The organism is Pseudoteredinibacter isoporae (assembly GCF_011602085.1).
GTDB classification, from domain to species: Bacteria; Pseudomonadota; Gammaproteobacteria; order Pseudomonadales; family Cellvibrionaceae; genus Pseudoteredinibacter; species Pseudoteredinibacter isoporae.
This window is the reverse complement of the sequence record NZ_JAAONY010000001.1, coordinates 1208887-1266270: the sequence shown is the minus strand read 5'-3', so window position 1 is coordinate 1266270 and position 57384 is coordinate 1208887. Positions and strand designations below refer to the sequence as shown.

Annotated in this window: 60 protein-coding genes and 1 tRNA gene (1 of these 61 only partly in view); 24 read left to right on the top strand and 37 right to left on the bottom strand. The window is 50.5% G+C overall.

Annotation, left to right across the window (positions count from 1 at the left end):
- Window positions 1–14 precede the first annotated feature (14 nt).
- Window positions 15–446: a PaaI family thioesterase gene (locus tag G8768_RS05535; protein ID WP_166850125.1), complete on the bottom strand. Its 432-nt coding sequence runs from the start codon at window positions 444–446 to the stop codon at window positions 15–17.
- A gap of 196 nt (window positions 447–642) precedes the next feature.
- Between G8768_RS05535 and G8768_RS05530 the strand changes: the two genes are divergently transcribed.
- The 3 genes from G8768_RS05530 to G8768_RS05520 all read left to right on the top strand — a co-directional run bounded on the left by G8768_RS05530 (window position 643) and on the right by G8768_RS05520 (window position 4402).
- Window positions 643–2796, top strand: coding sequence for a M3 family metallopeptidase (locus tag G8768_RS05530; RefSeq protein ID WP_243749359.1), 2154 nt, complete (start codon window positions 643–645; stop codon window positions 2794–2796).
- A 261-nt stretch (window positions 2797–3057) separates the two neighbouring features.
- Window positions 3058–3456 carry a hypothetical protein gene (locus G8768_RS05525; protein WP_166850131.1) on the top strand — a complete coding sequence of 133 codons (399 nt, stop codon included), beginning with the start codon at window positions 3058–3060 and terminating at the stop codon, window positions 3454–3456.
- A 520-nt stretch (window positions 3457–3976) separates the two neighbouring features.
- Window positions 3977–4402, top strand: a complete 426-nt coding sequence (locus G8768_RS05520) for a hypothetical protein (protein WP_166850134.1) — start codon at window positions 3977–3979, stop codon at window positions 4400–4402.
- Between the two features lie 271 nt (window positions 4403–4673).
- Here the strand turns inward: G8768_RS05520 and ribA are convergent, their stop codons facing one another.
- The 11 genes from ribA to glyA form a co-directional block, all read right to left on the bottom strand.
- Window positions 4674–5273: a GTP cyclohydrolase II gene (ribA, locus tag G8768_RS05515; protein ID WP_166850138.1), complete on the bottom strand. Its 600-nt coding sequence runs from the start codon at window positions 5271–5273 to the stop codon at window positions 4674–4676.
- Between the two features lie 41 nt (window positions 5274–5314).
- Window positions 5315–5800 (bottom strand): phosphatidylglycerophosphatase A family protein, encoded by a 486-nt coding sequence (locus G8768_RS05510; RefSeq protein ID WP_166850141.1) that lies wholly within the window; start codon window positions 5798–5800, stop codon window positions 5315–5317.
- Window positions 5800–6768, bottom strand: a complete 969-nt coding sequence (thiL, locus tag G8768_RS05505; protein ID WP_166850143.1) for a thiamine-phosphate kinase — start codon at window positions 6766–6768, stop codon at window positions 5800–5802. The genes G8768_RS05510 and thiL overlap by 1 nt, the downstream gene beginning before the upstream one ends.
- Before the next feature lie 2 nt (window positions 6769–6770).
- Window positions 6771–7220, bottom strand: coding sequence for a transcription antitermination factor NusB (nusB, locus tag G8768_RS05500; RefSeq protein ID WP_166850145.1), 450 nt, complete (start codon window positions 7218–7220; stop codon window positions 6771–6773).
- Window positions 7221–7278: 58 nt separating this feature from the next.
- Complete coding sequence (gene ribH, locus G8768_RS05495; RefSeq protein WP_166850147.1) at window positions 7279–7746, bottom strand: 6,7-dimethyl-8-ribityllumazine synthase; 468 nt, start codon at window positions 7744–7746, stop codon at window positions 7279–7281.
- Between the two features lie 72 nt (window positions 7747–7818).
- On the bottom strand, window positions 7819–8931 hold the full coding sequence (gene ribBA, locus G8768_RS05490) for a bifunctional 3,4-dihydroxy-2-butanone-4-phosphate synthase/GTP cyclohydrolase II (protein WP_166850149.1): 1113 nt from the start codon (window positions 8929–8931) through the stop codon (window positions 7819–7821).
- A 31-nt stretch (window positions 8932–8962) separates the two neighbouring features.
- A complete protein-coding gene (locus tag G8768_RS05485; protein WP_166850152.1) occupies window positions 8963–9631 on the bottom strand; it encodes a riboflavin synthase in 669 nt (222 codons plus the stop codon).
- An 86-nt stretch (window positions 9632–9717) separates the two neighbouring features.
- On the bottom strand, window positions 9718–10890 hold the full coding sequence (gene ribD / locus G8768_RS05480) for a bifunctional diaminohydroxyphosphoribosylaminopyrimidine deaminase/5-amino-6-(5-phosphoribosylamino)uracil reductase RibD (protein WP_341800975.1): 1173 nt from the start codon (window positions 10888–10890) through the stop codon (window positions 9718–9720).
- A gap of 9 nt (window positions 10891–10899) precedes the next feature.
- Window positions 10900–11367 (bottom strand): transcriptional regulator NrdR, encoded by a 468-nt coding sequence (nrdR, locus tag G8768_RS05475; RefSeq protein ID WP_166850154.1) that lies wholly within the window; start codon window positions 11365–11367, stop codon window positions 10900–10902.
- A gap of 51 nt (window positions 11368–11418) precedes the next feature.
- Window positions 11419–11685, bottom strand: a complete 267-nt coding sequence (locus G8768_RS05470) for a DUF3099 domain-containing protein (RefSeq protein WP_166850156.1) — start codon at window positions 11683–11685, stop codon at window positions 11419–11421.
- A 110-nt stretch (window positions 11686–11795) separates the two neighbouring features.
- Window positions 11796–13058, bottom strand: coding sequence for a serine hydroxymethyltransferase (glyA, locus tag G8768_RS05465; protein ID WP_166850158.1), 1263 nt, complete (start codon window positions 13056–13058; stop codon window positions 11796–11798).
- A gap of 219 nt (window positions 13059–13277) precedes the next feature.
- On the opposite strand from glyA, the gene G8768_RS05460 reads away from it, so the two are divergent.
- On the top strand, window positions 13278–13814 hold the full coding sequence (locus tag G8768_RS05460; protein WP_166850160.1) for a histidine phosphatase family protein: 537 nt from the start codon (window positions 13278–13280) through the stop codon (window positions 13812–13814).
- Window positions 13815–13874: 60 nt separating this feature from the next.
- On the opposite strand, the gene G8768_RS05455 is transcribed toward G8768_RS05460, so the two are convergent.
- From G8768_RS05455 to G8768_RS05440, 4 genes are all read right to left on the bottom strand, one after another.
- A complete protein-coding gene (locus G8768_RS05455) occupies window positions 13875–14936 on the bottom strand; it encodes a lipase secretion chaperone (RefSeq protein ID WP_166850162.1) in 1062 nt (353 codons plus the stop codon).
- Between the two features lie 61 nt (window positions 14937–14997).
- Window positions 14998–15942, bottom strand: a complete 945-nt coding sequence (locus G8768_RS05450; protein ID WP_166850164.1) for a lipase family alpha/beta hydrolase — start codon at window positions 15940–15942, stop codon at window positions 14998–15000.
- A gap of 454 nt (window positions 15943–16396) precedes the next feature.
- Window positions 16397–16903 carry an acetolactate synthase small subunit gene (gene ilvN / locus G8768_RS05445; protein ID WP_166850166.1) on the bottom strand — a complete coding sequence of 169 codons (507 nt, stop codon included), beginning with the start codon at window positions 16901–16903 and terminating at the stop codon, window positions 16397–16399.
- A 1-nt stretch (window position 16904) separates the two neighbouring features.
- Window positions 16905–18638: an acetolactate synthase 3 large subunit gene (locus tag G8768_RS05440; RefSeq protein WP_166850168.1), complete on the bottom strand. Its 1734-nt coding sequence runs from the start codon at window positions 18636–18638 to the stop codon at window positions 16905–16907.
- A 463-nt stretch (window positions 18639–19101) separates the two neighbouring features.
- Between G8768_RS05440 and G8768_RS05435 the strand changes: the two genes are divergently transcribed.
- Window positions 19102–19572, top strand: a complete 471-nt coding sequence (locus G8768_RS05435) for a DUF4124 domain-containing protein (RefSeq protein WP_166850170.1) — start codon at window positions 19102–19104, stop codon at window positions 19570–19572.
- Window positions 19573–19641: 69 nt separating this feature from the next.
- Here G8768_RS05435 and G8768_RS05430 read toward each other — a convergent pair whose 3' ends face one another.
- From G8768_RS05430 to zapE, 7 genes are all read right to left on the bottom strand, one after another.
- Window positions 19642–20040: a ClpXP protease specificity-enhancing factor gene (locus tag G8768_RS05430; protein WP_184679354.1), complete on the bottom strand. Its 399-nt coding sequence runs from the start codon at window positions 20038–20040 to the stop codon at window positions 19642–19644.
- Between the two features lie 10 nt (window positions 20041–20050).
- The gene (locus G8768_RS05425) at window positions 20051–20689 is read right to left on the bottom strand and encodes a glutathione S-transferase N-terminal domain-containing protein (RefSeq protein ID WP_166850172.1); all 639 of its coding nucleotides are present in this window, start codon (window positions 20687–20689) and stop codon (window positions 20051–20053) included.
- A 92-nt stretch (window positions 20690–20781) separates the two neighbouring features.
- A complete protein-coding gene (locus tag G8768_RS05420) occupies window positions 20782–22998 on the bottom strand; it encodes a ubiquinol-cytochrome c reductase (protein ID WP_166850174.1) in 2217 nt (738 codons plus the stop codon).
- A gap of 3 nt (window positions 22999–23001) precedes the next feature.
- The gene (petA, locus tag G8768_RS05415) at window positions 23002–23595 is read right to left on the bottom strand and encodes a ubiquinol-cytochrome c reductase iron-sulfur subunit (protein ID WP_166850175.1); all 594 of its coding nucleotides are present in this window, start codon (window positions 23593–23595) and stop codon (window positions 23002–23004) included.
- Between the two features lie 354 nt (window positions 23596–23949).
- The gene (gene rpsI, locus G8768_RS05410; RefSeq protein WP_166850177.1) at window positions 23950–24342 is read right to left on the bottom strand and encodes a 30S ribosomal protein S9; all 393 of its coding nucleotides are present in this window, start codon (window positions 24340–24342) and stop codon (window positions 23950–23952) included.
- Between the two features lie 12 nt (window positions 24343–24354).
- Window positions 24355–24783 (bottom strand): 50S ribosomal protein L13, encoded by a 429-nt coding sequence (rplM, locus tag G8768_RS05405; protein WP_166850178.1) that lies wholly within the window; start codon window positions 24781–24783, stop codon window positions 24355–24357.
- A gap of 165 nt (window positions 24784–24948) precedes the next feature.
- The gene (gene zapE, locus G8768_RS05400; RefSeq protein ID WP_166850179.1) at window positions 24949–26058 is read right to left on the bottom strand and encodes a cell division protein ZapE; all 1110 of its coding nucleotides are present in this window, start codon (window positions 26056–26058) and stop codon (window positions 24949–24951) included.
- A 243-nt stretch (window positions 26059–26301) separates the two neighbouring features.
- On the opposite strand from zapE, the gene G8768_RS05395 reads away from it, so the two are divergent.
- The 3 genes from G8768_RS05395 to G8768_RS05385 are packed head-to-tail and all read left to right on the top strand — an operon-like array spanning window position 26302 to window position 28599.
- Window positions 26302–26787 carry a ZapG family protein gene (locus G8768_RS05395; protein ID WP_166850181.1) on the top strand — a complete coding sequence of 162 codons (486 nt, stop codon included), beginning with the start codon at window positions 26302–26304 and terminating at the stop codon, window positions 26785–26787.
- Window positions 26788–26815: 28 nt separating this feature from the next.
- Complete coding sequence (locus G8768_RS05390; protein WP_166850183.1) at window positions 26816–27922, top strand: S1C family serine protease; 1107 nt, start codon at window positions 26816–26818, stop codon at window positions 27920–27922.
- Window positions 27923–27924: 2 nt separating this feature from the next.
- Window positions 27925–28599: a Crp/Fnr family transcriptional regulator gene (locus G8768_RS05385; RefSeq protein ID WP_166850185.1), complete on the top strand. Its 675-nt coding sequence runs from the start codon at window positions 27925–27927 to the stop codon at window positions 28597–28599.
- A gap of 33 nt (window positions 28600–28632) precedes the next feature.
- Here G8768_RS05385 and G8768_RS05380 read toward each other — a convergent pair whose 3' ends face one another.
- From G8768_RS05380 to hemA, 4 genes are all read right to left on the bottom strand, one after another.
- Window positions 28633–29379 carry a HesA/MoeB/ThiF family protein gene (locus tag G8768_RS05380; RefSeq protein WP_166850187.1) on the bottom strand — a complete coding sequence of 249 codons (747 nt, stop codon included), beginning with the start codon at window positions 29377–29379 and terminating at the stop codon, window positions 28633–28635.
- 48 nt (window positions 29380–29427) lie between these two features.
- The gene (prmC, locus tag G8768_RS05375) at window positions 29428–30270 is read right to left on the bottom strand and encodes a peptide chain release factor N(5)-glutamine methyltransferase (RefSeq protein WP_341800974.1); all 843 of its coding nucleotides are present in this window, start codon (window positions 30268–30270) and stop codon (window positions 29428–29430) included.
- Between the two features lie 18 nt (window positions 30271–30288).
- Entirely contained in the window at window positions 30289–31371 is a 1083-nt protein-coding gene (gene prfA, locus G8768_RS05370; RefSeq protein ID WP_166850193.1) for a peptide chain release factor 1, read from the bottom strand.
- A gap of 78 nt (window positions 31372–31449) precedes the next feature.
- Entirely contained in the window at window positions 31450–32721 is a 1272-nt protein-coding gene (gene hemA, locus G8768_RS05365; RefSeq protein ID WP_166850196.1) for a glutamyl-tRNA reductase, read from the bottom strand.
- 211 nt (window positions 32722–32932) lie between these two features.
- Here hemA and G8768_RS21250 point away from each other — a divergent pair, with 211 nt between their 5' ends.
- The 10 genes from G8768_RS21250 (at window position 32933) to G8768_RS05315 (ending at window position 41597) form a co-directional block, all read left to right on the top strand.
- Complete coding sequence (locus G8768_RS21250) at window positions 32933–34669, top strand: tetratricopeptide repeat protein (protein WP_166850199.1); 1737 nt, start codon at window positions 32933–32935, stop codon at window positions 34667–34669.
- Window positions 34670–34678: 9 nt separating this feature from the next.
- Entirely contained in the window at window positions 34679–35284 is a 606-nt protein-coding gene (lolB, locus tag G8768_RS05355) for a lipoprotein insertase outer membrane protein LolB (protein WP_166850202.1), read from the top strand.
- The gene (gene ispE / locus G8768_RS05350) at window positions 35281–36144 is read left to right on the top strand and encodes a 4-(cytidine 5'-diphospho)-2-C-methyl-D-erythritol kinase (RefSeq protein ID WP_166850205.1); all 864 of its coding nucleotides are present in this window, start codon (window positions 35281–35283) and stop codon (window positions 36142–36144) included. Before lolB ends, ispE begins: the two co-directional genes overlap by 4 nt.
- A gap of 18 nt (window positions 36145–36162) precedes the next feature.
- A tRNA-Gln gene (locus G8768_RS05345) sits at window positions 36163–36237 on the top strand.
- Between the two features lie 157 nt (window positions 36238–36394).
- Window positions 36395–37324: a ribose-phosphate pyrophosphokinase gene (locus G8768_RS05340; RefSeq protein WP_166853374.1), complete on the top strand. Its 930-nt coding sequence runs from the start codon at window positions 36395–36397 to the stop codon at window positions 37322–37324.
- A 99-nt stretch (window positions 37325–37423) separates the two neighbouring features.
- Entirely contained in the window at window positions 37424–38062 is a 639-nt protein-coding gene (locus G8768_RS05335) for a 50S ribosomal protein L25/general stress protein Ctc (RefSeq protein ID WP_184679352.1), read from the top strand.
- A gap of 195 nt (window positions 38063–38257) precedes the next feature.
- A complete protein-coding gene (locus tag G8768_RS05330; protein ID WP_208020073.1) occupies window positions 38258–38695 on the top strand; it encodes a nuclear transport factor 2 family protein in 438 nt (145 codons plus the stop codon).
- Window positions 38692–38958, top strand: coding sequence for a hypothetical protein (locus G8768_RS05325; protein ID WP_166850211.1), 267 nt, complete (start codon window positions 38692–38694; stop codon window positions 38956–38958). Before G8768_RS05330 ends, G8768_RS05325 begins: the two co-directional genes overlap by 4 nt.
- A gap of 46 nt (window positions 38959–39004) precedes the next feature.
- Window positions 39005–39589 (top strand): aminoacyl-tRNA hydrolase, encoded by a 585-nt coding sequence (gene pth, locus G8768_RS05320; RefSeq protein ID WP_166850214.1) that lies wholly within the window; start codon window positions 39005–39007, stop codon window positions 39587–39589.
- 178 nt (window positions 39590–39767) lie between these two features.
- Entirely contained in the window at window positions 39768–41597 is a 1830-nt protein-coding gene (locus G8768_RS05315; RefSeq protein ID WP_166850217.1) for a M2 family metallopeptidase, read from the top strand.
- An 86-nt stretch (window positions 41598–41683) separates the two neighbouring features.
- Here the strand turns inward: G8768_RS05315 and G8768_RS05310 are convergent, their stop codons facing one another.
- Window positions 41684–42577 (bottom strand): LysR family transcriptional regulator, encoded by an 894-nt coding sequence (locus G8768_RS05310; protein WP_166850220.1) that lies wholly within the window; start codon window positions 42575–42577, stop codon window positions 41684–41686.
- Window positions 42578–42679: 102 nt separating this feature from the next.
- On the opposite strand from G8768_RS05310, the gene G8768_RS05305 reads away from it, so the two are divergent.
- The gene (locus tag G8768_RS05305; RefSeq protein WP_166850223.1) at window positions 42680–43666 is read left to right on the top strand and encodes a zinc-dependent alcohol dehydrogenase family protein; all 987 of its coding nucleotides are present in this window, start codon (window positions 42680–42682) and stop codon (window positions 43664–43666) included.
- Window positions 43667–43676: 10 nt separating this feature from the next.
- The gene (locus G8768_RS05300) at window positions 43677–44483 is read left to right on the top strand and encodes an SDR family NAD(P)-dependent oxidoreductase (RefSeq protein ID WP_166850226.1); all 807 of its coding nucleotides are present in this window, start codon (window positions 43677–43679) and stop codon (window positions 44481–44483) included.
- Between the two features lie 65 nt (window positions 44484–44548).
- Here the strand turns inward: G8768_RS05300 and G8768_RS05295 are convergent, their stop codons facing one another.
- From G8768_RS05295 to G8768_RS05275, 5 genes are read right to left on the bottom strand one after another with little or no spacing between them, the layout of a single operon-like run.
- Window positions 44549–44989, bottom strand: a complete 441-nt coding sequence (locus tag G8768_RS05295) for a bifunctional diaminohydroxyphosphoribosylaminopyrimidine deaminase/5-amino-6-(5-phosphoribosylamino)uracil reductase RibD (RefSeq protein ID WP_166850230.1) — start codon at window positions 44987–44989, stop codon at window positions 44549–44551.
- 7 nt (window positions 44990–44996) lie between these two features.
- On the bottom strand, window positions 44997–45326 hold the full coding sequence (locus G8768_RS05290) for a glutaredoxin family protein (protein WP_166850233.1): 330 nt from the start codon (window positions 45324–45326) through the stop codon (window positions 44997–44999).
- A gap of 50 nt (window positions 45327–45376) precedes the next feature.
- Entirely contained in the window at window positions 45377–46846 is a 1470-nt protein-coding gene (locus G8768_RS21245) for a VWA domain-containing protein (protein WP_166850236.1), read from the bottom strand.
- 25 nt (window positions 46847–46871) lie between these two features.
- The gene (locus G8768_RS05280) at window positions 46872–47810 is read right to left on the bottom strand and encodes an AAA family ATPase (protein WP_166850239.1); all 939 of its coding nucleotides are present in this window, start codon (window positions 47808–47810) and stop codon (window positions 46872–46874) included.
- Between the two features lie 12 nt (window positions 47811–47822).
- Window positions 47823–48512 (bottom strand): nitroreductase, encoded by a 690-nt coding sequence (locus G8768_RS05275; protein ID WP_166850242.1) that lies wholly within the window; start codon window positions 48510–48512, stop codon window positions 47823–47825.
- Window positions 48513–48845: 333 nt separating this feature from the next.
- On the opposite strand from G8768_RS05275, the gene G8768_RS05270 reads away from it, so the two are divergent.
- Window positions 48846–50561 carry an amidohydrolase gene (locus tag G8768_RS05270; protein ID WP_166850245.1) on the top strand — a complete coding sequence of 572 codons (1716 nt, stop codon included), beginning with the start codon at window positions 48846–48848 and terminating at the stop codon, window positions 50559–50561.
- A gap of 47 nt (window positions 50562–50608) precedes the next feature.
- Here G8768_RS05270 and G8768_RS05265 read toward each other — a convergent pair whose 3' ends face one another.
- Together G8768_RS05265 and G8768_RS05260 are read right to left on the bottom strand one after the other, a co-directional pair.
- A complete protein-coding gene (locus G8768_RS05265; protein ID WP_166850248.1) occupies window positions 50609–51175 on the bottom strand; it encodes an isochorismatase family protein in 567 nt (188 codons plus the stop codon).
- A gap of 83 nt (window positions 51176–51258) precedes the next feature.
- Complete coding sequence (locus G8768_RS05260) at window positions 51259–51681, bottom strand: ExbD/TolR family protein (protein ID WP_166850251.1); 423 nt, start codon at window positions 51679–51681, stop codon at window positions 51259–51261.
- Between the two features lie 463 nt (window positions 51682–52144).
- Between G8768_RS05260 and G8768_RS05255 the strand changes: the two genes are divergently transcribed.
- Window positions 52145–53581, top strand: a complete 1437-nt coding sequence (locus G8768_RS05255; protein WP_166850254.1) for a coniferyl aldehyde dehydrogenase — start codon at window positions 52145–52147, stop codon at window positions 53579–53581.
- Between the two features lie 69 nt (window positions 53582–53650).
- Here G8768_RS05255 and G8768_RS05250 read toward each other — a convergent pair whose 3' ends face one another.
- Together G8768_RS05250 and dinB are read right to left on the bottom strand one after the other, a co-directional pair.
- On the bottom strand, window positions 53651–54649 hold the full coding sequence (locus G8768_RS05250) for a ferritin family protein (protein WP_166850256.1): 999 nt from the start codon (window positions 54647–54649) through the stop codon (window positions 53651–53653).
- A gap of 207 nt (window positions 54650–54856) precedes the next feature.
- The gene (gene dinB / locus G8768_RS05245; protein ID WP_166850259.1) at window positions 54857–55924 is read right to left on the bottom strand and encodes a DNA polymerase IV; all 1068 of its coding nucleotides are present in this window, start codon (window positions 55922–55924) and stop codon (window positions 54857–54859) included.
- A gap of 167 nt (window positions 55925–56091) precedes the next feature.
- On the opposite strand from dinB, the gene G8768_RS05240 reads away from it, so the two are divergent.
- Window positions 56092–56499 (top strand): hypothetical protein, encoded by a 408-nt coding sequence (locus G8768_RS05240; protein ID WP_166850262.1) that lies wholly within the window; start codon window positions 56092–56094, stop codon window positions 56497–56499.
- Window positions 56500–56741: 242 nt separating this feature from the next.
- Window positions 56742–57384 carry the 5' portion of a hypothetical protein gene (locus G8768_RS05235; RefSeq protein ID WP_166850265.1) on the top strand. Its footprint extends 275 nt past the window's final position, so only the first 643 of its 918 coding nucleotides appear in the window; its start codon is at window positions 56742–56744; the stop codon falls past the right edge of the window.

The following is a 57384-nucleotide window of genomic DNA, read 5'->3' as shown; positions in this document are numbered from 1 at the left end:
CGCCTTAACTGATATCAGGACTGAACAATGGCAATCGAGGCCAGGGCATTTGCCACCAGACGTTCGGTTCCATCTTCAGCCAGGCAGTATACCTTAGCTTCAACGGATGCGTTGCGACGCGTTTTTTTAATAAGCTGCGCCCGAACAAGCAACGTAGGCGCCAAGGCTGGAGCCAATAACTGAATCGTGTAGGAAGAGGTCACCACATCACCCGCAAGAGTCGCTGCGGCCCAGGAGCACGCTGTGTCCGCCAACGCGCCGACAACACCACCGTGAACAAAGCCATGATGCTGTAGCATATCGTCACTCACTGTCTGGCGAATCTCAATCTGTCCCTGACCTGCCGCCAGTAACTCGAAATTTAACCAGGCGTTAAACCCCTTAGCCATCGCAAATTCTCTTAGTAACTTCTCTGTTTCAGGTTCCGCATAGGGATAGCTGCCCATAGTATTTACTCCTTTTTGAATCATTTTGACCCTGTAGACCGATTAGTCTACAAGACTAGACCAATCGGTCTACGGTCGCAATATGGGAGATATGACAGAACAACAGGCAATATTTACCCATTGAGCGATGAGCCCTCAATTTCGTTTATTGGGTATACGCACGCCTTTGCACATCAAAACCAATAACATGAGAGCAATGATGAAACCTCTAAAAATTCTACCTTTGATCATTCCAAGCCTGGCGATTGGTTTCGCCTCAGGCAGTTTTGCCAAGGACCCCAAAGCCGCACACACGATAGAGAACAATCAGGTGTTCGCCCCCTGGACAGGCCCCTACCAAGGGGTTCCAGCCTTCGACAAGGTGAAACTGTCTGAGCTGAAACCTGCTCTGGAGCAGGGTATGGCCAAGAACATGGCAGAAATCGAAGCCATCGCCAACAACCCGGAAGCGCCAACCTTTGCCAATACTCTGGAAGCGTATGAGGCCGCGGGCAAAGACTTGGACCGAGTGTTTACCTACTGGACGATTTGGAGCTCAAACATGTCGAGCCCGGAGTTTCGAGAAATCCGCTCTGAAATGAGCCCCAAGATCTCAGCCTTCTACAGCAAGATTACCCAGAATAAAAAGCTCTTTGCTCGCATCAAAGCGGTTTATGAAAGTGATGCGATGAAAAATCTACGTCCGGACCAACAACGTCTGCTGGAAAAAACCTATCTGGGTTTCAAGCGCAGTGGTGCGGAACTGACAGGAGAGAAGGCGAAACGCTACAGTGAAATCAATCAACGTTTGTCTCAACTGCAAAATCAGTTTTCCAATAATGTTCTGGCAGACGAGGAAGGCTATGTCACTTTTTTCAGCAAGGACCAAAGTGCCGGTTTACCAGAATCTTACTTGAGCGCGGCGGCAAGCTCAGCAAAAGCCAAGGGCAAAGAAGGCCAGTACGCCGTGAGCAATACCCGCTCTTCCATGTCTCCCTTCCTGACCTACGCAGACAATCGTGAACTGCGTAAACAGGTGTGGACAAACTACTACAGTCGCGGTGATAACGGCGGCGAGCATGATAACAATGCCATCATCGCAGAAATTCTGAAACTGCGTCATGAGCGTGTTGGCTTGTTAGGTTATAAAGATTATGCCAGCTGGCAGCTGGAATCTCGCATGGCCGGAAAACCGGAAAACGCCATGAAGTTAATGGAAGCGGTTTGGCCTGCCGCGATTGCTCGAGTGGATGAAGAAATCGCTGACATGCTGGAAATTGCCAAAGCCGATGGCGTAAAGAACATCGAGCCTTGGGATTATCGCTACTATGCGGAAAAAGTTCGTAAAGCCAAATACGACCTAAACTCCGATGAAGTCAAACAGTATCTGCAACTGGGCAAATTGCGCGACGCGATGTTTTATGTTGCAGATCGTCTGTTTAATTTCAAGTTTACAGCGGTGGCGGAAGGCACCGTTCCTGTATTCCACCCAGACGTAAAGGTTTGGGAAGTCACTGATAAAACAACAGGTAAACACATTGGCTTATGGTATTTAGATCCCTTTGCTCGCAAAGGTAAACGCTCGGGCGCCTGGGCGGTCAGCTATCGCAGCCATACCGATTTCCAGGGCAAAACCAATGTGCTTTCATCCAACAACTCGAATTTTGTAAAAGGTGAGCCCGGTCAACCCGTATTGATTTCCTGGGATGACGCCGAAACTTATTTCCATGAATTTGGCCATGCCTTGCATGCCTTATCTTCGAATGTCGCATACCCATCTCAAAACCGTGGCGTGCGCGATTACACCGAGTTTCAGTCTCAACTTTTGGAACACTGGCTGAGTACCGACGAGGTGATTGATAAATATCTCCGTCATTACAAAACCGGAGAACCTATGCCCGCCGAGCTGATTGCCAAAATCAAGAAAGCGGCATCGTTTAATGAAGGTTTTGGTACAACCGAGTACCTTGCCTCCGCACTTATTGATATGAAGCTGCACAGTGTCGACCCAAGCAATATCGATCCGGATAAGTTTGAACGTGAAACGCTTGCAAAGATGAATATGCCGAGTGCTATCGTTATGCGCCACCGCACACCGCACTTCAGCCATATCTTCAGCAGCGAAGGTTATGCCGCCAGTTATTATGGTTATCTCTGGGCGGAAGTTCTTACGGCCGACGCTGCCGAAGCTTTCGCAAATGCCCCGGGTGGTTTCTACGACAAGGCGATGGCGAAAAAACTGGTGGATCATTTGTTCAGCGTACGGGATGCCGTACCACCAGCAGAAGCCTATGTGAAGTTCCGTGGCCGTGAAGCGAATATTGAAGCATTAATGCGCCTTCGGAACTTTCCAATCCCTAAAAACAACTAACGTTTGATCTCACCGCCGATGGTGGAACGCCTTGAGCGTCCACCATCGGAGCGTCGCCTCCACCCCCCTGAATAATCAGCCCCATTTTATCTTTCAAACCCAATCAATATCGTAGTTTGGGATACGTTTCAAAGCGATCCTGACTGATAGTATTCCGCTTGCCTTACAGAATCTATTAGATAAAGAGGTTCTGAAAAATATTTCTCTAGCCCACACAATGGCTTTGCTTATCAAGCATGCCTGCCACTTCAGGAGCATTCCATGTTCAGATCTGTTCTTTTTTCAGGATTTTTAACCATCATTCTAAGCTTGAGCTCCCACTCAAGCTTTGCCGACAACATCAGTAAAGACGAAGCCAAGCAAACGTTTTGGACTCTCATGGAAAACATCCAGAACGAAGATCCAAGCTATTTTGACTTCTTCAAGGCCGATGCAAAAATCACCTACAATATGCCAGCATCATACGAAATGCCGTCCGGGAATATTTCGGTCAGCGAACTCCAAGAAGTGATTCAGGGTTTTTGGCAATATTCGGAAAATCACAGTTTTGATACCCGCAATCCAAAAATCTCTGTCGACGGAAAAAACGCCGAGGTTAAAGCCATCGTATACGAGCGTTACACGATGGAAGGCTATACCTTCAGCAACAAATCGACGTAAAGTTTCACGCTTCAAAAAGTAAAAGGAAAAGTGAAAGTTGCTAAACTCGTGAACACCATCGAAGATATCAGCGACAGCGAATATCAGGAAGCCCTGGCAACGAACAAGAAGGAAAACCGGAAGTAAACTCGTAGAAACTGAGGATTCCCCACCTTAGTACTGAGCCACTCTTTCCCAATGAAAATCTTCTGTTGCAATCAGTAGAGCTTCGGCTGAAAGCGAAGCTCTACAACGGCCCTCGCCTCAATTTAATTGTTATACGTCAATATTATCCTAGGAGTATAAAGTAAAACTCTTAACACCACCTGCTTGTCGAAAAAACTTGTCATAGCAATAAAGATTTTTAGGTTGCCGCCTATGTAAGCGGAAAGAATGGACTGGCTATTCGCACTATATCATCCCTAGCTCTCAATTTAGCCATCGAGCATTGCCTCTAACCCAAAAATCTGTCAACAATAGCACCCCCCATCATTCGGTGGGCAACCAAACTCAATGGATTTATTTTTTCAAGGAAACACTTATGATTAGAAACTTAAGTATTTCTGAAACAGTGCAAGTAGCGGGAGGTTGCCTTTCAGCGCACTGCGAACACGACAGGAAAAACCCTTTTGGTAGACCCGGTTTCGGCTCTCGCCAAATGCCACGCAACAGCCAACTAAGTTTTGGTGGCGAAGGTTCTTCCGGAAGTTCGAGTAACAACAGTGAAAAGAAAGAAACCAAAACAAGCCGAAGATCGGGGCACACATGTGATGAAGAAGGGTTCTACAAAGCAGTAGCAGAGGATGCAATCATAGGAGCAGCTGGCGGCCTCGCCTTCGGATTGACAGTCTCAATCGCAACCGTGGGCGCAGGAAGTCCAAGCATTGCTGTAACAACAGCCTCCGGTGCCGCTATGGGAGCCGTTCATGGTGCTGCAAGCCACTTAGTTGGATGCTCTTCTTGGTAATAAAAGTGAACAAAGAAAAGAAAAACAAAATATGGGCATTTGCAGGCCCTATACTCTTCTCTGTTATTTACGCGCTTATATACTACCTATACAAGGGCAAAGTATTAACCGCCTTTGAACTGTTATTTCTAGCGGTTGGGTACGCTCTTTTCAGCTCCTGTTTTGCATACCTCAGTAGTAAGCTAAAGTAGCGAAAACACTAAATTTTCGGGGAATGGGGAGCACCTTGTTCCCCGAGAGAATTGATTATATTTGAGCCTTAGATCGAGGACTAATCCTCTTTCCCTTCCAATAAATGCCCAAGCTTACCTTTCTTGGTTTCAAGATACTTGGCATTGTGAGGATTGCGGCCAGTTTCGTGGGCAATACGCTCTACGACGTTGACCCCTAAATCGTTCAGCGCCTTAACTTTACGGGGGTTGTTGGTCATCAACTTCAGGGCGTGAATGTTCAGGTGTTCCAACATTTCTCGCAGAATCGAGTAGTCACGCATGTCGGCGCCGAAGCCCAAGGCTTCGTTAGCTTCTACAGTATCAGCACCCTTATCCTGCAAATTATAAGCTTTGATTTTGTTGAGCAAGCCGATACCCCGGCCTTCCTGGCGCAGATAAAAAATCACACCACGGCCCTCCTGGGCAATTCGATGCATGGCGGCTTGCAGTTGGGCGCCACAATCGCAGCGCAAACTGAACAGAGCATCACCAGTCAGACACTCGGAATGGATACGAGACAGAACCGGTTCTTCGCCCTCCAGATTGCCCATACTCAACACAACGTGTTCTTTATCATTGGCTGTGTCTTCAAAACCGTGCATGCTGAAAATACCCCACGGGGTCGGCAATTTTGAAGATTCAATATAGCGGATAGTCACAACAAGTCCTCATTTCTTTGGGCGTTGGCGCCCACTTGCAGCTACACCAAATAAAAGGCGGCCAGCTGCAGTATCAGCCAGGCATAAACACCGGCCAATACGTCATCGATCATTATGCCAAAGCCACCACTGACCTTTTTATCCAGCCACCCAATGGGCCAAGGCTTGGCAATATCAAATATTCGAAACAATACAAAGCCGGCCAATAACCAGGGCCAGCCTTGGGGCACAGCCAACATGGTCAGCCAGAGCCCGATAAATTCATCCCAGACAATGCCGCCATGGTCGTGCACTCCCATAACCTTGGAGGCGTGCTCGCAGAGGTAAATACCCACTGCAAATCCGATCAGCAATACCAGCGCATACACATATAACGGACTCGCCTGCAGCCAGAACACAAACGGCAAAGCGGCAATCGTACCGAAGGTACCCGGCGCCTTTGGCGACAAACCGGAACCAAAACCAAATGCGAGCAGCAAGCGAGGATCTTTAATCAGATCAGTCAGAGTAAGTTGTGCAGTTGCCATTAGAAATGCTGATAACCTGTTGAGTCCAGTTCGGCTGGCTCTCCTCGAAACAAGGCTTTCACACCGTTATGCAGGGAGCTGCTACTGCCTACCAAGCTAACGGGCATACCAAGTTTTGCCGCCGCATCTTCAAATTGTGCCTGTGCGGTTTGTGGAACAAACATACACAGCTCGTAATCATCACCACCACTGGCCGCCAGTTGCACGGCTTCTTTTTCATCGAAACTTCGAATCAGAGATGGCGACAGAGGTAAACGATCCAAATCCACCGTTGCACCAATTTCACTGCGTTCACAGATATGTCCCAGATCCGCGAGCAAGCCGTCGGAAATGTCAATCGCGGCGGTCACTAGAGGCGCCAGGATCTGGGCTTCGTGAACCCTTGGCGTTGGACGATAAAAACGATCCGTAAAATAGATCGCTGCTTCCTCATCGGTTTGCAGTTCACCCTGAAAACGCCTTACCGCTGCAGCCGCATCACCCAATGTGCCACTGACGTAAATCAGCTCACCTGCTGAGGCCTTATCGCGACGCAATGCCAATTTGGGTTCCACTTCTCCATGGACCTGAACGCTGATGCTCAGTGGCCCCTTGGTGGTATCACCGCCTACCAGATGAATATCGTATTCACGAGCAACGCGCAGCAAACCTTGAGAGAAACCGGCTAACCACCCTTTGTTCATCTCCGGTAAGGTTAAAGCCAGAGTAAACCAACGCGGCTTGGCACCGCAGGCGGCGAGGTCACTTAAGTTAACTCTCAGCGCACGTTCCCCAATCAATGCCGGGTCAGCCTGAGCGGGAAAATGTACATCGGCAACCAAGGTATCCAACGAAACCGCTAACAGGCGATCTACGGATGGGTACAGCAATGCACAATCATCGCCAATACCGAGTTCGACCCCATCAGCTACGGGTGACGTTAATCCGCCACTTTGGAAGTAGCGTTTAATCAGATCAAACTCGTTCATGGCTATTTGCGCTTGCTCGCCGCTTTCACTTCAATAGCACGTTCCTGTTCAGCCATTTTATCGAGCACCGCATTGATAAACTTATGGCTGTCGGTAGCACCAAACTTTTTGGCCAGTGACACCGCTTCATTAATGACCACTTTATACGGCACATCAATTCGGTGTTTCAATTCAAAGCAAGCCATCATCAACAGTGCATTGGTAATGGGGTCCAATTCTTCCAGGCTGCGATCTTGCAGAAAAGGTTCGAAGCCCTCTCTCAACTCGCTGTATTGCTTGGGAACTCCGTGCAAAATTTCGCGAAAGTACTCAACATCGACATGGGTCATGTCGTTGTCGGCGTGAAATTCCGCTTCGATTACGTTTAAGCTTGCACCGGCCATTTGCCATTGATACAGAGCTTGCATTGCATAATGCCTCGCCTTTCGACGAGTTGCTGGGCTTACAGACATCGTATTACCTATTTACACTAAAGAGCGCGCGACCAGCTGGCAGCCGCGCTTGTTCACATTACAAATTGTTCAGCAGAGAAACCATTTCCAGAGCGGTGCTGGCCGCTTCTTCACCTTTGTTACCAGCTTTGGTGCCTGAGCGCTCGATGGCTTGCTCGATGGAATCCACAGTCAGCACACCAAAGGTAACGACGGTGTCGCTGGCCAGGCCAACCTGAGCCAGACCTTTGGTACATTCGCCAGCAACATAATCAAAGTGTGGCGTACCACCGCGGATCACAGCACCCAGAGCGATGATCGCATCGAACTCACCTTTTGCGGCCAGACGCTGGGCAACCAATGGAAATTCAAAAGCACCCGGAGCGTACACAATGGTGATTTGATCTTCGCTGATGCCGTGGCGGCGCAGAGTATCCAGCGCACCTTCTTTCAGGCTCTCAACTACAAAGCTGTTCCAACGGCTTACAATTAAGGCGTATTTACCCTGGCAATTGGTAAATTGGCCTTCAATGGTTTTAATACTCATAAATAATTCCTTCGTCGCTAATTCGATGTGCAAACATTTTGCACGTCATTCGCTTTACTGAATTCGTTTCTGCTATTCGCAGTTTAAATATTCTTCCACTTCCAACTGGAAACCGGACAGAGCACTGAATTTGAACGGTGCACTCATCAGGCGCATTTTATGCACCCCCAGATCCTGAAGAATCTGTGAGCCTGTACCAACGCTTTTATAGACCATATCCTGGCTTGGGCGTTGCTGCTTACCGGAAATCATCCAGTCGATACTCTCTTCGATATCGTCAGTGGTTTCGTTGTGGCACAACAGAATCACCACACCACTGCCTTCTTCGCTGATCTTTTGCAAGGCGCGCTGGAAGCTCCAGGGCTTATAGGTTTTATCGCTCTCACGCAAAATACCCAGAACATCGCGAGCGGTATCACTGTTGTGAACCCGAACCAGTACGGAATCCTGGTTTTGGATATCCCCTTTCACCAGGGCAAAGTGTTTTTCCTGACGAGGCTTATCGAGGTAAGTACGCAAACTGAAGTCACCGAACTCGGTACTGACATTGCGCTCGTTTACGCATTCAACGGTTTTTTCATTGAGCGTGCGATATTGAATCATATCGGCAATGGTGCCGATTTTGAGATTATGAATCTGAGCAAACTTTTCCAGGTCAGCGCGACGAGCCATCGTGCCGTCTTCATTCATGATTTCTACAATCGCTGCGGCAGGCTCGAAACCCGCCAGGCGAGCCAAATCGCAACCCGCTTCAGTATGACCCGCACGACTCAATACACCACCGGCTTCGGCTTTCAGAGGAAAAATGTGACCGGGTTGAACAATATCTTTGGGCTGAGCATCACGGGCAACCGCCGCGCGAACCGTACGAGCACGATCCGCCGCTGAAATACCGGTACTGACACCTTCTGCCGCCTCAATCGAAACAGTAAAATTGGTGGAATGAGCGGCGCGGTTATCACTCACCATCAAAGGCAAATCCAATTGACGGCAGCGCTCTTCGGTCAGGGTCAGACAAATCAAACCGCGAGCGTGGGTGGCCATAAAGTTGATGTCGTCAGGGCGAACCTGTTCGGCGGCAATGATCAGATCGCCTTCATTCTCACGATCTTCATCATCCATCAGGATAACCATTTTACCCTGGCGAATGTCGTCAATCAGTTCTTCTACGGTGTTGAGTTGCATAATTCACTCTCTAATCTTTGGGAGGCCGGTATTATTTGCGACCGGCGAAGCCATGCTCTTGTAAAAATGCCATCGACAGATCCGAGCTGCCATCAGCATGTGCGGCCTGCTCTCCCTGCAGTAAACGCTCTAAATAACGAGCAATCACATCCACTTCCAGATTGATCTTACTGCCGCTGCGATACTGCCCCATCACGGTTTTCTCCAGAGTATGAGGCACAATGTTCAATTCAAATTCCGCGCCCTGCACTGCATTAACGGTCAAGCTGGTACCGTCGACCGTAATGGAGCCTTTGTGGGCGATGTACTTCGCCAGGTTGTCCGGCGCGCGCAGACGAAAACGTTCCGAGCGCGCATCCCTGTGGCGACTGATGACTTCACCCACGCCATCGACATGCCCACTGACAATGTGGCCACCCAATCGGGTTTGCGGGGTCAGGGCTTTTTCAAGGTTCACCGCCTGCCCTACCTGCCAACTCGCCACGGTGGTGTTATCGATGGTTTCCACCGAAACATCGGCCCAATAGCCATCACCGGGCAATTCGATCACGGTGAGGCATACGCCATTGGTGGCGATGGAATCACCGAGTGCAACATCACTCAAATCCAGGCCGTTGCTCTTAACCCGCAGGCGAATATCGCCACCTCGGGGTTCTGCGGCGACAATTTCGCCAACTGCTTCAATAATGCCGGTAAACATATCAATCCACTATTCAAATGCCTATGGCCGATGCGCTCTCATTGTCGACCTAAGACGCCAATGTTGTTTCCGCATATAAACAGCCCCTAGGACTCTATATCGGGGCGCGCCGTGATTTTCCAATCCTGACCAATCGGTTCAATGCTATCTATCATCAGGGGCAAATGAGCCGCCATGGTATCCAGGGGAAGCTCAAAAATCGGCCGCGCTTTGCTGCCCAATAATTTGGGTGCCATGTAGATGATCAATTCATCCAACAAGCCACGACGTAAAAAACTGCCCGCCAAAGAGGCGCCTGTTTCCACCAGTACTTCATTGCACTCGCGCTTGCCCAACTCACTGACCAGCCAGTGCAAATCGATTCGATCCTGCCAGGCTTTAGCCTGGATAACTTCCAGCTCCGGGCAAACCGCTTTCAAGGCTTTGGCTTTCTCGCTTTGCGGGTCATCCAGAGTACAGATCAATACCTTGCCCGGTTTGCTTAGCAACTGGGATTTGGGGTCCATACGCAACGCCGAATCCAGAATCACTCGTATGGGCTGTCGCTCGGTCGCCAGATCACAAAGATCCTTGGACAAACCCAGATCATCCCGACGAACATTCATTGCCGGATTGTCCTGAAGAATAGATTCGATGCCGCTGATCACCGCGCAACTTCCTGCGCGCAAACGCTGCACATCGCTGCGAGCCGCTGCCGAAGTGATCCATTTGCTTTCGCCATTCGCCATCGCCGTACGGGCATCCAGGCTCATGGCCAGCTTAAGGCGAACCAGGGGCCGGCGATGCAACATGCGGGAAATAAACCCCGGATTCAGAGCGCGGCACTCGTCTTCCAATACCGGGCCGTGCACCTCAACGCCCTGGGATCTTAAATACTCCAGACCTCTCGCGCTCACCTGGGGGTTCGGATCTTCCATGCCATACACAACACGACGAACACCCGCCTCGGCCAAAGCCTCACAGCAGGGACCGGTTTTACCATGATGACTGCAGGGTTCCAGGGTGACATAGGCCGTTGCGCCTTTAATCTCGGCGCCAACATTTACAGCCGCCGCAATGGCTTCAACCTCCGCATGGCCCTGACCTGGGCGCTGATGCCAACCCTCAGCCAATACCTGCCCGTTTTTCACCAGAACACAGCCCACACGCGGATTGGGCATGGTGCTGTACCAACCTTTTTTGGCCAGCTCTATGGCTCGCGCCATCCAGTGCTCATCATTGAGCACCGGCGGCGAATCATGTAATTCGTTCGTTTGCACAGCGCACCTTTACTCTTTGTGTTCGGGGCTGCTTTCCAGTCGCTCAATTTCCTTGCGAAACTCGTTTAGATCCTGAAAGCGGCGATACACCGAGGCGAAGCGGATATAAGCCACCTCATCCAGCTTTTGCAGCTCTTCCATTACCTTCTCACCCACTCTCATTGCGGGCACTTCTCGTTCCCCGGTCGCTTGCAGATAGTGCTTAATCTGGGTAACCGCCGATTCAATTTGCTCCATGCTCACCGGACGTTTTTCCAAGGCACGCAGGATGCCCGAGCGCATTTTCTCTTCATTAAACGGCTCACGACTGCCATCCTGCTTGATAATTCTCGGCAACAGCAGCTCAGCAACTTCGTAAGTGGTAAAACGCTCACGACAACTCTGGCACTCACGACGGCGGCGCACTTGATCACCATCGGCGACCAAGCGGGAGTCGATGACTTTGGTGTCCTCTTCGCTGCAAAACGGGCAATGCATGTGCAATCCTTATCTGGCATAGGCTATATCGGCGGGCGGCATAATAGCACACTAGCCTTTACGCATCTTCCCCAGCTGGATCCAGGGTAAGGGCATACTTATTACGATACAGAGCAATGCCCACCACAAACCATATCGGCTCAGGAAATAGGCCGCCACAAACACCAGCAGAGTCAGCAGCCCCCCCTGCCATAAATAGCGCTTATAGCCTGTGGGCAGGCTGCCCTGGCGGATCAGCTCCAGTAGCAACGGCAAGCCCAAGTGTAGTGGCAAATAGGTGATAAAGCCTACCAACCAGATAAGCTGCGTACTATTCATATCGCAACCTCAGTAGTCGCATTGTGCATATCTTGTCGAGCACCATGCTCCACAGACAAAAACGCCCAGCCGACGGTGCCGGCTGGGCGTTTACATCCATACAGAAAGGCTTAGCCGTAAACCGGGAAGTCCTTACAAATGGCCAGAACTTTGTCCTTAACCTCGGCAATCACCTGCTCGGAGTTGCCTTTTTCCAGAGATTCCAGCACGTCACACATCCAATGCGTCAGCTGAACGGTCTCTTGCTCACCAAAACCGCGAGTGGTGATAGCAGGAGTACCGACACGCAGACCGGAGGTGATAAATGGGGAACGCGGATCATTCGGCACCGAGTTTTTGTTCACAGTAATGTTAGCATTACCCAGCGCTTCATCAGCGTCTTTACCGGTGTACTCTTTACCGATCAGATCAACCAGCATCAAGTGGTTTTCAGTACCACCGGAAACAATTTTGATACCGCGCTCAATAAAGGTCTCAGCCATCGCCTTGGCATTCTTAACCACTTGCTGCTGGTAAGCCTTGTACTCATCACTCATGGCTTCTTTAAAGCTCACCGCTTTTGCGGCAATCACGTGCATCAATGGACCACCCTGGCCACCGGGGAATACGGCTGAATTCAGCTTCTTCTCGATCTCTTCGTTGGCGCGCGCCAAGATGATGCCGCCACGAGGGCCACGTAAGGTCTTATGGGTGGTAGAGGTAGTGACATCGGCAATTCCAACCGGATTAGGGTACACACCCGCTGCGACCAGGCCTGCTACGTGAGCCATGTCTACAAATAAGTAAGCGCCCACTTTGTCGGCGATATCGCGAAAACGCTGCCAATCCATAATCTGAGAGTATGCAGAGAAACCAGCAACAATCATCTTTGGTTTGTGCTCAACAGCCAAACGCTCGACTTCTTCGTAATCCACTTCGCCGGTTTCAGCGTTCAGGCCATACTGAACCGCATTGTAGGTTTTACCGGAAAAGTTCACCTTGGCGCCGTGGGTCAAGTGACCACCATGGGCCAGGCTCATACCCAGAACAGTGTCACCCGGGGCACACAGTGCCTGATAGACAGCGGCATTGGCCTGGGAACCAGAATGCGGCTGAACGTTGGCATAGTCAGCACCAAACAGCTCTTTAGCGCGCTCAATGGCCAAAGCTTCAGCTTTATCGACGTATTCACAACCACCGTAGTAACGCTTGCCCGGGTAACCTTCGGCGTACTTGTTGGTCAATTTGGTACCCTGGGCTGCCATCACCATAGGGCTGGTGTAGTTTTCAGAAGCGATTAACTCAATATGCTCTTCCTGACGAGTTTCCTCAGCTTGGATCGAAGCCCACAGCTCGGGATCATAGGAGGCAATGGTTTGGTCTTTATCAAACATGGCAAGCCCTTATATGGTGAGGGTTAAAGAGAAATTAAGGCGCGGATTGTACACCAATCCGCGGCCAGTGAAAGCCTTTGCCCAGCATTCACAGGCGCAGCCCGCAAATTAGGCCAGCCCCCTCTTACCGCTCGAAGAGGCGGCTTTATGAGCTGCACATCATAGACAGCCTTGCCCACAGGCGGCACACTGCCTGGAAACCGAGGTGAAAACGACAATATGAAGATTTATCCATTTATCATGGCGAGCATGCTCCTTACTTTGCTCGCTGCCCCCAGCCAAGCCACGAACGCCGCAGCGGAAGGCAAAGAGCATACGATCTATCTGGTTCGTCATGCCGAAAAACAGAAGGGCAAAAACCCGGCACTGACCGCCGAAGGACAATGCCGGGCTCAATTTTACGCCCAGTATTTTTCACGGATACCACTGGATCGGCTGTTTGCCAGCCATTATCGCCGCAATCAGGAAACCGCAGCGCCCGTAAAAGAAAAGCGTGGCCTCGACGCCCTACCCTTCGATCCAAGCCAACAAGTGGAATTTGCCCAAGAGCTGGCCACTTTGCATGGCGACACATTGGTGGTCGCCCACAATCATCTACCCGAGATTATCCGAGCCCTCGGAGGAGACTATCAAGGTGATATCGATCACGAGGAATATCGCTATATCTTCAGTCTGGAACTTAAAGGCGGCAAACTGGTGAAGCAACGCTTGTTTATCGGCCCCTACTTCTCCAAAGATTGCCAAGCCAACATTTAGGCGTAAAAAAGCCCCTCATTAAGGGGCTCATTCGAGTGACGGTCTACTGTTCATTTCGAATCATAAAACCAGCGCCCTCAAGCGACGCTGCTCGGATTGCTCATAATTCGCCAGTAGCGAATCAATCATTTGGTTTTTGACCTCGTCACTGGAATCCAGCTGACGAATTCTTACCACCTCACCACGAAAACTGTCTACGGTCGATTGCCAACTCTCCCGCGCAACATCCATCGACTCCAATCGAGTGGCAGCTTCAACACCAAGATCCCGGGCCCGAACCGCAAAAATTGCCTCTGCGCTCGCTCCTTCATTTCGCATTTGCTCAACTTCCTTTCGCAAACCATCACGCTTCAAGGTTTTTCGCATTTCCTGGCCGACATAACCTAGCTGGTTTGCACTCCACTCCTTAAGTTTCTTCAGTCGCTCTTCATCGCTTAAGCTTTTATCCTGGCGAATATTGGCCAGAGCCAATTGAGATCTTGTGTAATTTTCTTCTCTGGCGAAATACAACATCGCGATATCTTCACCCAGTATATCCCGACGAAGCTGATACAAATCGTCAAAGCTACTCGCACTGAATGTCGGCATTGGGCCAGCAGATTCATTGTAGAGTTCATCTGCCGCTTTTAAATAACTGACGTAATTCCCGAAGGCTTGTAAAACCTGCTCAGCACCGAACTCTGGATTGCTGGTGTGGTTCGCGGCAATCAGCGCATAGTCGTAGAGCCAGCGCTCAATCGCTTCCAATGACCACTCACCCTGCAAGCTCAAGAGTTGATCGAATAGGCTGCGATTGGCGTACTCATGAATCAGGCTCGCTTGATCATCAAATCTAAGCTGCCCATCAACGTCTGCACCCTGCATCGATTGTGGTAGAGGGTTTTCCGCCAAATACAGCGCCAACTCACGCAGCCCTTGAGCTGGAAACTCTCTTCCGGATCGGATACTGGGCTTCTTTATATCGTAAAGTTTATCGTCAGCGTGTTTTGCTGAATCAGACATTTCGTGATGGTTTTGACTGGCAAACTGATGTTCAGTGGATGTTGATGAATTCTGTTGATAAAAAAAGTAAGTAGCGGCCATTACAACAAAAGAGAGCAGCAGCCATTGCCATTTACGCATAATGAACACCTCATATGACTCGCGCACAGCCCTTTTCAGAACTGTGCGCGATCCAGCGGTTTTATAAACCTGAATTTTTCAGGCGATTTGCATGGCTACGAATAACAGAAAGCGGGTTGGCAGAACCCCAACCGCGCAGACCGAACAAATGGTTAACCTGATCCACATGGTTCCACTTGTAATTGTCTTTGATCACTAAACCAAGATGACTGGCGCAGCGACCAGCCAAACCATCGCTGGCTTCGTTATCCAGCTTTGCAGTGATAGACAGAACATAGTCACTGGCATCAAACAGATTAGTGAATGGCTTGGTACCCGACCAAGAATAGTATGGAATACCGTTCACCACATGATCACGAGATCCACAAGGGCTTGTTGGTACAGCCTGTGGGTGCAGGGCGACAAACTCAGCCGCGCCGGTATAAGACAAAACATGACCCGTCGCAACGGCATTTTGAGGATCAGAATCGCCACTCAGTGATTCAATCAAAGAACCAATGATATTCAAACCGTTGTACAGAATAGTCGACAACAGAGGATCATCACCAAAGGAATTCAACAAAAACTCCGCCGTGCCGGAACCTGTCGTTGGAGAACCAATCGCGGTCACCGAGGCCACCAATTCGGGCTTAACTGACGCCGCATAACGAACATCAAAACCACCTTGGGAATGGCCAATCAAATTAAATTTGTCGTGACCGTAGCTGGCTTTCAACTCTTCGAGAAAGCTGACCAGCTGCTCACCGCGTGTTGTGCTGCCATTGACGGAAGACAAATTGGCGGTGTATACCGTGGCGCCATTACGCGACAGATTATTGGAAACGCCATACCAATAATCGACACCCAATGCGCTGTCAAACCCCAGAAACCCGTGAACAAGTACAATTGGGTTTTCGGTTTTGGCATAACTGCGTGCGTGACTTGGTGCTGAGAGCGAAGCGATTAGGGTAAATACAGCAAGGAATTTTGCCATATTCTTCATCGTTGCAAGTTGTAGTAATTTCATATCCTTTTCCATTTTTATTATCTAGGTGCATCCATCACTAATGAATCCAGTCACAGACATTACGCCCAGTGTGACAACCGCAGAGCAATAGCAATGAATTATTTTTATTAAAATTAATGCCAATATTAGGAATGAACTGCAGACCGACTCCTTCGGTCAGCATCCCGAATTACTTCAGGCGGTGCCATTATCTTGCAGAGACTGTAATACTTCAAGCTGCACACAATGCTGAGCTTTTGCTTTGTGAAACCGACACAAAACTAATCTTAAAGTATGAATCAGACGACAGGAAAAATGGGGGAATTATATTTTTAGAGGTGAACTACAGGCCAAAAAACCGCTTGATCTGCCTTTTATTTTTTCAGTTTTTTTAAATTATCGATTAGAAGAACAGCCACTTACAACGAAAAAGCCCCACGAAAGTGGGGCTTGAAATGCGGCTTTTAACACCCGCTTAAAGACTGAGAACCTTTTCGCCCCGGGCAATACCGGAAACACCCGATCTCACCACCTCCAGAATTTGTGCATCGTTAACCGCTTGCACAAAGGCATCCAGTTTATCGGAGGCTCCGACAATTTGAATGGTGTACACCGTGCTCGTCACATCCACGATTTGGCCACGGAAAATATCCACACAGCGTTTCACTTCCTCTCGAAGAGCACCGGTTGCTTTAACTTTCACCAGCATCAACTCACGCTCAATGTGGGCACCTTCCGTCAAATCCACCAGCTTCACAACATCAATGAGTTTATTGAGGTTCTTGGTGATCTGCTCAATGTTGTGCTCACTGCCAATAGTGGTCAAGGTAAGGCGAGACAAACTGGAATCATCGGTGGGCGCCACATTGAGAGTTTCAATGTTATAACCTCGCTGGGAGAACAAACCCACAACACGAGACAATGCACCCGGAGCATTTTCCATCAACAGGGAAATGATTCGTTTAGATTGCTTCTCTGACATTTTAGGTGCGCTCCGTTTTACTCAACCACATATCGCGCATGGCACCGTTCGGGGCTACCTGCATTGGATATACGTGTTCGGATTGATCCACATAAATGTCCATGAAGACCACACGGTCCTTCATCGCGAAACATTCTTCCAGTTTTTCTTTCAGCTCACTACGCTCGGTCACGGTAATACCAACATGACCATACGCTTCCATTAGCTTTTTAAAATCAGGCAAGGATTCTTCGTACAAGCTTTCTGAGTAGCGGCCATCGTAGTGCAAATCCTGCCACTGACGGACCATACCCAGAGCCTGATTATTCAAGCAAATAATTTTGATCGGCAAGTGATACTGGGTACAGGTCGACAACTCCTGAATACACATTTGAATCGAACCTTCACCGGTCACACAAACCACCTGCTGCTCACGCTCGGCGAACTGTGCTCCCATCGCCGCTGGCAAACCAAAACCCATGGTTCCCAGGCCACCGGAGTTCACCCACTGACGCGGACGATTAAAGTGATAGTACTGGGCAGTAAACATCTGGTGCTGCCCCACATCGGAAGTAATGATGGCGTCGCCACCGGTCACTTCATGCAAAGCCTGGATGACTTCCTGAGGCTTGATTTGTCCACTCTGTTCAAAACGATTCTTGGTGTACAAACCATGACGGTTGCGCCAATCTTCAATTTGTTGCCACCAGTCATTCAAAGCCTGCTCATCAGGCGTATCTTTCGTTTGTGCCAGCAGCTCCAGCATTTCGTTCAACACGCTCTGTACCGAACCCACAATAGGAATATCAGCCGGAATGGTTTTGGAAATTGAAGCCGGGTCAATATCGATGTGAATGATTTTGGCACCCGGACAGAACTTGGATGGCGTATTCGTCACACGATCATCAAAGCGCGCACCAACGGCCAAAATCACATCAGCGTGATGCATAGCGGTGTTCGCTTCGAAAGTGCCGTGCATACCCAGCATACCCAGGCACTGCTTGTCGGTACCCGGGAAAGCCCCCAAACCCATCAGGGTGTTGGTCACTGGATAATTCAGTTTGTGCGCCAGCTCGGTCAGCTGCTTCGAGGCATCACCGAGCACTACTCCACCGCCGGAATAAATCACCGGGCGGCGAGCTTCAAGCAACAACTGAACCGCTTTTTTGATTTGACCGCTGTGACCTTTTTCCGCAGGAAAGTAAGAACGGATTTTCACTTTTTTAGGGTATTCGTACGGGAAGGTTTCCGCCGGGCTGGTCACGTCTTTAGGAACGTCGATCACCACAGGGCCAGGGCGACCCGTTTCCGCAATATAAAAAGCCTTTTTAACGATCTCTGGAATCTCAGCGGCATCCTTAACGAGGAAGCTGTGCTTAACAATCGGGCGCGACACACCGACCATATCGGTTTCCTGAAAGGCGTCCTCACCAATCTTGTCACTCGGAACCTGGCCGGAAATCACCACCATTGGAATGGAATCCATATAAGCAGTCGCAATACCGGTAATGGCATTGGTCGCACCCGGGCCGGAGGTCACCAGAACCACACCGGCACGGCCAGTGACACGAGCGTAGCCGTCAGCTGCGTGAGTCGCAGCCTGCTCGTGGCGTACCAGAATGTGCTTGACCGCCTTATTGCGGAAAATCGCATCGTATATATGTAGGGCTGAACCACCAGGGTAGCCGAATACGTACTCAACCCCCTGATCTTGTAAGGAGCGTACCAGCATATCGCCGCCGGATAGCATTTCCACTTGAATTCTCCTTAAGAATTATCAAAACACAACAAGCCCGGTTCTACACAAAGTAGCCAGACTAAAAATTTGTCAATCGCCCTTTTATGTCCGCCACAGGTTAGTGGCCGGATCCAGGGAGGATGTATCGGTTGATACACCCCCGCGGTGAGGATGGTTTTGCAAACGGTTGGCTTGCTCGGGTAGTCACTCTGAACTCCGGGGTATTGGAGCTTCTAATTGCTGAGGTTACAGCCAGGATCTACACCCATCTTGCGTAAGCTTAATTCTGTACAAGTCTAGGCTAATGTCAAGATCTTCCATGGTCTAAGGGCTCTTTGCAGAGCAATTCTCAAAAAATTAGTGCTTTTTACAGGAAGCCCCGGGCCGCTTATCATAGAATAACGATGTTCAGCGGTATATTTAGCCAAGAGATAGCTTAGGCTTTTATAATAGCCGCAGAGAAGGAAGGGGACATAGAACCATGCCATTTAAAGCCAAACTCATATCCACAAGCTGTATTGCCTTGTGCTGCCTCGCCACCGGCCTGATCAGCAGCGATACCCTGGCCGCCAAGAAATTTTACAAATGGGTGGATAAAGACGGCGTTACTCACTACAGCGAACGACCGCCCCGTGGCCAGAAAGCCCAAGTGGTGACCACCTACGCTGGCCGTGGAACACCTGCACCCGCTGCTGCCCCCAAAGCCGAGGACAAAAAAGATCAGGATAAGGGCGAGAGCACTGAAGCGGGCGGCGAGAAAAGCGCTGCCAATACCGGCCCGACCAAGAACCCGCAAATTTGCCAGTCAGCACGCCGTAATCTGGAAATTCTGGAACGCAGCAACCGGGTAAGACTGCAAGATGAAAATGGCGAGCTGAAAACCCTCAGTAATGAAGAAAAAGAAAAGCAACGCCAAACCGCTCAAAAAGCCGTTGAGCAACACTGCGAATAACTCTTCCCAAAGAACAGCATAAGGTTCTTCCAGACATAAAAAAGCCGAACGTTTTGTTCGGCTTTTTTATTACTTGACCACCTTCAAGCTCGGTCGCTTCGGACTGCTGTCAGGCTTGCTGGGCTTTGGCGGGGGTTCCGGGCTCGGATCCATTTCAGGCTCAAACACCAGACCCTGACCATTTTCACGCGCATAGATACGCAAGACCGCACTGTAAGGCACGTAAATATCGGTGGGCACTCCACCGAATCGAGCACCAAAGCTCAGGGCTTCGTTATCCATCGCCAGACCGCTTACCGCCGTGGGCGAGATATTCAGCACCACCAAACCGTCTTCGTTGACGTACTGCTGGGGTACTTCGGTACCTTCGGTGTATGCGCTGACCAGCACATGAGGAGTGCACTCGTTATCGACGATCCACTCGTATAATGCACGCACCATATAAGGGCGACTGCTGCTCATGCTCATAGACAGGGCCTTAGGCGCGCATTTCACGCTCAAGTTCAGACAAGCTTTCCTGGAAAGCTTCACGCTCAAACAAACGCCCCATGTAATCATGCAAAGGCTGGGTTTGCTTGCTGACAGGCAACTTGATGTCCATCAGGTCCATGCGCCACAAGATTGGTGCCAGACAGCAATCTACCAAAGTGAATTCTTCGCTCATAAAGAATGGCATTTCCGAGAAAATCGGAGCAATTGCCAACAGACTGTCTTTCAGATCCTTGCGCGCCTTTGCAGCCGCTTCCTTACTCTTGCCGGACAGGATGATATCAACCATCGGGCTCCAGTCTTTTTCGATGCGGTGCATCCACAAACGGCTCTGGGCTCGGGCTACCGGATAAACAGGCAACAGAGGAGGATGAGGGAAGCGCTCGTCGAGATACTCCATCATCACTTTGGATTCGTACAGGGACAGATCGCGATCAACCAGAGTGGGCAGATCGTTATACGGGTTTAAGTCCGCCAGCTCTTCAGGCTTGTTATCCGGATCAACATCAATGATATCAACCGATACACCTTTTTCGGCCAAAACAATACGGACTCGGTGGCTATAGTGATCCCTAGCATCCGAAAAATATGTCATGGAGGAGCGTTTTGCGCCTACGCCAACTGCCATTATTCCACCTCTATCTTCAAACTGTAAAAAAAACGAACGGGCGGCCCTCCTGAAGAGAGCCGCCCGAGAGCTGTTAAAATCCGTGTTGGATTCTAGTGAATGTCGCGCCAGTACTCGCGGTTCAGCAAGTACACAAATACGAACAACACCAGAATAAACAGCAATACATATACACCAATGCGCTCACGATCCAATGCCGCAGGCTCAGCAACGTATTCCAGGAAGTTAACCAAGTCGTATACCGCTTGCTCGTATTCTTCCGGACTCATGCTGCCTTTCACGGCGCCCACTTTCAGGCTACCGCAAGGATCTTCCATTACCGGGTCACCGGTAATTGGATCACGCTTCACCTTACCGTGATCGTAAACCGGACCCGGGGCACATTCTTGCAAGCCCTGCAATTCCAGCATTACGTGTGGCATCGCCACTTTGTCGAAGGTGCGGTTGTTAACACCGGTTGGGCGACTGTCATCTTTGTAGAACGTCAGCATGTAGGTGTACAACCATTGTGGGTTGCGTGCGCGAGCCACCAGCGTCAAATCTGGAGGAGCCGCACCAAACCACTTTTTGGATTTCGCGGGGTCCATGGAATTGGTCATCAAAGAACCAACAGCGGAACCGTCAAAAATCATCTGCTCACGCATCAGCTCAGGGTCAATACCCAAATCTTCAGCGACACGGCCGTAACGGGAGAATCGTGCTTCGTGACAACCCATGCAGTAGTTGACGAACCACTTGGCTCCGGCCTGCAGAGATTCTTTATTGTGCAGATCAGGAGTCATCTCGTAACAGTCAATGGCACCACAGGATTTCTCACCACCCGCACCCACAGCTTTAATCGGCACAACCGTCAGCACAACAAACAACAGGAAGCCGCCCCATACCAGGGTCGCCGGCAAACCTTTCATCTGAACACGCTCAGGTTCAGGCTTCACACCGTCTTTCGCGGTTAACCAAGGCGTCAAACCAACCAAAGCCGCCACCGCAGTACCAAACAAGCCAATGAACAGACCGGTTTTCTCGAAACCACTCCAGGACACATTCAGCAAGGCCAGAGCAAGACCGATACTCACGCCGATGTTGATCAACCCCGTTTGACTCTTAGTCGGGTTGGTGAACATTGGCATCTGAATGAAGTAGGCAAAGTAGTAGATGGTTGCCAACTGGGCCAAAGCCGTACGGCTATCGGTAGGTGATTTCACACCCAAGTAACCCAGAATCACAAACATAGCCGCAAATACCAGCAACGATACGCGGGGCATAAAGCCTTTGTAGCGCATGGATTTAACTGGCGACTTGTCCAGCCAAGGCAGAACAAACAGAATCGCAATCGCCGCACCCATGGCAACCAGACCCAGGAACTTGGAACTCAATGGCCCAATATCAAAGGTCACCGCACGCAGGATTGCGTAGAACGGCGTGAAGTACCAAACCGGAGCAATATGTGGAGGTGTCTTCAGATTGTTCGCTTCCTCGAAGTTCGCATACTCCAGGAAGAAACCGCCCATCTCGGGCATAAAGAAGATCACGAAACAGAACACGAACAGGAATACAGAAATACCAATCAGGTCGTGAACCGTGTAGAAAGGATGGAAAGGCACACCGTCTTTAGGAACACCGTTCTCGTCCTTGTTTTTCTTGATCTCAACGCCATCCGGGTTGTTTGAACCCACTTCGTGCAGGGCCAGCAAGTGCAGAACCACCAGCAACAACAGAACGATTGGCAACGCGATCACGTGCAGAGAGAAGAAACGTGTCAGAGTTGCACCGGAAATCAGGTAGTCACCACGAACCCACTGAACCAGGTCCTCACCCACAACCGGAATCGCGCCTGCCAGAGATACAATTACCTGGGCACCCCAGTAAGACATCTGACCCCATGGCAGTACGTAACCCATGAAGGCTTCGGCCATCAGAATCAGGTAGATCGCCATACCGAAGATCCACACCAACTCGCGAGGCGCCTTGTAGGAACCGTACAGCAAACCACGGAACATATGCAGATAAACCACCACGAAAAAGGCCGAAGCTCCTGTGGAATGCATATAGCGAATCAGCCAGCCGTAGTCGACATCACGCATGATGTATTCAACAGAGGCGAAAGCGCCATCAGCGCTTGGCTCAAAGAACATAACCAGCCAAATGCCGGTCAACAACTGATTAACCAGAACCAACAGTGACAAAACACCGAAGAAGTACCAGAAGTTAAAGTTTTTCGGGGCATAGTATTTGCCCATGTGGGTATCCCAGGCACGCTGCACAGGCAGGCGAGCGTCGACCCAGTTCCACAAATTAACGAGCATATTCATCAATTAGGCCTCCTGATCCAAACCGATAGTAATCACCGCATCGCTATCAAAGCGGTAAGGCGGGATTTCCAGGTTGATGGGAGCAGGCACGCCTTTGTATACACGGCCAGCCAAGTCGAACTTGGAACCGTGACAAGGACAGAAGAAGCCGCCTTTCCAATCAGCACCACCCAGATCGGCTGCGCCAACCTCGGGACGATACATTGGAGCGCAACCCAAATGAGTACACAAACCCAGCAATACCAAGAACTCAGGCTTGATTGAACGAACCTCATTATCGGCGTAAGGCGGCTGAACCGACTCAGTCGAATTTGGATCGCGCAACAGGCCGTCGATGGTCGGCAGGTCGTCGAGGACTTCCTGGGTACGACGCACGACATAAACCGGCTTACCACGCCACTCTACGGTGACCATTTGGCCCGGCTCAAGCTTGCTTAGATTATATTTAACCGGCGCACCAGCAGCTTTCGCTCTGGCACTCGGATTCCAGGACCCAACAAAAGGAACAGCAACACCCACTGCCCCGGCACCACCTACAACGCAGGTAGCAGCGGTTAAGAAGCGGCGACGCCCTTCGTTCACTCCGCCATTGCTCATGACGATCTTCTCCCATTCCAGTACTGCAGGCAGTAACTGATTGAATTACAAAGGTTTACGGTTGATTCTTTGATTATGGTGTGATTTTAAAAATTGACACATGGTATAGAAATTGCGGGAAACTGACAAGGATAACCGCCTGTTTTTCAAGGCTTTAACCTGGCTTTTAAAGAATCTGATGACTTATATCATGCCCCGCCCGATACGGGCAGCAAATCCTCCGCAACAACTGCACAATAGTTATGCAGCACCCGCCATCGCACCCTAAGCATAGATGCAATTTGGAAAATTTCAGGCAAAAAAATACCCAGACCACAACAGCCTGGGTATTTTGAACGCCAGTTCGGCCAGCGATTAACGCTTGGAGAACTGTGGCTTCTTACGTGCTTTACGCAGACCAACCTTCTTACGCTCAACCTCACGAGAATCGCGAGTAACGTAGCCGGCTTCACGCAGAGTCGGGCGCAGACCTTCGTCATAAGCCATCAACGCACGAGTCAAACCGTGACGAATCGCACCAGCCTGACCGAAGCTACCACCACCTTTAACGGTAACAGTAACGTCGAAAGCTTCAACGTTATCGGTAGCTTCCAGAGGCTGACGCACGATCATGCGAGCCACTTCACGACCGAAGTAATCTTCGATGGAACGACCATTGATGGAGATTTTACCAGTGCCCTGGGCAATAAAAACACGAGCAGTGGAAGTTTTGCGACGGCCAGTGCCGTAGTATTGAGTAGCTGCCATTGTCTTTATTCCTTATACGTCCAGTTCTTTTGGTTGCTGTGCAGCATGTGGATGCTCGGCACCAGCGTACACTTTCAGCTTGCTGAACATAGCGCGGCCCAGAGGACCTTTTGGCAGCATGCCCTTAACAGCGCTCTGGATAGTGCGCTCAGGAGCTTTCTCGATCAGCTTTTCGAAGCTGATCGACTTCAGACCACCCGGGTAACCGGTGTGGCTGTGATAGATCTTGTTCTTAGCCTTGTTACCAGTAACGTGTACCTTCTCAGCGTTAATCACAACGATGTAATCACCGGTGTCAACGTGTGGAGTGTACTCAGGCTTGTTTTTACCGCGCAGGCGGTCGGCAATCGCCACGGCCATGCGGCCCAGGGTCTTACCTTCAGCGTCGATCACGTACCAGTCGCGCTGGACGGTTTCGGGCTTGGCATTGTAAGTCTTCATGTTGTATCTGCCTTTTAGGGTTAAGGTTTGTAACGCCTGTTTGCAAAGGGCAAACCGGTGAGCCACAAAAATGGAGCGCGGATTCTATAGCGGGACTGAACAAAAAGCAAGCACCTTTTAAGGCCGGGAATTGCCTCAAGAGAGCGAGCTGGAAGCCAACAGGGGCTATGGCTTATGGGGCAAAGCCAGGTAATCGTGACTCTGCATCTCCAGCAGACGGCTCACCGTACGATCAAACTCAAAGCTCAAGCGACCACCGGCGTAAATTTTCTCCAGAGGCACCTCACAAGAGATAATCAACTTCACACTACGATCATAGAACTCATCGACCAGATTAATGAAGCGCCGGGCCTGATCATCGGTATCGCGACCCAGCTGAGGCACATCGGACAACAAGACCGCGTGGTACTCCTTAGCCAGCTCGATATAGTCATTCTGGGAGCGCGGCCCATCGCAGAGCGCCATAAAATCAAACCAGACCACATCTTCAGACTCAAAGCGAGCCATGATTTCTCGACCCTCGATCTCCAATGGTACATTGGCCCGCGCCTCTTCCAGATCTGGCGCCAAACCCTCGAAGCTGCGCTGCAAACTGATGTCAGCCTCTTCATCAAGGGGGTGATGGAATAACTCGGCCTGCTCCAGCGCCCGCAGGCGATAATCCACCCCACCATCGACATTTACCACCAGAGTGTGCTCATTGAGCATGGCAATGGCGGGTAAAAATCGTGCCCGCTGCAAACCGTCTTTATACAAGCCATCCGGCACAATATTTGACGTTGCGACCAAGGTGACGCCACGGGAAAACAGGCCCTGCATCAAATTACCGAGAATCATGGCATCGGTAATATCTGACACAAAAAATTCATCAAAACAAATCACCCTGGCCTCTTTCGCCAAACGGGTGGCAACAATATCGAGGGGATTCTTTTCACCCGGCAGCGTCTTCAGCTCTTGATGCACACGGCGCATAAATCGGTGAAAATGCACGCGCATTTTGTGTTCAAAGGGCAGGGATTCGTAGAAGTTGTCCATCAGGTAGGTTTTGCCGCGACCGACACCACCCCAGAAATACAGGCCACGCTCGGGCTTTTTCGACGATCCCTTGCGACCCAGCAAGCGAGACAGAAAACCGGGACTGGACTCCTCAGCCGACGTGGCCGTCAGACGGTCATACAAATCCTGCAAATGATCAACCGCCATCGCCTGGGCCGGATCATGACGAAAATCTTCTCGCTGCAAGTCACGCTGATAGCGTTCGATTGGACTACTCATAAACATTTATCCAGAGGGCGATAGCAAAACCGCGCCACTTTACCCAGCCGCCCTCCGAGAAGCAAGAGTGAGCAATGCCAGCAAAGTCCAAATCCACACAGCGGTCATTTATCCTATATAATAGAAGTTAGGATCTGCCGATACTAATTTGAAAGCATCTATTGAAAACAAATTGGCGTCTGCAGGCCCTGGCTAGGCGGAACATAAGCCGCCTGCTGTTGATGTATGTTAAGGAGATCATCTGTGACCGAGTTCGACCTGAGCCACCTGATTATTGTTGCCGTCGGCATGCTACTGGCCGGCGGTATTATAGGCCTCGCTATTGGCCGTAGCACCAGCCCTCAAAGCAAAGCAACTGAAACCCTGAAAGAAGAGCTGGAGCAACTGAAAGAAGAACAACGCGACTATCAGCACGAAGTGGCCGAACACTTCGCCGAAACCGCTGATCTGGTCAACAACATGAACCAGAGCTACAAGGCCGTGCATGAGCACCTGGCCAACAGCGCACTGAAACTGTCAAACCCGGATATCAGCCGCCAGATTCTGGAAGCTGGTACCAGCCAGCCAGCATTGGAAAGCCAGGCCATGGGCGAGCTTCAGGAACAACCTAAAGACTGGGCGCCGAAAAACCCGGGCGACAAAGGTACTTTGAGTGAAGATTTCGGCCTGGAGAAGCACAACACTGCCAAGCCGGAAGAAAGCGAAGCCAAAGAAGAAGAAAAAGCCTAAATCAATTGGGCCACGGGGGAAGGCAACGTTGAAAAGACTGCTGGATTTTGTTGGCCTACCGGTTTTTGCAGGTGTGATCATTGCGGTGGCCCTGCTGCTTCTGTTTCCCCAACTGCGGCAGCCCGGCTTTTTACAAAGCGACCCGCAAACCTCCGAGCAACAAGGTCCGGTGTCCTATTCCCGCGCCGTTCGAATTGCCGCTCCCGGCGTGGTCAACATCAGCACCACCCAGAAACGCAATTTTCAAAATCACCCACTGCTGAACAACCCGCTGTTTCAACAATACAGCGACATTAACAGCAACAACCCGCTGGGATCGGGCGTTGTAGCAAGCAGCGATGGCTACATTCTCACCAACTACCACGTTATCGACAATGCCAATGAAATACTGGTGCAGTTCTCCGACGGCAGCATCGAGTTTGCCGACCTGATTGGCACGGACCCTAAAAGTGATCTGGCGGTATTAAAAGTACCCCGCGAAAACCTGACGCCTTTACACGCCCGCCGCTCAGAAGAAATGCAGATTGGCGATGTGGTACTTGCCATTGGCAACCCCTGGGGCGTTGGCCAAACGGTCAGCCAGGGCATTATCAGTGCAACCGACCGGGGCCTTCAGCAATTCAGCCCCTACACCTACTTTTTCCAAACCGATGCCGCGGTGAACCCGGGCAATTCTGGCGGTGCCTTGATAGACGCTTATGGCAATCTGGTTGGTATCAGCACCGCGATTTTAAACAATCGCGAAGCCACCGGCATCAGCTTTGCCATCCCAGCGGATTATGCCATGCAGGCACTGGAAGACATTGTCGAGTACGGCTACGTGGTTCGCGGCTGGCTCGGATTTTCTGCGGATCTGGTTTCTCCTGATGCCGTCAAAGCGTTCAAGCTGCAACACAATGAAGGCATTATTGTCACTCAGGTCTCGCCAAACAGCCCCGCCGAGCAAGCAGGCCTACTCACTTATGATTTCATCACCGGCATTAACGACATCCCTCTATCGGTGAACAACACCAACTTGAACCAGTATATTAATCGCCTCCGTCCCGGCACCCAAATCAATATCGATTTTATTCGCAATGGTCGAGCCATGAGCACCATCTTGACCGTCGGTTTGCGTCGCCCTGATGAGGAATAGGCATGTCCCATTTTCATCGCGGACACGGTTGGATTGAAGAACTGCCATCAGACGTTCAGAATAAAATTCGACAGCGCATGGAAACACGCGAGCTGAAAAACGGCGAGCAGCTGTATCAACCCGGCGATCAAGCCCGAGCCTTATATCAAGTTGAAAGCGGACTCATCGTATTAAAACGCAGTAACAAAGAAGGTGAAGAATACCTGGCCACTTTTCACGGCCCTGGCGAGTGCTTCGGTGAAATTCCATTATTAGCCAAAGAAGCCAAACGAGGTTTTACCGCCCTGGCTCGCGGAAAAACCGTCGTTCACCGTTTAAATCAAAACGATTTCAATGAACTGAGCCAACAGCACCCTGAAATTTTTCTGCAACTCACCCAAAAGCTCTGCGCCATTATTACCATCCTGCTCGATCAGGTGGAATCACTGTCAAAAGCCAGCTTAAAACAACGTTTGGCGAATTTGATTGTCGACGCAGCCGAGCGCCACGGCAAAGAAGAACAGGATGGCATCAGCATAAACATTCCCCTGTCCCAAACGGACATCGGGAACATGCTGGGAGCAACTCGACAGAGTGTACAAAGAGAATTAAAACCCTGGCGGGATCAAGGCTGGATCGGGCGCAGCAGCGGACGCATTTTAATTCATCAACTCGATGCAATTCGCAAACTGGCCTGATACCCGTTCAAAGAATCCCGCAAGCAGAATACCCTAACCACGCTGCGCACAGACCGGACAGTCAGGTTTTGCTGGCAAACGCAAGTTTTGCCAGGTAAACAGGCGAGCATCGAAGCGCTGCATCTCTCCCACATTCACCGGGCCATCAATCAACCATCGCAACGCCATGGTCGCCTGCAGACTGCCAATCACACCCAGCAGAGGTGACAACACCCCCTCTTCCGAACAACTTCGCCCCTCATCTCCATCATCATCGTATAAACAGGCGTAACAGGGCGCACCGTTTCGAGCGGGCTCAAAGCCAATTAATTGCCCGTCCATGCCAATGGCCGCCGCTGAAAGCCAGGGTGTAGAAGAGGCAACGCAAGCGTAATTAATCGCAAAACGGGAAGAAAAACGATCGGTGCAATCCAATACCAGATCAACCGATTCAAAACAGGATTCCAATTCTGCCGGTGAAAGTTTTTTCGCAATGACCTGCACATTCACATCCGTATTGAGCGCAGCAATTCTTTCAGCAGCCGACTCAACTTTGGCGCGACCGATGCTGTTATTTGTGTGAATAATCTGACGTTGCAAGTTGCTGAGTTCAACCGCATCGAAATCGATCAAAGTCAACTTACCGACACCTGCCGCAGCAAGATACATGGCCGCCGGAGAACCGAGACCACCCAAGCCCACAATGGCCACATGAGAAGTCAACAAGGTTTGCTGCCCGGAAACATCGATTTCCGGCAAAAGGATATGTCGGCTGTAACGCAATAACTGTTCGTCTTTCATGGGCATTCACTTCCGAAGATTGACGATATTAAATCAGAAAGTCCAAACTCAGGGCCAACGACCAAAACTGATCCGCTCATGGCCAGCCAAATCTTCTCGACTGCCGACCGATTCAAAGCCTCGCGCAATCAATACTCGGCGAACTTCAGCAGCCTGTTGGTAGCCGTGCTCCAACATCAAGTAGCCGTTTGCGTGCAAATACTGTGGCGCCCCTTGAATAATCGACTCCAAATCCGCCATACCATTATCATCGGCAACCAATGCAGACTGCGGCTCGAAGCGCACATCGCCACGCTGCAAATGCGGGTCATGCTCATCGATGTAAGGTGGGTTACTGACGATCAACTGAAAGCGCCTTGCTTCACCAATTTCATCAAACCAGCTGCTCTGAATAAACTCAGCATTGGTAATACGATTGGCATTGCGATTGTGCTCCGCCAAAGCAACGGCCTCCGGGCTTTTGTCTACCCCCAATACCTTGCTGTCAGACCATTCACTGGCCAAAGCCAAAGCAATCGCACCCGTACCGGTTCCAAGGTCTAATACATTTTCGACACCTTTCGGAAAGCGGGATAAGGCTTCTTCAACGAGCGTTTCGGTATCCGGCCGCGGAATCAGTGTGCTGTTATTGACGGCCAGCTGCAAATCCCAAAAGTCTCGTCGACCAATGATGTGTGCAATCGGCTCGCCATTAAGGCGGCGCCCCAGCAAAGATTGGAAATCGGAAACCACCTCTTCACTCAGCTGCTTTTCCGGCCAGGTGAAGAGATAGCTGCGCTCGCACTGCAGGCTATGACATAACAACAGCTCCGCATCCAACTGAATTGTGTCGCTTTGGGTTTCGCGGAGCGCTTCACGAGCACTTTGTAAAAGATTGGCGATACTGATCACCGGCAATGCCCTGTTTGTTTATTCCGCCAGAGCCGCCAACTGATCGGCTTGATACTCATTAACCAAAGGCTGGACAACGTCGTCCAATCGCCCTTCCATGACCTCGGCCAATTTGTACAAAGTCAGGTTGATACGGTGATCCGTAACACGGCCTTGCGGATAGTTATAGGTGCGAATGCGTTCTGAACGATCACCACTGCCCACCAGATTGCGACGCTCATCGGCGATTTCCTGAGCCGCCCTTTCCGCCTGGGCATTGTTCAGGCGCGCCGCCAGCAGAGACATGGCTCGGGCCTTGTTTTTATGCTGTGAACGTTCGTCCTGACATTCCACAACAACACCGGTAGGAATGTGAGTAATACGAATCGCCGAGTCGGTTTTGTTCACGTGCTGACCGCCTGCGCCCGAAGCTCGGAACGTATCGATACGCAAATCGGCTTTGTTAATATTCACCTCTTCGGTTTCATCGGCCTCAGGCATTACCGCTACGGTACAAGCGGATGTGTGTACCCGACCTTGAGATTCGGTTTCCGGAACACGCTGAACACGGTGAGCCCCGGATTCAAACTTCAACTGGGAATAAACACCCTGACCAGAAATTCTCGTAATCACTTCTTTATAGCCGCCGTGGTCGCCATCGCTCTGACTCATAATTTCAACGCGCCAACCGCGCGTTTCGGCGTACTTGCTGTACATACGAAATAGGTCGCCGGAAAAAATAGCTGCTTCGTCACCACCAGTTCCCGCACGAATTTCCAGGAACACATTTTTGTCGTCATTCGGATCTTTCGGCAGCAATAATTTTTGCAACTCAAGCTCCATGGGCTCCAATTGTGATTCCGCTTCTTTCAATTCTTCCTGAGCCATCTCACGCATATCTGCGTCGCCATCCTTCAATAGCATTTTGGCTTCTTCAATATCGTCAAGAATTGTGGTGTAGCTGTCATAGCATTTCACAACCGGTTCAATTTCCGCGTACTCTTTTGACAGCTCACGAAAGCGATTCTGATCGGCAATCACTTCACCATCACTCAGCAATGCACCAACTTCCTCGTATCGGTCTTGCAGGTGATCCAATTTATCTAAAATAGACTGTTTCATAATGTCGCTAAACTCTCAGGGTATTCTGTCGGCGCAACTAAATAGATGATCCGCGCCCGTCGCCACAATGCCAGACAGCTAATGTGGCTTGGATGGTTCCTTGGACAAATCGATACCCAGCAACTCCTGGGAAATATCAATCACCTCAGCTCGGCCGTCGGCACTGGCCTGTTTGAGTTTTGTCGTTGGAGAATGAATTAGTTTGTTTGTTAATGCCCGTGCCAACTGAGTCATCGTCTGAGCAGCATCCGCGCCAGATTCCAGTGCACGCAGGGCTTTTTCCAACTCCTTATCGCGCAAATGTTCTGCTTGTTGGCGATAGGCCTTAATGGTTGAAACCGCTTGCAGAGCCCTCATTTCCGCCTGATATTGCGCCACACCTTCAGCGACAATGAGTTCGGCTTTTTTAGCGGCTTCTTCACGGGACTTGCGACTCTCATCAATAACCGCACGTAAATCATCAACGGTATAAAGATAAACATCATCCAGTTCATCAACCTGGGTTTCAATATCACGCGGCACCGCAATATCTACCATAAACATGGGTTTGTGTTTGCGTTTTTTCAAGGCCGCTTCAACAGCACCCTTCCCCAACAGGGGCAACTGACTGGCCGTTGATGAAATCACAATATCCGCACGCGGCAATTGCTCAGGAATGTCCGACAGCAAAATCGCCTCGCCATTCAGTTCATTCGTCAACAACTGGGCTCGCTCCAGAGTTCGGTTCGCCACGATAAGATGCTTTATGCCATTGTTGTGTAAATGCCGGGCAACCAACTCAATCGTTTCACCAGCGCCAATCAACAAGGCGGTATCTTCTTTTAAATCGGAAAAAATCTGTTGGGCAAGGCTGACGGCGGCAAAAGCAACTGACACCGGATTGGCGCCGATTTCGGTTTCACTGCGCACTCGTTTGGCAACGTTGAATATCTGCTGAAAACCATAATGCAAACCTCGCCCCACGGTACCGGCATCGGTGGCATCGGAATACGCACTTTTCATCTGCCCGAGAATCTGAGGCTCACCAAGAACCAGAGAATCCAGACCGGCAGCCACTTTCATCATATGCTCGATGGCTTCGGCATCGCTCAAGGCGTAGTGATAGGGCTCCAGAGCATTACAGGCCAGGCCATGGAAATCACCCAGCCACTGCAACACATCGGCGCTGCGAACCTCACCCCAGGTATACAATTCAGTACGATTACAAGTCGATAGAACCGCCGCTTCCTCAATGGCCAGAGCATCACACATGGCTTGCAGAGCTTCGGCAACTCGATTCGGAGCAAAAGCCACACGCTCGCGAATATCCACGGGCGCGGTATTGTGATTAATGCCTAGAGCAAGCAGCATGTTGACCTTAACAACGGGGAATTATTGGCTAAAACAGCCCGCTATTGTCCCTTAAAGCCAGCCGCAAGGCTACCGCGAGATAAACCGCTACTAATATAAGCCTTAAGAAGTAATCCCGATTAGTGCTCCGAGGCACTATGTTGCTATAGTAGAGCAATAACTGTCACAAGCCCCTGTCATCAGACCCCGGGGCCGAACACGAGCGTAAGTAGTGAGAACACAATATAGCCTTATTGCCGGCTTAATCAGCCTCGGCCTTGCCGCCTGTAGCCAGCAACCTCAGCCTGAGCCGGCGCCCGTCGTAGAAAAAATTGAAGAAAAGCCCGCTGAACCGATTCCCGAGCGCCCCTTCGCTCAGGACACCCTGTACTCGCTGTTAGTCGCGGAATTTGCCGGTCGACGCGGCAATACCGATATTGCTCTGGACAACTATCTGGAACAGGCCCAGCAAACCCGCGATACCGGCCTGGCCATGCACAGCACCAAAATCGCACGCCAACTGCGCAAACCCCGGGCTGCCCTCGAAGCTGCCATGCTGTGGAGCGAGCTTGATTCCGAAAGCGAAGAAGCCCTCTTTATCGTCACCACCGAATTAATTAATGCCAAGCGTTTTGTTGAAGCACTGGAATACTCCCGTAAGCTGGAACTGCGTGGCAATCAGGCCCTGCATCTGACCATTGCCAGTCAGGCCAGTAACAGCCAAAACGCCAATATCGGCATCATGGCCGAGCTCATTCACTCCTGGCTTCAGGACGATGAAGAAAACACGGAGCTGCTCACCGCGCTGGCCATTTTGCTTCAACAAAAGGCGCCGGACCAATCCCTGGATCTTGCCCAGCGTGCACTTGAAAAAGATCCGAGTTACACCAGCGCCGCCATTGTTGAGGTCAAAGCTCTACAACGTCTGAATCGCAGCCTGGAGGCCAAAACTCGTCTGGAAGCGCTGCTGGCTGAACAGCCCGACAACAAACGGCTGCGCGTGCAATATGCCCGATTGATGGCCAACATCGACTTGGCCTCCGCAGAAGGTGAATTTGCTGCCCTGTATCGCGACTACCCAAAAGACACCGAGCTGCAACTGGCCTATGCACTGGTGCTCTACGAACTGGGTAAAATCGATGCCGCCGAAGAACAGTTCAGCCTGCTTTTGGACAAAGAACAAAGCTATTCCATGGCGAACTATTATCTGGGTCGCATTGCAATGAATCGCCAGCAACCCCACGTTGCCATGGGCTACTTCGACGAAGTACGCGCGGGCGACCCAAACTACCTCCCAGCCTGGGTATTTCGCAGCGACATTTTAGTTGAACAGGGGCAAAGCGAAGAAGCCATTGCCCTGCTGCAACGTTCAGCCAAACAGTTTCCCAAACTGGCCCAACGTTTTTTACTGGTCACCGTGGAAGCGTTTAATAAATACGGTCAGAGCGATATGTCCATTGCGCTGTTGAATGACGCCCTGGAACAAGACCCTTCAAACCGTCACCTGCTCTATGGCCGCGCCATGAGTTTTGAAAAGCAGGACCGCCTTGTAGATATGGAAGCGGATCTGCGAGCTATTCTGGAAAACAAACCCGATGATGCCAGTGTGCTCAATGCCTTGGGCTACACTCTCGCCACCCGCAGTGACCGCACGGAAGAAGCGTTCGAGTTAATTAACCGCGCTTTCCAACTGAATCCGAACGACCCGGCAATTATCGACAGCATGGGCTGGATCGAATACCTGCGCGGCAATCTGGAACCGGCCCTGGGCCATTTGCGCCGGGCCATGAAAGCTTACCCGGACCATGAAATTGCCGCCCACCTTGGTGAAGTCCTCTGGCAGATGGGACGCCGGGAAGAAGCTCAAACTGTATGGCAGGAAGGCTTCAAGCTGAACCCCGGCAGTGCGATATTGCAGGAAGTCATGCAACGCTTGAATGTGCACTCGGCTGAAGGCCAATCGGAGTAAGACATGCGAATGCCCTATCTCCGATTCTGGCTGCTCAGTGCCAGCCTGTTCCTGACAGCCTGTAGCAACATCAACCAACAGAGCCCCCCCGAATCAGCCTCAGGCACGCATCATTCATTGGATTCTCCGGAACAACGCGCTCGCCTGGAACAACTGGCCAAACAAACCAACTGGCGACTTCGTGGAAAAATCGGATTACGCAGTCCGCAAAAGAATGGCTCCGGGTTTATCGACTGGCAGCAGAAAAACGATCAATTTCGCCTTCAAGTCAGCGGCCCTCTCGGGCAAGGCAGCACTACAATCACTGGCAACAAACAAGCTCTGCAGGTGCAAGGTGCCAATGAGCAGTCGGCGCAAGACCCCAACCTGCAAGCCGAGCGCGCCCTGGGCTGGCCACTGCCCCAACAGGAAATGCCCTATTGGGTGAGAGGCCTGGCAGCACCGGACACCCCCCATCAAGCCAAGTGGTCAGATGGCCTGTTGCAACAACTTGAGCAGAATGGCTGGCATATCGAATATCAGCGCTACAGCCGACATCGCACACCACTGCCGGAAAAAATCAAACTGCGGCGGGACGACATTCAAATCACCCTCGTGGTGAAACGCTGGCAATGAAGCAGGACCAAAGATTGGATACTCGAGACTGGGACCTACAGCTGCCCGCCCCCGCCAAACTGAATTTGTTTTTGCACATTTTGGGGCGACGCCCCGATGGCTATCACGAGCTACAAACCCTGTTTCAGCTTTTGGATCACGGTGACCAGCTGAACTTTCGTCAACGTCTGGACGGGACCATCCATCTGGCGCCTGAGTTTCCAGACATACCCCTGGAAAGCAACCTGGTTTATCGAGCCGCCCGAATGTTGCAGGATGCCAGCGGATGCCAGCACGGTGCCGACATTTATTTGCACAAACATCTGCCTGCCGGGGGCGGTATTGGCGGCGGCAGCAGCGACGCCGCCACCACCCTGGTTGGACTCAATCATCTGTGGCAAACCGGCCTGAGTAAAGCCGAGTTATGCGAGCTGGGTTTGCAGCTTGGCGCCGACGTACCCGTCTTTATTAATGGCCAAAGCGCTTGGGCCGAAGGTGTCGGTGAACAATTGCAAGCCATTGAATTAGAAGAGAAATGGTATCTGGTATTGGCGCCAAACTGCCACGTTTCAACTGCTGAAATTTTTTCAAATAAAAGTTTGACAAGAGACAGTTCCGCCATTACAGTAGCGGCCTTTCTTGAGCAGGGTGGTCAAAATGACTGCCAGCAACTGGTCAGCTCACTCTATCCAGAGGTCGCTGAAACGCTGAATTGGCTAAGTCAATTTGCACCAGCTAGAATGACAGGAACCGGCGCTTGCGTCTTCGCCAGCTTCGCTGATAGAACAGCCGCTGAAGCGATATTCAAGCAGAAACCTGAACACCTCGATGGCTTCATTGCCCGGGGCATTCAGGAATCACCCATCCTGGCATTACTCTAAGATGCTCAACACCTTTACTGGGGTGTAGCCAAGCGGTAAGGCAGCGGGTTTTGATCCCGTCATGCGAAGGTTCGAATCCTTCCACCCCAGCCATCTTTTATCTCCCGATAAACGCTCAAATATCCAGCAATTTCCTCTTTAATCACCCCGAAAAACAGGGTAGAATGCGCGCCCCTGAATTTGCCCAATAGACATAGCAGGGCAAACTAACCGTGAACACCAACGCTAAGGAAATACCGTGGCCGATTTAATGGTTTTTACCGGGAACGCTAACCCGGAATTAGCAAAGAAAATTGTCTCTCGTCTGGGCATTCCCCTGGGTGACGCTACAGTCAGTCAGTTTTCCGATGGCGAAGTTGCGGTGGAAATCAACGAAAACGTACGTGGGCGTGATGTTTTCGTCGTGCAATCAACCTGTGCACCGACCAACGACAACCTGATGGAGCTGATCGTTATGGTGGATGCTCTGCGTCGTGCCTCGGCCGGCCGCATCACGGCAGTAGTACCTTATTTTGGCTACGCTCGCCAGGATCGTCGAGTACGCTCCTCCCGAGTGCCTATCAGCGCCAAAGTGGTTGCCGACATGATGGTTGGTGTAGGTGTTGATCGCGTTTTGACGGTTGACTTGCATGCCGAACAGATCCAGGGCTTTTTTGATGTACCGGTGGATAACGTTTACGCCTCCCCGGTATTGCTGGACGACATCAACCGCCAGAAATACGAGAATCTGGTCGTGGTTTCTCCAGATATTGGCGGTGTTGTGCGCGCCCGAGCTGTGGCCAAACAGCTGGACGTCGACCTGGCCATTATCGATAAACGTCGCCCGAGCGCCAATGTAGCCGAGGTGATGAACCTGATTGGTGAAGTCGATGGCCGCACCTGTTTGCTGGTTGACGATATGGTCGATACCGCCGGCACCCTGTGCAATGCCGCAGCAGCTCTGAAAGAGCAAGGCGCCACCAAGGTAGTGGCCTACTGTACCCACCCGGTACTGTCAGGTAATGCACTGAAGAATTTGAGCAATTCTATTCTGGATGAGATGGTCGTTGCCGACTCCATTCCATTGAATAGCGAAATTGAAAAGCTGGGCACCGTTCGCCAGCTAACCTTGTCAGGCATGCTGGCTGAAGCCATGCGCCGCCTGGCCAATGAAGAGTCTTTGAGTGCGATGTTCCGTTAGGAACATCCTTCTCAAGCAACACCTCAGCATCCGCTGAGTATTTTAACCCCACTGTGATTCTGGTCGCGGAGAACAGTGGAAGACAGATGAGGAAAAATCATGTCTAACGATTTTAAATTGAATGCACAAGCCCGTGACGTGCAGGGAAAAGGTGCGAGCCGCCGCCTGCGTCGTCTGGAAAACAAAGTTCCTGCTATCGTTTACGGTGGCAAGAAGAAGCCTGCTAACATCACCATTGCTCACAATGAGCTGATCAAGCAGCTGGAAAACGAAGCGTTTTACTCTCACATCATCGAGCTGGACATCGATGGCAAGACCGAGAACGTAATTCTGAAAGATCTGCAGCGTCACCCTGCGAAAGCTCTGGTCATGCACGCCGACTTCCTGCGCGTTTCCAAAACCAAGAAGCTGAAAACTACTGTACCTCTGCACTTCGTTAACGAAGAAGCTTGTGAAGCTGTTAAGCTGCAAGGCTGCACCGTTGCTCACAGCATGACCGAGCTGGAAATCACTTGTTTGCCAGCCAACCTGCCTGAGTTCATTGAAGTTGATTTCGATGGTGTTGAAGCCGGTGCGGTAATCCACATTTCTGACCTGAAACTGCCGAAAGGTGTTGAGTCCGTAGCCCTGAGCCACGGTGCTGATCACGATCTGACAGTTGCTGTTGTGAACAAGCCTAAGGCGAGCGCAGCAGACGCAGAAGAAGGTGATGCCTCTGAGGAAGAAGCTGCCGAGTAATCGACAACTTTCTCTCTCTTCGAAAAGCCGGCATTTGCCGGCTTTTTTATTGCCTGCAAAATTGCCTTCACCGTCAATCCGCAAACGACACAGTGTAAACAACTGTGATCCAGATGAAGATTCTTATAGACTGCGCTTTTCACCGAACCGAGCCCACGGACTATGCTGAGACCGTTAATACTGTGTTGTTGCTTCATGAGCGCCCTTGCTCAGGCTGACACCCGCAAAGACGTAAACAAAATCCTCGATTTGTTCCATCAATATGCCGCCGAAGCAAACGGCGACGCCTATTTTGATCTGATGAGCGACGACATGGTTTATTTGGGCACCGACGCCACAGAACGCTGGAGTAAGTCGGACTTCAAATCGTATGCCCTGCCCTATTTTAATAAAGGACGCGGATGGCTCTATACCGCCCAGGAGCGCCATATTATTTTGAGCGCCGACGGCAAACTGGCTTGGTTTGATGAACTGCTTAACAATGAAAAATACGGACTGGTGCGTGGCTCAGGCGTATTGAGCCTGAGCAAAGATGGCTGGCGTCTGCGACAATACAACCTCGCCTTCCCTATACCTAATGCACTGGCCGGAGAGTTTACCGCCAAAATGAAACAACACAGCCACACACCATGAAACGCTTCACTTTTTATCTGGCAGTGCTCGCCAGTGCAGCTGGTGTCATCATTGCCCTGGCCGCACTGTTGGGGCTATTGCAAAGCGGGCAACGTGAAACCACCGTATTTCTCAGCGCCATGTTTGCCCTGAGCAATGCCGCCATCGCCTACTCCATTCACATGGTGAATCAGGGTAAGGACATTGGCCACAAAACCTACCCGGCAAGCCTGGTTTCCTTGCTGCTGGTGATTTTGATGATTTACCGCTGGTGGTCTTTCTGACTCAGGACACCCAAACCTGACACTAGACCACCACATGAGGAAAACTATGAACAACCCCATTCGCCTGATTGTCGGCCTGTGCAACCCCGGCAGCGAATACGAAGGCACTCGTCACAACGCTGGCGCAGACTTTGTCGACGAATTACTCCGCCAGTATGGCGGCCAGTTCAGTGCCGAGAGCAAATTTTACGGCGAAGCCGCACGCATCAGCATCAACGGCAAAGATGTTCGCCTTCTGAAGCCAACTACGTTTATGAATCGCAGTGGGCAGTCCGTAAGCGCCCTCGCCAAGTTCTTTAAAATTGCCCCGGAAGAAATTCTGGTGGCCCATGACGAACTGGATATGGACCCGGGTGTCGCCCGCTTGAAAATCGGTGGCGGCCACGGTGGTCATAACGGCCTGCGAGATATCATCAAGGCCCTAGGCAATAACAATAACTTTGCCCGCCTGCGTCTCGGCATCGGCCACCCCGGCAATGCAAGGGAAGTGGCCAATTATGTTCTTAAGCGCCCTTCCGGAAGCGACCGACAAGCCATAGACGATGCCATCTATGACGCCAGCAAAGTTTTGCCTCAGGCGGCCCAGGGACAGTGGAACGAGGCCATGAAAGAGCTGCACAGCAAGAAATAACACTTGCGGGCAGCTCGCCCCTATCTTTTACCGACCACACTTTATCCTGCCCAGCGCTCAGCTGAACTGAACGACTCACCATTCCCGCGACAATTCACCCTTCACAACTGAGCGCCATGGTGCATTATTCGTCTATTTAAAGGTTCCACAAATAAAGGCCCCAGAAGCGGAGATAAATATGAAACCACTCGCCCTCGTAACTTGCGTGTCGGCACTAGCCTTATTTGGCTGCAACGAGCAAGCTACCGAAACAACGGTTCAGAAAGACGATCAAAAAGCAGCAGCCCCTACGGCACAGCAAGCCAAGGCATTCCTGGAAAAAGCCAATGAAGAATTGGGCAAATCCCTGGAAGACTATGCCCGCGCCTCCTGGATCGCCGCCACCTACATCAATGACGACTCCCAGTATCTGGAAGCCAAAGCCGCCGCCGAATTCAGCTTGCTGAGCGTAAAGCTGGCCAAAGAAGCCGCCAGCTACGACAAGGTTGAACTGGACGAATCCAGCCGCCGCCAATTGGACGCCCTGAAACTCACGCTGAGCTTCCCTGCACCTAACGACCCAGCACAAGCCAAGCGCCTGGCTGAAATCGGCTCAAAAATGCAGGGCATGTACGGCAAAGGTAAATACTGTAACGACGAGCGTTGCTACAACCTGGGTGAAATGAGCGCCGTATTCGCCAACAGTCGCGATCCGGAACTATTGAAAGAGCTTTGGGCTGGCTGGCGTGAAGTGTCTCCGCCAATGCGCCCCCTGTATCAGGAACAGGTCAGCATCGCCAACAAAGGTGCTCAGGATCTGGGCTTTGATAACCTGAGTGTATTATGGCGTTCCAACTACGACATGGACCCCGATGCGTTTGCGGCTGATGCCGATGCACAATGGGAAAAAGTTAAGCCTCTCTACGACTCCCTGCAATGCCATGTTCGCACCAAGCTGAACGAACACTATGGCGACGATGTGGTTCCTGCCGACGGCAAAATCCCTGCGCACTTGTTGGGTAATATGTGGGCCCAGACCTGGGGCAATGTCTACGAGCTTGTTAAGCCTGAAGGCGTTGAGCAAAGCTATGACTTGACTGAGCTGATTGAAAAATCCGGCATGAGTGAAATGGACATGGTAAAAACCGGTGAAGCGTTCTTCAGCTCACTGGGCTTTGAAGAATTACCGGAAACGTTCTGGGAACGCTCACAGTTTACCAAGCCTCGTGATCGCGACGTTGTGTGTCACGCCAGTGCCTGGGATGTCGATAACGTTGACGACCTGCGCATTAAAATGTGCATCCAGAAAAACGGTGAAGACTTCCAGACCATTCACCACGAATTGGGCCACAACTATTATCAACGCGCCTACAACAAGCAACCGATTCTGTTCCGTGGCAGCGCCAACGATGGTTTCCACGAAGCTCTGGGTGACGTGGTCAGTTTGTCCATTACACCAAGCTATCTGGTTCAAATCGGCCTGCTCGATAAAGAACCGCCTGCCTCTGAAGATCTCGGCTTCCTGATGCAGCAAGCGCTGGACAAAATTGCCTTCCTGCCTTTCGGACTGCTGGTCGACAAATGGCGCTGGCAAGTATTTAACGGCGACCTGAAGCCATCAGATTACAACAAAGGCTGGTGGGAACTGCGCGAAAAATATCAGGGTATTACGCCTCCGGTCGCTCGTAGCGAAGCGGATTTTGATCCCGGTGCCAAATACCACGTACCAGGCAATACACCTTACACTCGCTATTTCCTGGCCTTCATCCAACAGTTCCAGTTCCATCGTGCACTGTGTGAAAAAGCGGGCTATCAAGGCCCACTGCATCGCTGCTCCGTGTACAACAACAAAGACGTAGGTAACAGCCTGCAAGCTATGATGGAAATGGGTTCCAGTCGTCCATGGCAGGATGCAATGGAAGCGATTACCGGTCAGCGCGAGCTGGATGCCTCCGCCATTATCGATTACTTCGCTCCATTGAAAGTGTGGCTGGACGAGCAAAACAAAGGTCGCCAGTGCGGTTGGTAATTCACCGGATCGATACACATTGCTGATCTGTTTTATATATATCCGCAATCAAAAAGGCCGGAGCCCCAAAAGCTCCGGCCTTTTTCTTATCGATCCCAATAAGGTGTTCCAGAAAAACGGGCGACAAAAAAATCGATAAAGGCTCTGACCTTGGGCGCCAGTAAACGGGAACTGGGGTACACCGCCCAAATGGCCGTTTGGGAATTGAGTGGATAATCCTGCATTACAGGCAGCAGCTCACCTCGCTTCAAATGCTCATACACGCTCCAGGTCGAGTTAATCGTAAGTCCTAAACCATTTACGCAGGCATCCCGAACAGCCTCACCATTATCGGTTCGAAAACTGCCTCGGGCTTTCACAGAAACATCATTTTTTTCGCCGTGAAATTTCCACGTTTCCAGTCCCATTAATGTGATGCATTGGTGCTTCTCCAAGTCGTTGGGATGTTTCGGCTCGCCATACTTTTTTAGGTAAGCCGGCGAGGCGCACAGAATGCGCTTGTCCGCCGCCAGCTTTCTCGCATTCATGGTTGAGTCTTTCAATTCTGAATTTCGAATGGCCACATCAAAGCCACCTTCCACCAAGTCCACAATGGTATCGGACAACTTCAGATCGATTTTCAATTCCGGGTAAAGCGCCAACAATTCATCCATGGCCGGCAATAAATGCATACGTCCAAAGGACGCCGGCGCCGCCACTCGCAAGGTGCCACCGGGATTAACGTTGCCAACCCCCACCGACGCGCGAGCACTGTCTACACTGGCCAACACATCTTCCGCATGGGGTAAAAAGGCAATGCCATCTTCGGTCAGGGACACTTTACGGGTGGTGCGATGAATCAAACGTACCCCCAAGACCTGCTCCAATTTACTGATATGGGCGCTGGCCACCGCCGGCGACAAACCCAGCTCCAAACCGGCCTGACTGATGTTCCGGGTAGAAGCGATGCGGACGAATAAGCGCAGATGTTCGACATTCATAATTATCAACAAAATAAATAAAGTGATTACACATTATTAAACATTATCAATAAAAACAACAAACCATATACTGCACTCATCAATACTTAAGGAGCCCCACCCATGAAAGCGATGACGATTCAACAATTTGGTGATGAAAACGTTTTTGAGCTTAACGACGTCAACAAACCCGAATTAAAACCCGGCCATGTACTGGTCAAGATCGCGGCCAGCAGCGTAAACACTGTAGACACCATGATCCGCTCCATGGGCGATGAATTACCCATTGCCCCACCACTGCCAGCGATTCTGGGCATGGACTTCGCTGGTACTGTGGAAGCCATTGGCGAAGGTGTTGAAGGTTTTTCTGCGGGTGATGAAGTTTATGGCTGCGCGGGTGGCTTGGCGGATCTGCCAGGCGCCCTGGCCGAATACATTGTCGCTGATGCACGATTGATGGCTCATAAAGCGAACAACCTCAGTATGCGCGAGGCTGCCGCTCTGCCATTGGTTGGCATCACCGCTTACGAAGGCTTGTTGCGAGCGGGTATTAAGGCGCAGCAAAAGGTTCTGGTACATGGCGGTTCAGGAGGCGTTGGCCACATTGCCTTGCAACTGGCCAAACATTTTGGTGCCGAGGTTTACTCCACGGGTGGCGGAGAGCAGCAGCTGGCTTTGATCGAAGAGCTGGGTGCCACCGGCATTAACTACAAAACCGAATCTGTTGAAGACTATGTGGCCAAATACAGTTCCGGTGAGGGTTTCGATCTGATCTTTGATTCTGTCGGCGGCCCCAATATGCTGAACTCATTTTCGGCGGCGGCGTTGAATGGCCAAATCGCAACGACGGTTGCCATGACCGAACTGGACCTCAGTGAGGCACACTTTAAAGGTTTGTCCCTTCATGTGATCTTTATGCTGATTCCGATGTTGCACAACCAGTATCGCGAGCAACACCACCACATCTTGCGCGAACTGACGAACATTGCCGAAGCCGGTGCTCTGCGCCCCATTGTCGATGAACAATCGTTTTCGCTAAGCGAAGCCGGCAGCGCTCACGCTCGCCTGGCAAGTGGCGCAGCCATGGGAAAAGTAGTTATCGATATATAAGGACATGACTATGACAAAGAACATTCTTATCACAGGCGCCACTGATGGCATCGGATTGGAGGCCGCAAAGCTGTTTGCGGCTCAGGGCCACCGGATTCTTCTCCACGGCCGAAGCCCGGAAAAAATTGCCGCCGCTGAAAGCATTCTGCGAACTATCAATAAAGAGGTATCCATTTCCAACTACCAGGCGGACCTGTCTCGCCCGGAAGAAACCAAACACCTTGCTGAACGCATCAAGAACGATCAGCAGCAGCTGGATGTTCTCGTAAATAATGCCGGGGTTTTTAAAACGCCCCAAGCCATTACCGCCGAAGGCCTTGATACCCGCTTTGTGGTAAATGTTATTGCGCCTTATTATCTGACACTGGAATTGCAACCCTTGCTGGGAAGCTCTGGCCGGGTAGTTAATCTTTCCTCGGCCGCCCAGGCCAAAGTAAATACCCAGGCGCTGCTGGGGAAAAGCCAAATCGATGACATGGCCGCTTACGCTCAAAGTAAATTGGCGATACGCATGTGGACTCATCACCTGGCAAGAACTTCAAGCGAAGAATCCGCCAAGCTGCTGGCACTCAACCCCGGCTCATTACTGGCCAGCAAAATGGTTAAGGAAGGCTTTGGTGTTCAAGGTCACGATATGGCCATCGGCGCAAAAGCAATTGCACGCATCGCATTGGAAGAAGACGCCCAACGTCATAATGGGGAATATTTTGATAATGATATCGGCGAGTATTCAGATATGCCTGCGGAATACTCAAACGCTGAGGCATCGGGCAAGCTGCTGGATGCCATCGAAGAGGTATTGAGAAGATTTTATTGAGGCAACGGTTCACTCAGTAAGGGCTCGAGTACTGAAGGACACACTTCTCGTTCAGTGTTCGAGCCTCATGACATTCCGAGATACGCCCCCAAAAACTCCGACACTTCCTGCTCACAACAGGCAAGCTCTACACAGACGCCAGCGGCCTCTAACATCGCAAGCCCCTTGCCATTATTGCGGGGGTCCGGGTCAATCATTGCAACGAAAACCTTTCGAATACCTGAATCAATTAACGCCTGGGCACAAGCCCCGGTGCGACCGACAAAAGAACAGGGCTCAAGAGTGACATAGGCCACGACTTCGGACTTATCACCGGGAAACGCGTTTAAGGCCTCAACCTCCGCATGATTTCCACCAATCGCCTGAGTGTATCCTTCCGAAACAATTTCACCATTTTTCACCAATACACACGCAACGGGGGGATTCGGGCAACAAGCGGGCAAGGCTTTGCGAGAAAGTGCGAGCGCGCGGAGCATAAAGTGACGATGTGTATCCGTATCCGACATGAAACACCTAGTTCAGATAGGCAATGATTCGATCGGTATTGAATCCCTTGATCACTTTGCCATTAACCAATACCAGAGGAACACCACGCCCACCAAGCGCTTTAAATTGATCATAGCCCTCGCTGGAGGTTTCCACATCGTATTCAAAATAAGGGATGTTATTTTTCTTCAGGAATTCGCGAGTCTTTGCACAGTAACCACACCAACTGGTGGCATAGAGAATCACCTTCTCCTGATGCATAGCAGCATATTCGGGGGCCGGGCTGTGAAAACTGAAAATTTCATCTCTGAATTGGTAGAGAAGCACCAAAACCACAACAATCAAGAGCTTTTTCAAGTTGGAAACCTGTATCAACTGAACCCAAAAATGAGGCGCTGGCCCCAGTGTTAACTGTGTTTGAGCAAGTTGCCCAGAATGCGCTCAAGATCGCGAAGCGAATTACAACTGTGCAACTCCGAGCAGTAAGGGCGATAACTCGCCATGATCGAATCGCCAGTATCCCAGCTATTTATATGCTCAGGGTTCAACCATAACACCCGACCGGCCTGCAGATAAACCTTTTGCCAGATATCAGCGCGCCCATTGCCATTATTATTACGCGCATCTCCCAACATAATCACCGTGGTTTTTTGGTCGACATCCTGTAGAGCCTGCTCGGAAAAGTCGCCCAACGCCTTGTCATAACTGGTGGATTGATTGGCCCACTTCGACATAATTTCTCCCAGCGCCTCTTCGAGATTCTGATCTTTAAAAAGATCGGTTACCTCACCCATATCCGAAGAGAACACGAAAGATCGGGTTCTGGGTAAAACCTCCTGCAGACTGTGGACAAACAATAAGAGAAAACGGGCAACCCGGCTGACCGATCCGCTGACATCACAAATCACCATTATTTTTGGACGATCCACTACCGTTGTTTTCCAGCGCGTATGAAATAACACACCATCGTAGGCCGCATTCGCGGCAATGGTTTTGCGGACATCAAGCAAACCACGCTTGCGCAATTTACGTTTGCGACTGTGCAAACTCGCGAGGCGCTTAGCCGCCTTGCGCACCAGATCGGCCATCTGATGCAGATAGTGATTGTCGATATTCGTAAGTTTTACTTTCTGTAGAGTGTTCTCGCGCAGCTGCTGACCCTTCGCCTCGGCATATAATAGATACTGCTGTTCAACATAGTCGCGCACCTGCTCTTGCAAGCGTGCCTGGGCATTACGGAGGCGAGCCGCAAGGCGTTGTTGATCCAACTCATTACTGCCATCCAATTCGAGCAATTCCTGATTGAGAGACTCATTGCCCATTCGATTCATCATTCGATAGCTGAACAGTGGTTTCTGGGTAAACAGCTGGATGTTCTGGACGCCCTCCTGTTGACCGGCGCGGGCAATGGCCATCGCAATTTCAGCCGCATCACCTGCTTGAAGCATTTGCCCCAGTTGAGATTGAGCCTGCACAGCTGGGTCATCAGAAGCTTCCTGGCCATCGGTGGCATCTTCGGACTGCCCACCACCCTGGCCTGAACTGCTCGAAGCCTCACTTTGGCCTTCCCCACGGGCGGTCATATCCGAGTTCGACTCATCGGGCTCTTGCTGTGAACCCTCTTCACCCTCAGAACCTTCGCCCTCAGCATGGGCATCTACTTCGGTAAATTTAAAAAACTCATCGAAGTAATGTTCATAGGTCTGTTTATCCTGCTGATTTTTGGCGAGCACCAAACCCAGACCATGACGCAATTGATTGCGTTCCTGCAAACCCAACAGCTCGGCAACCTTGAGAGCATCCAGTGTTTCAGTCGGAGAAACCGGCACTCCCTGCTGTCTTAAGGTATGAATAAAATCGGCAAAAACTCTCTGCACTCGTAATGACCTGTCTAATTAGGGTTTATGTTTTTATCTGGTTCATAATTTTGCGCAGCTCGGGCTCAACAATTTCAATGTCGTCCTGATACTTCAACAGTAAACTCAAGGTATCACGCACCCATTTTTCATCCAGGCTCTCAACATTCAGTAATAACAGCGCTCTGGCCCAGTCGATGGATTCGCTGATGGCCGGCACTTTCTTTAAGGCCATCTGACGCAGCTCGTGCACAAAGTCGACAAGCTGACCGCGCAGGTTTTCATCCATATCGGGAACCTGGCTGGCAATAATCTGGTTTTCAAGATGAGTTTCCGGAAACGGAATATGCAAATGTAAACAGCGACGTTTCAACGCATCACCCAGTTCACGGGTATTATTACTGGTCAGAAACACAATCGGCTTGCTTTTGGCTTTTACGGTTCCGATTTCAGGAATGGACACCTGATAATCCGATAACAGCTCCAATAGAAAGGCTTCAAATTCCTGATCGGACTTGTCGATTTCATCAATCAACAACACCGCACCGTCAGGCTCACGCAACGCCTGTAGCAAGGGTCGTGTTTCCAAAAACTGTTCAGAGTAAAAAATATCCCCAAAGGAATGGAGGCGCTCCACAGATTCGTCCAGACCTCGCGCGCCCCGCATTACATCACCCAACTGATCCTTTAAGACCTGGGTATACAATAACTGCTTGCCATATTTCCATTCATACAAAGCCTTCGCTTCGTCCAAGCCTTCATAACACTGCATACGAATCAGCGGAGCCGCCAAATACTCAGCGGTCACCTTGGCCAGTTCGGTTTTACCAACACCAGGAGGCCCCTCCACCAAAATGGGCTTTTGCAGATGGCAGGCCAGATACACAGCAGTGGCAATCGCATCACTGCAAATATAGCCGCGCTGCTCAAAAGCTTTTTGCAGTACTTCCGGAGAAGCAATTTTATCGGCGTGTTTAATAATCATGCCAAACTCACATTATTCGTAAAAAGCGACGTTCTCAGCCAGCTCGGCACGAACGGTACGGGTATTGTTGGCCGCATGGCTTGTGTCTTCGTAACCAAAAGAAATGCCACACAGAATTTGCATGCTATCGTCTTCTGGCAAACCCAGCTCCTTGCGAACCAGATCCGGGTAGTAAGCCAACGCCCCTTGAATACAGCTGCTGACGCCGTGAGATTCCATCACAAGGTTGAGAGTTTGCAAATAAATCCCAACATCAAGCGCATTCACAATTCCAAAGCTTTTTGGCATGGCAATAAAGGCCACATGAGGTGCGCCGAAGAAATCATAATTGCGCAGCATAGCCGCACCGCGACCGACCTTATCACCACGTTCAATGCCCATGGAACCATACAATGCATAAGCGCAATCCACCTGACGCTGGCGATACTCTTCAAAAAACCCTAGAGTCACATCAAAATCGGGCTTGGACGGAGCACCGCTGGCAACCGCCTCTGCCAAGCTTTTGGCAAAACGGCGACAACGCTCACCGGAAATCACATAAGCTTGCCAAGGCTGGGTGTTGCAGTTTGAAGGGGCCTGCTGCGCCTTTTGGAAAATCTCTTCCAACAAGTCTTTTTCAATGGTTTGCCCGGTAAACCCGCGCACACTGTAACGCCCTTCCAACAGGGCAAATAAATCGCTTTGCTGTGGTGTGATACTCATACTGAAACCCAGTCCTTTTCTTACTCTTCTTCGCTTAACGTTTACGTCGACGACTCAATGTTTACATCACAGATTGTGTCTGTGTTCTCAAACAGCCAGGATTGGCAAAAAATGCCCCGCCATTCGGATGATGTCACTACCTTAACGCGCCAAAGGCGTTTGTCTATGCCTAAAACGTCTTTTCTATCGACCACTCGGGTCAAAGAGGGAAATCAGACTTTTGATTGCCAACAAGTGTCACTATTAGCCAAGTAGGCGAGCCAAAAATTTGATAGCCTTGAGCGATACAATTAAACGATAGAATAGCCATTTTCATAACAATAAGAGGCCCCCATGTCGCTGCTGAAAACCCTCGCCAAGACTTTGACCGGTATTTTACTACTGCTCACGATAGTCGCTGTCGCTATCTATATGCACTTCAATCCGCGACCTGTGGATGAACAAGCCTATATCAATGCCCGAATTCTAACCATGGATGCCGAGGGAAGTGTCGCCGAGGCCATGTACATCAAAGAGGACCGTATCGTTGCTGTGGGCAGCAATAGCGATATTGAAAAGCTTCTCAGCAGTAAAAATGTTGCCCGCGATATGAAAGGCCAAATTATCATGCCCGGAATTATCGACGCCCACGGCCACTTTCCCGGTTCCGGTCTGGCTGCAGTCGCAGCTGACCTCAACAGCCCACCGATTGGCGGTGTAAAAACCATTGCCGATGCCCTGGCGCTGATCCGCCAACAGGTCGAAAAGAGCCCCGAGGGGAGTTGGGTATACGCTTTCGGTTTTGACGATACCCAGGTCGCTGAACAACGTTTTTTAACTCGTTTGGAACTGGACAGCATTTCCACAAAGCACAATATTTTTGTCAGCCACGTTTCCGGCCATATGGGCATAGCCAACAGCATGGCCTTTGAAAGCGTCGGTTATGACAATACCACCAAACCACCCGTCGGTGGTTTTATTGCGCACAGTGACGATGGGCAACTTGCGGGCCTGGTGGAAGAAAATGCTCAGTACCCATTGGTCATGAAAGCTCTGGATTTTGGCATCAAACAGTTTTACGACATGTCACGCTACGCCAGTGAAGAATACTTACGGCAGGGCGTAACGTCGGCTCAGGTTGGCCTGGCCAACAAAAAATTTATTCAGGGTGTATCGACCTTTGGCCAACTGGGTATCTATCCCCAGAGGGTAGTGATGTGGCCAGATCTTGAAGCTGCCAAGGCCATTCGCGAAGGCGAACTCAGCGTCAACAATATTGAAAGTGCTCGAGTAAAGCTCGGCGCCTTAAAGCTGATTACCGACGGTTCCATTCAGGGCTACACCGGTTTTCTGGGGCACCCTTATCATGTGCAAGCGCAAGGGAAGGCACCTGACTATCGCGGTTACCCCACCATGAAGCGCGATGAATTATTTGCCACGGTTGAAGACTTTCATAAGGCTGGCTGGCAAATTGCCCTGCACGGAAACGGCGATGCCGCTATCGATTTAATTATTGAAGCCTTTCGCAATGCTCAGAAAAAACACCCGAGGGAAGATGCCCGCCCAATCATCATTCATGCACAAATGACCCGCGACGATCAGCTGGACCAATTTGCCGAACTCGGCATGACACCCAGCTTTTTCAACAGCCACGTCTACTATTGGGGTGATCGCCACAAATCCCTGTTTATGGGACCAAAGCGTGCAGCTCGCATCAGCCCGATGGCCGGCGCCAAAGCGCGCGGAGTGCCATTTACCCTGCACCTGGACACCCCCATTGTGCCAATGACGCCCTTTTTAGCGGCATGGTCTGCGGTAAGCCGTGAAACCGCGGGTGGTGATGTTCTGGGCCTGGAACAGGCCATCAGCCCGGTGGACGCACTACGAGCCATTACCATTGACGCTGCATGGCAAATATTTGAAGAAAAAGATCGTGGCTCAATTGAAGCCGGAAAACTGGCTGATTTTATTGTGCTGGATCGTGATCCACTTGAAAGCGTAGAAGCGCTCAGAGACGTCCAGGTCACCGAAACCTTTATCGGCGGTGTGCCGCGCTTTCAAGCAGAGTAATACCAGTACCCCGACGAGCCCGTTAACCACATAGCGAGTAAATTTTCCTAGAGAATTTGCTCGCTGTTGAGTACCTGACAATACTCCCCTTCCAAATTACTCAGCAAAATATCGTGTACTTGGTCCGCTGAATATTCGCAAGCCTGCAGGGTTGTAATTGCCATTGCCGGGCAACATTCCGGAATCAAATAATTCTGAAACCCCAAACCTGCCGCCATTCTCAAGGTTGCATCCACTGAATGGTTTAACAGCACACCAACAAAAACCAATTCCTTAATATCACGTGCACATAAAACATCAAGCAGTTCAGTTTGCGCAAAGGCACAATTTTCCTGTTTGGTAATCAGCAGCTCACCCACTTCAGGCGCCAACTCCGGTTTGAAATTAAACCAGGGGGAGCTTTTATGGTAAGGAGATTCTGAAAAGCGAGACGAATGACGGATATGCAAAACTGGCCACTGCCGTTTGCGCCAGTGTTTTAACAATTTAGCACTGTCTTGCTCTGCACAGGGATGACTGCGCGATAAATCGCTGAAGTGATCAATTGCCTGCTGCCAGTCGATCAACAGCAAAGCGGGTTTATCCGTAGTAAAGTCAAAGCTTGAAAGCGTCATCGCATTTCCCTGCAGAAGTTCAAAAGCCAGAAACAAAAACAGGAGCCGAAGCTCCTGTTTTTAAACACCGATTAAACGAACGCTTAGCGCTTTTTAATATCCGGTGCCAGTGAAACGTTGTAAACGTTTGCTTCGCGAGCCGCATCAGCAATAGCGATGTATTTCTCGGCACTCGCTTTACCATCAGCTTTAATGATCACTGAGGCTTTAGGGTTTTCAGCGCTCAGACGCTCGATGTTTGCGCGAACAGCACGTACGTCAACACGACGGCCTTCCATCCAGATCTCATCAGTGGCACTGACTTCAACCAGAATGTTCTGAGGAGCATCTGGTGGCGGAGGATTGTCATTCTCAGGTGGAATGTTTACGCCAATACCCACTTCCTTCACGAAAGAAGCCGTTACAATAAAGAAGATCAACATGATGAAAACCACGTCCAGCATGGGCGTCAGGTCGATATCTGCTTTCTCTTCAACTTCTACTTTGTTCTTCTTACGACGGCTCATTATTGCTCCGTTATTCTACTCTTGATTTACTCTGCTTGATTTACCCTACCTGCAATCTCAACCAGCAACACCCCTGTAAACAAGGTATATTGGATTTGGCCATACGATTGCACAACTTTTAGACAGCTATCTGGTGGGTAAATTCTGCTGTTTTATCATCGCCTTGGGCAGCTAGTGCCAGCAAGGATGACATGTTAGCGGTTTTGACTCCCAAGGCCAAGTGGCAAGTCGCCTAAAGCTGAAGACCGGCAATATCCGCCAGATTCTGGAGTACAAGTTTACCTAATCACGCCAAAGACCCAATTTGCAGAAAGAGTTTTAGTACATTTGTGCAATTATTTGGTACTGTGCAAACATGGCCTTAGCTTCCCGCTCGAACTGGAGCTTAAAAGCCGATAGAAGAACGTCTACATCAAGATAACAACAGCACACAACGAATAGCTATATTCAGGAGACCTGCACCATGAACCAGGCAGCCAGCCCACTAATGAACGTCGACGCATCCGCCCAGCGCGTTCAGGAAGTCTATGAAAAGCAACGACAGGCTTATCTAAAAAACCCCTACCCAGACTATGAAGAGCGCCAGGCAAACCTGCAGAAGCTGGAAAACATCCTGAAAGACAATCGCGTAGCGATTACCGAAGCCATTAATAAGGACTACGGCAACCGCTCCATTCATGAAACCGAGTTTCTGGAGCTGTTCGGCTCGATCGACGGCATCAAATACTGCCGCAAACAACTCAAGAGCTGGATGAAACCCCAGAAACGTCACACATCCATCTGGTTCTTCGGCGGTAAAAACAAGGTATTGCCACAACCCAAAGGCGTGGTCGGCATTGTGGTTCCGTGGAACTACCCTCTGTTTCTGTGCATGAGCCCTCTGGCAAATGTTTTGGCCGCCGGTAACCGCGCCATGATCAAGATGGCCGCCAATTCCCAAAACCTGTGCCGCCTGCTGGCCGAACTGGTGAATAAAGAGTTTGGTGAAGACACCCTGGCCATCCTGCCTGGCGTCAGCGCCAGCGACTTTACCGACATGCCTTATGATCATATCGTCTTTACCGGTTCTCCGGGTGTCGGTCGTCAGGTCATGGAAAAAGCCGCCAAACACCTGACCCCGGTTACACTGGAGCTGGGCGGCAAATCACCTTGTATCGTCGCCGAAGATTTTGATATCGAACTGGCCTGTGAGCGTATCCTTCAAGGTAAGCTTTACAACGCTGGCCAGACCTGCGTAGCACCGGACTACGTCTTCTTACCCGAGAGCAAGGCCCAGGCCTTTATTGAACACGCCAAGAAAATTGTGCCTCAGCGCTACCCACAATTGGAATCTAAAGACTTCACGTCGATTATTGATTCACGCGCCTATTCTCGCCTGATTCAAACCCTGGATGACGCCAAAGAAAAAGGCGCACAGATTGTGAACCTGCTGGGTGATGTATTGCCAAGTGACGAATTGGAAAAAATTCCACCGACGCTGGTTCTCGACAGCACCGGTGACATGACCGTAATGCAGGAAGAAATCTTTGGCCCCATCATGCCGATCAAAACCTATCGCGATATCGATGAGGTGATCGAGTTTATTAACGTGCGCGAACGTCCTCTGGCACTCTATCTGTTCAGCAAGAACAAACCTCTACAGGAAAAGGTTATTAAAAACACCATTTCCGGCGGTGTAAGCCTGAACGATGTAATGATGCACGTTGCGCAGCACGATATCCCCTTCGGTGGCGTCGGCAACAGTGGTATGGGCCACTACCATGGCAAGGAAGGCTTTATCGAGTTTTCGAAACTGCGTCCAATCTTCCAACAAGCACCCGCACCTGGCACTAAATATATGGTCGCGCCGTTTGGCAAAACCATGGAGTTCATGCTGCGCATGATGCTCGGCAAACGATAAAAAACCCTATACCGTAAACAAAAAAGGGCCTTTTCGGCCCTTTTTTTATTTCATGAAAAAAAGAAAGTTTTACAATTTACGCTTGTAACTCGCCGCCGCCTTGTTACGTTCGTCAAGGCGATTCAAAATCGCGGCCATTTCATCAGCCTGGGATTCTGCCTGCTGACGCTTGGCTGCCTCAATGGCTGCCTTTTCCTGGGCGATGGCTTCTTTAATACGCTTCTCTTTAAGACTGGAACCCGTGCGGCCTTTCGCAACAGCCACATTGGTTTCGGTTGATTTGCGGCTCGCGGTTTTTGCACTCGCTGCTTTTGAACCCGCCGCACTGCTGGCAGCAGATTTGGGCGGCTTACTGCTCACTGCAGAACGCAGAGAACTTTTGCTTTTTGTCGATTTACTTGTCGGTTTTTTCTTTTGAGCCAGTCGGCGCTGTTCAATCTGCAACAAAATGGCCTGCATTTCCTTGGCTTCCTGGCTGGCCTGCTGCTGTCGCAATACCGCACGCTGTTCGCGTTCAGCGTGAATAGCCTCCTTAATGCGTTTTTCCTTACTCGCCGAACCGCTACGACCACTGGACAGTTTTTCACTGGATTCAGCAGCCCCGACCAGAGAGGTCGGTAGCTCATTTTTCTTGCTGGATGGTGTTTCCGAAGTAGTCACTTTTGATTTTTTTTCAAGGCTTTCAGCCGGAATCAGCTCTTCGACCAATTCACTCTCATATTCGGCTTTCGCCATTGAAAAGAGTTCGCGAATATCGCTGCTCACCTGGGTGGCACCGCTGCGTTTTACGGCTGCATCAGAGCCCCGCAGCAGCTTAATGGGTTTCGCACCCAAAGCGTCTCTTGCTTCAGCCAACAGCTCACGCAATTCTCGGCTGTTCTCTGCAAAAGCCCACTCCTCAACGGTGAACTTCTCTACCCCGTGCAAACGAATCGCCGCTTGCAATGCTCCTTCCTGACCTTCATCCGCCGCCGCGACAATCGCGGCCCATTGAGCCTCAATGGATTCTTTCGCTGACCCCACATAGACATTCTGGGTCTCATCACAGCTCACAGTAAAAACAAACACACCTGCTCCCGGCTTACACTAACACCGAACCCCAAAGGGCCACTCAAAAAGGGTGGCGATTATAATGAGTTCAGCGCGAATTAGTAGCGCCACTTGGGAAAAAACCCACATTAAATAAAGCCTGGCTGATAATCAGCGAATCATGCTGCGAGAAAAGGGTCAAAAGTGGACAGCAGTAAATCAACCCCCTCTTAAATTGGTCTATTTTTAGGCAAAGAGGTCACTTTGTGGCGGCTCACTTTCGGGCTCTTTAAAACGAACCCCGAGCCCTAACAAACGAACCGGCTGAAAAGCACGCTCAAATGCCTCAGCGACCAAATCCTGATAGGCCTTCAATGAGTAATCCGCGCCCTGTTTTTCCACAGTTGTGGATGAAAAGTCATGAAATTTCAACTTTACGAAGGGCTTGGCAATCCGGTAACTGTCGTCCAGAGCCGATACACGCGTTTGCAAGCTGTTCAACAGCTCTGGAATTTGCTCAAGGCAGGCATCCAAATCCGGCAAATCACTGGCAAAAGTATGCTCGACACTGAGAGATTTTCGCCTTCGACTGCGCTCAACAGGTCGATGATCTCGCCCTCGGGATAAGTCATACAAACGCTTCCCAAAGCTTCCAAATTTTGATTGCAACAGCTCAAGATCCATCGTTTGCAGTTGATGGCAATGAGTAATTCCCATGGAAAGCAGTTTTTGCTCGGTGACTTTTCCCACGCCATAAATTTTATTCACCGCAAGCGCGGCAACAAATTCAGCCTGTTGGGCTTCACTCACTACGGTTAAACCGTCCGGTTTTTGCCAATCACTGGCAACCTTGGCAATAAACTTATTAGAAGCAACACCGGCAGAAACGCTGATCTGCAATTCTGAACTGACGTCTTGGCGAATTGCCTCGGCAATACTTTTGGCGTCGTCAAAACGGCCCTCATTGACCTCTCGACTGACGTCCAAAAATGCTTCGTCCAGGGAAAGGGGCTCAATGATATCCGTATAGCGATAAAAAATATCCTGCATCTGCCGTGACACATCCCGATATTTTTCCATATTCGGGCGCATAGTCAGAATACCAGGACAAAGTCTGCGGGCATATGCCATCGGCATCGCCGAACGTACACCAAAACGGCGCGCCTCATAATTGCAGGTTGCCACCACGCCTCTACCCTTCGCTTCACCACCAATGGCCAATGGGCGACCGCGTAAATCTGGGTCATCGCGCATTTCAACCGAGGCGTAAAAACAGTCGGCATCGCAATGAATAATGTGGCGCTGCTGTTTCATAGCGTAACGAATTGGCCCTGTTATATAGAGAGTTTTGGGATTTATTGGCCGCAATCGGGTATATAATAGGAAACATCGGCCGACTGTTTATTATTGTAACACTCAGTCAGGCTTCCATTGAGACAGATTTCACTAGCCGACCTTAGCAAAATTAAAGAGACTCAAATATGAGCGTAGAATCCTGGGATCCAAATGCCGACGCCCAAAAGAAAAGCTATGCACTTAACCATGAAGTGCTGCTGAACATAATCGCGCAACGTCAAAAGCTCCCCGAGCAGCCCATCTCCGAATATTTTGATGCTGAAGAGCTGCAAATCCACAGCGCGATGATGAAACAGGATCGGGAAAGCTGGTTAGCCGCTGTTGGAAGTTTTAGCGAGCCTCAATTACTCAGTTTGATCGAGTTTTTAACCCTCGCCGAGAAGCAAATTTCCAGCTGGCAGGCCGGCGCCGACTCCCCAGTCATATATATTGTTAAATTCATGCGACAAAATAAAATGCCACTGAGCAAAGACATGTTGCTATGGATTAAAGCAAACAGCGACAACCGCTTTTTGCCCAATGGCCCACTATAAAAAATGAAATTTTCTAATTTTTTTCTAAAATTAATGTGAATTCAGGTAAAACGGCCAATAAATGCCAAAATATGCTATTTTTTTGACCGTAAACTCTTGAATTTTGTCAGTAAAGACGTACCTTATACACGCGTCGTAGTCGGCTGGATATTTTTACCATCAGATCCGCAATATAAGCGGGCTGGCCAGCCACTCAAATGAAGTTTCAGTGCTAGATTTATTAACATTCAAAGGAAAATAAGATGGCAGCTCGCAAAGCTAACGACCCAGTCGCTAAATTAGAAGCAGAACTGGCAAAAATCCAAGCCCAACTGGTTAAGGCTCGTGCCAAGCAGGAATCTGACCTGGGTAAAGAAACCGCTAAACTGGAAAAAGCCGCTGCTAAAGCCGCTGCTAAAGCGAAAGCTTCTAGCAACAAGGTTGCAGCTATCCGTAAGAAGAAGAAAACTGCTGCTCAAGCCAAGCAATTGGCTGCCGCTACTAAAGCTGCTGCTGCAGACAAGAAAGCTGCTGCTGATGCGAAAGCCGCTGCAAGCGCTAACAAAGCTGAGCTGAAAGCAATTAAAGCTGCCAACAAGCGTGCCAACGACGAAGCCAAGGCTATCGCCAAAGCTGAAGCCGCTATGGCCAAAAAGCAGAAGGCTGCCGATAAGAAAGCCGCTGCCAAGCAAAAAGCTGCCGACAAGAAAGCTGCTGCTCGTGCCAAAGTAGCTGCCAAGAAGAAAGCTGAGCGTGAAAAGGTTGCCGCTAAGAAAGCCGCTGCTAAAGCCAAGGCTGCTGCCAAAGCTAAAGCTGCTCGCGAGAAAGCTGCTGCCAAGAAAGCTGCCGCTAAAGCCAAAGCTGCTGAAAAGAAAGCCGCTGCCAAGGCTAAAGCCGCTGAGAAGA

Bases quoted from the DNA above. Each gene is read 5' to 3' on its own strand.
- G8768_RS05535 (WP_166850125.1), bottom strand. From the start codon at position 446: ATGGGCAGCTATCCCTATGCGGAACCTGAAACAGAGAAGTTACTAAGA.
- G8768_RS05530 (WP_243749359.1), top strand. From the start codon at position 643: ATGATGAAACCTCTAAAAATTCTACCTTTGATCATTCCAAGCCTGGCG.
- G8768_RS05525 (WP_166850131.1), top strand. From the start codon at position 3,058: ATGTTCAGATCTGTTCTTTTTTCAGGATTTTTAACCATCATTCTAAGC.
- G8768_RS05520 (WP_166850134.1), top strand. From the start codon at position 3,977: ATGATTAGAAACTTAAGTATTTCTGAAACAGTGCAAGTAGCGGGAGGT.
- G8768_RS05510 (WP_166850141.1), bottom strand. From the start codon at position 5,800: ATGGCAACTGCACAACTTACTCTGACTGATCTGATTAAAGATCCTCGC.
- thiL (WP_166850143.1), bottom strand. From the start codon at position 6,768: ATGAACGAGTTTGATCTGATTAAACGCTACTTCCAAAGTGGCGGATTA.
- nusB (WP_166850145.1), bottom strand. From the start codon at position 7,220: ATGTCTGTAAGCCCAGCAACTCGTCGAAAGGCGAGGCATTATGCAATG.
- ribH (WP_166850147.1), bottom strand. From the start codon at position 7,746: ATGAGTATTAAAACCATTGAAGGCCAATTTACCAATTGCCAGGGTAAA.
- ribBA (WP_166850149.1), bottom strand. From the start codon at position 8,931: ATGCAACTCAACACCGTAGAAGAACTGATTGACGACATTCGCCAGGGT.
- G8768_RS05485 (WP_166850152.1), bottom strand. From the start codon at position 9,631: ATGTTTACCGGCATTATTGAAGCAGTTGGCGAAATTGTCGCCGCAGAA.
- nrdR (WP_166850154.1), bottom strand. From the start codon at position 11,367: ATGCATTGCCCGTTTTGCAGCGAAGAGGACACCAAAGTCATCGACTCC.
- G8768_RS05470 (WP_166850156.1), bottom strand. From the start codon at position 11,685: ATGAATAGTACGCAGCTTATCTGGTTGGTAGGCTTTATCACCTATTTG.
- glyA (WP_166850158.1), bottom strand. From the start codon at position 13,058: ATGTTTGATAAAGACCAAACCATTGCCTCCTATGATCCCGAGCTGTGG.
- G8768_RS05460 (WP_166850160.1), top strand. From the start codon at position 13,278: ATGAAGATTTATCCATTTATCATGGCGAGCATGCTCCTTACTTTGCTC.
- G8768_RS05455 (WP_166850162.1), bottom strand. From the start codon at position 14,936: ATGCGTAAATGGCAATGGCTGCTGCTCTCTTTTGTTGTAATGGCCGCT.
- G8768_RS05450 (WP_166850164.1), bottom strand. From the start codon at position 15,942: ATGAAATTACTACAACTTGCAACGATGAAGAATATGGCAAAATTCCTT.
- ilvN (WP_166850166.1), bottom strand. From the start codon at position 16,903: ATGTCAGAGAAGCAATCTAAACGAATCATTTCCCTGTTGATGGAAAAT.
- G8768_RS05435 (WP_166850170.1), top strand. From the start codon at position 19,102: ATGCCATTTAAAGCCAAACTCATATCCACAAGCTGTATTGCCTTGTGC.
- G8768_RS05430 (WP_184679354.1), bottom strand. From the start codon at position 20,040: ATGAGCATGAGCAGCAGTCGCCCTTATATGGTGCGTGCATTATACGAG.
- G8768_RS05425 (WP_166850172.1), bottom strand. From the start codon at position 20,689: ATGGCAGTTGGCGTAGGCGCAAAACGCTCCTCCATGACATATTTTTCG.
- G8768_RS05420 (WP_166850174.1), bottom strand. From the start codon at position 22,998: ATGAATATGCTCGTTAATTTGTGGAACTGGGTCGACGCTCGCCTGCCT.
- petA (WP_166850175.1), bottom strand. From the start codon at position 23,595: ATGAGCAATGGCGGAGTGAACGAAGGGCGTCGCCGCTTCTTAACCGCT.
- rpsI (WP_166850177.1), bottom strand. From the start codon at position 24,342: ATGGCAGCTACTCAATACTACGGCACTGGCCGTCGCAAAACTTCCACT.
- rplM (WP_166850178.1), bottom strand. From the start codon at position 24,783: ATGAAGACTTACAATGCCAAGCCCGAAACCGTCCAGCGCGACTGGTAC.
- zapE (WP_166850179.1), bottom strand. From the start codon at position 26,058: ATGAGTAGTCCAATCGAACGCTATCAGCGTGACTTGCAGCGAGAAGAT.
- G8768_RS05385 (WP_166850185.1), top strand. From the start codon at position 27,925: ATGTCCCATTTTCATCGCGGACACGGTTGGATTGAAGAACTGCCATCA.
- G8768_RS05380 (WP_166850187.1), bottom strand. From the start codon at position 29,379: ATGAAAGACGAACAGTTATTGCGTTACAGCCGACATATCCTTTTGCCG.
- prfA (WP_166850193.1), bottom strand. From the start codon at position 31,371: ATGAAACAGTCTATTTTAGATAAATTGGATCACCTGCAAGACCGATAC.
- hemA (WP_166850196.1), bottom strand. From the start codon at position 32,721: ATGCTGCTTGCTCTAGGCATTAATCACAATACCGCGCCCGTGGATATT.
- lolB (WP_166850202.1), top strand. From the start codon at position 34,679: ATGCCCTATCTCCGATTCTGGCTGCTCAGTGCCAGCCTGTTCCTGACA.
- ispE (WP_166850205.1), top strand. From the start codon at position 35,281: ATGAAGCAGGACCAAAGATTGGATACTCGAGACTGGGACCTACAGCTG.
- G8768_RS05340 (WP_166853374.1), top strand. From the start codon at position 36,395: ATGGTTTTTACCGGGAACGCTAACCCGGAATTAGCAAAGAAAATTGTC.
- G8768_RS05335 (WP_184679352.1), top strand. From the start codon at position 37,424: ATGTCTAACGATTTTAAATTGAATGCACAAGCCCGTGACGTGCAGGGA.
- G8768_RS05330 (WP_208020073.1), top strand. From the start codon at position 38,258: ATGAGCGCCCTTGCTCAGGCTGACACCCGCAAAGACGTAAACAAAATC.
- G8768_RS05325 (WP_166850211.1), top strand. From the start codon at position 38,692: ATGAAACGCTTCACTTTTTATCTGGCAGTGCTCGCCAGTGCAGCTGGT.
- pth (WP_166850214.1), top strand. From the start codon at position 39,005: ATGAACAACCCCATTCGCCTGATTGTCGGCCTGTGCAACCCCGGCAGC.
- G8768_RS05315 (WP_166850217.1), top strand. From the start codon at position 39,768: ATGAAACCACTCGCCCTCGTAACTTGCGTGTCGGCACTAGCCTTATTT.
- G8768_RS05310 (WP_166850220.1), bottom strand. From the start codon at position 42,577: ATGAATGTCGAACATCTGCGCTTATTCGTCCGCATCGCTTCTACCCGG.
- G8768_RS05305 (WP_166850223.1), top strand. From the start codon at position 42,680: ATGAAAGCGATGACGATTCAACAATTTGGTGATGAAAACGTTTTTGAG.
- G8768_RS05300 (WP_166850226.1), top strand. From the start codon at position 43,677: ATGACAAAGAACATTCTTATCACAGGCGCCACTGATGGCATCGGATTG.
- G8768_RS05295 (WP_166850230.1), bottom strand. From the start codon at position 44,989: ATGTCGGATACGGATACACATCGTCACTTTATGCTCCGCGCGCTCGCA.
- G8768_RS05280 (WP_166850239.1), bottom strand. From the start codon at position 47,810: ATGATTATTAAACACGCCGATAAAATTGCTTCTCCGGAAGTACTGCAA.
- G8768_RS05275 (WP_166850242.1), bottom strand. From the start codon at position 48,512: ATGAGTATCACACCACAGCAAAGCGATTTATTTGCCCTGTTGGAAGGG.
- G8768_RS05270 (WP_166850245.1), top strand. From the start codon at position 48,846: ATGTCGCTGCTGAAAACCCTCGCCAAGACTTTGACCGGTATTTTACTA.
- G8768_RS05265 (WP_166850248.1), bottom strand. From the start codon at position 51,175: ATGACGCTTTCAAGCTTTGACTTTACTACGGATAAACCCGCTTTGCTG.
- G8768_RS05260 (WP_166850251.1), bottom strand. From the start codon at position 51,681: ATGAGCCGTCGTAAGAAGAACAAAGTAGAAGTTGAAGAGAAAGCAGAT.
- G8768_RS05255 (WP_166850254.1), top strand. From the start codon at position 52,145: ATGAACCAGGCAGCCAGCCCACTAATGAACGTCGACGCATCCGCCCAG.
- dinB (WP_166850259.1), bottom strand. From the start codon at position 55,924: ATGAAACAGCAGCGCCACATTATTCATTGCGATGCCGACTGTTTTTAC.
- G8768_RS05240 (WP_166850262.1), top strand. From the start codon at position 56,092: ATGAGCGTAGAATCCTGGGATCCAAATGCCGACGCCCAAAAGAAAAGC.